Below are 57,356 nucleotides of genomic sequence, written 5' to 3'. Positions count from 1 at the left end.
GGACTTCCTTTCGTCGTCCGGGTAAAAGGAATTTCGGCGAGCCACTGGGGCAAGTGGACTTACCGTGTCAGGACATCGGGTCACAGGACGGTCACACGTTCCGCCGGGGCAGGGATAATCGGTCGGCACCCGGTTCCTTCTGTGTCCGCCGTGTTACCGCCGCCCGCGTATGACTTACGGCATGTCGAACACACGTAAGCGCCTCAAAGCGCACCTTCTTCTCGCCGCCTCCGCCGTTCTCGTGATGGGCGCCGCCGTGGGCTGTTCCGACTCCGACGCCGCGGAGACCGAGGCCGAGGGGTCGTCGTCGGCCGCCGCCGGATCGGGATATCAGCAGGCCCTGGACTACGCCCAGTGCATGCGGGAGAACGGGGTCGAGGATTACCAGGACCCCGAGCAGGGCGGTGACGGCCGGGTGCTCATCAACCCCGGCAACGCGGACGACCCCGACTCGCAGGCGGCCCAGGAGGCGTGCCGCGACAAGATGCCGCAGGGCGTCGGACAGGACGCCAGGGGCGGCGACGTCGACTCCGCGAAGGTGCAGGCCTGGGCGAAGTGCATGCGGGAGAACGGAGTGCCCAAGTTCCCCGACCCGGAGGTCGAGGGCGGCCAGATCAAGATCAACATCGATGCGCTCGGCATGGACCCCAGTGACGCGCGGATGCAGAAGGCGTCGGCCGCCTGCCAGGACAAGTCCCCGGGCGGCTCGCTCATCTTCGAGGTCGGCGAATGACCGCCCCTGACGAGACCCATGAGCGCGGGGCCGTCGGGCCCGGCGGCGAGTCGTCCGGCACCCTCGAAGTACGCGCGCCCGGCACCGTGGCCGCCGAACCGGAGCCGGACAGCGCCGTGCCGGCCGGGAGCGGTGACCACGGCGGCCCCGCCGTGCCGGCCGGGGAGCCCCCGGCGGACGGCCGCAAACGGCGACCGCTGCGGACTTCCCTGATCGTGCTCACCGCGATCGTGGTGGCCGCCGCCGCGGGACTCGCCGCCAGCGGCGTCCTCGGCGGCGGGGACGACGACACCTCCCGGGCGCCCACCGGCCCGTCGGCCACGGCCAAGGTGAAGCGGACCACGCTCACCGACTCCGAGACGGTGGCCGGCACCATCGGCTACGGCGAGGCCGCCACCGTGCAGGCCGTGGCCCCGGGCGGCTCCGCCCAGGGCGGGGCGGGCGGCAGCGGCGGCTCCGGCATCCTGACCTGGCTGCCCGAAGCGGGCGCCACCATCGAACGCGGCGAGAACGTCTACAGCGTCAACCAGCAGAAGACACCGCTGCTCTACGGCGACATCCCCTTCTACCGCACGATGCGCTCCGGGGACTCCGGCAGCGACGTCAAGATCCTCGAAGCCAACCTGAAGGCCCTCGGCTACGACGGCTTCACCGCCGACTCCACGTACAACGCGGCCACCGCCGCCGCCGTCGAGGAGTGGCAGGACGACCTGAACCGCGAGGAGACCGGCGAAGTCGACCCGGGCGACGCGGTGGTGGCCGACGGCGCCCGGAAGGTCTCGAAGGTGACCGGCTCGACCGGCACCTCGCCCAGCGGCCCGCTGCTGAGCTGGACCGCGACCGAGCGCGTGGTCACCGTGGACCTGGAGGCGCAGTACGAGGACCTCGTCGAGGTCGGCACCAAGGCCGAGGTTACGCTCCCCGACGGCAGCACCGTCCAGGGCACGGTCACCGACGTCGGCGCGCCCTCCAACGTCGCGGACGACCAGTCCGCCGACGCCGGCGCGGCGGGCGGGGAGGGCGACCAGGAAGCCACTCTCCCGGTGGAACTGAAGGTGAAGGACCAGAAGGGCCTCGGCGACTACCAGGCCGCATCCGTCGACGTCACCCTGCAGTCGGAGAGCCGCAAGAACGTGCTCGCCGTCCCCGTCAACGCCCTCGTGGCCCGCGACGGCGGCGGCTACGCACTGGAGGTGGTCAAGCCCTCGGCACCGCACGGCGTCGAGTACGTGCCGGTCGAACTGGGCATCTTCGCCGACAGCATGGTCGAGGTCTCCGGAGCCGGCATCACCGAGGGAACCGTCGTAGGAGTGGCGAAGTGACCGCTTCCTCCCATCCGGTCGTGGACCTGGCCGGGGTGTCCAAGTCCTACGGGGACCTGACCGCCCTCCGGTCCGCCGACCTGGTCGTCCACCGCGGCGAACTGCTCGCCGTCGTCGGACCCTCCGGTTCGGGCAAGTCCACGATGCTCAACATCATGGGCACCCTGGACCGGCCCACGGCCGGCAAGGTGCGGATCGCCGGCCACGACATCGACGAACTCCGCGACCGCGACCTGTCCGCGCTGCGGGCGGCCACGATCGGCTTCGTCTTCCAGCAGTTCCACCTGGCCCGGGGCGTCCCCGCGCTGGACAGCGTCGCCGACGGGCTCCTCTACAGCGGCCGAGGCCGCGCCGAACGGCGCGAACTGGCCGAACGGGCGCTGCGCAGGGTCGGCCTCGGCCGCCGCCTCTACCACGAACCGCACCAGCTCTCCGGCGGCGAGAAGCAGCGCGTGGCCATCGCGCGGGCCGTGCTCGGCGATCCGCCGCTGCTCCTGGCCGACGAACCCACCGGCGCGCTCGACTCCCGCTCCGGGGCCGTGGTGATGGAACTCCTGCACGAGCTGCACGAGGCCGGGACGACGGTCGTGGTCATCACCCATGACCGGGACATCGCCGCCTCGCTGCCCCGTGAGGTCCGGCTCAAGGACGGGCGGATCGAGTACGACTCGGCTCTCGGCGACGCGCCGGCCGGGGAACTCGTGGCCGCCGAAGGAGGGCTGCGATGAGCCTGACGACCACGGACCGGGACACCGGCCGGCCCCCGTGGCGGGACCTGCCCCCGCCACCGCGCCCCAAGGCGGCGCGGATGGGACCCGCCGACGTGGTTCGGGTCGGCGGCTCGGGACTGCGCGCACGGCCGATGCGGGTGTTCCTGTCCGCGTTGGGCATCGCCATCGGCATCGCCGCGATGATCGGCGTGGTCGGCATCTCCACGTCGTCCACCCATGACCTGAACCAGCGGCTCGCCGCGCTCGGCACGAACCTCCTGACCGTCTCGCCCGGCGAGTCCTTCGACGGCGGGCAGGCGCACCTGCCGACCACCTCGCTCGCGATGATCCGCGACATCCCCGAGGTCGAGACGGTGTCCGCGCTCGGCAAGACGTCCGCCAAGGTCTACCGCAACGACCACGTGCCGGTGGCGCAGTCCGGCGGCCTCAGGGTGACCGCGGCCCGCACCGACCTCCTGGCGGCGATCGGCGCCGAACTCACGGACGGCACCTGGCTGAACGCGGCCACCAGCCGGTACCCGGCCGTCGTCCTCGGCTCCCACGCCGCCGAGCAGCTCGGCATCCACTACGCGGGGCCCGAGGTGAAGGTGTGGCTGGGCGACCGCTGGTTCACGGTGGTGGGCCTGCTCGCCCCCAACGAGCTTCTGCCCGACCTCGACAGCAACGCGATGGTCGGCTGGGCCGTGGCCGAGGAGGAACTCGGCTTCGACGGCTACCCGACCTCCGTCTACACCCGCGTCGAGGAGTCCGCCGTCGGCGACGTGCAGGCGAAGCTCGGCGCCACCGCCAACCCGGAGTTCCCCAACGAGGTCGACGTCTCCCGCCCCTCCGACGTGCTGGCGGCCAAGGAGGCCACCGACGACACCCTCAGCGGACTGCTCCTCGGGCTCGGCGGCGTCTCCCTCCTCGTCGGCGGTGTCGGCGTGGCCAACACGATGGTGATCTCCGTCCTCGAACGCCGCTCCGAGATCGGCCTGCGCCGCTCCCTCGGCGCGACCCGCGGCCAGATCCGTACGCAGTTCCTCGCCGAGGCGCTGCTGCTCTCCGCCCTCGGCGGCATCGGCGGCGTGCTGCTCGGCATCGGCGTGACCATCGCCTACGCCAGCTACCAGGGCATGAGCACGGTCGTGCCGGTCTGGGCCATGGCGGGCGGCATCGGCGCCACCCTGGTCATCGGCGGCCTGGCCGGCTTCTACCCGGCCCTGCGCGCCGCCCGGCTCCCCCCGACCGAGGCGCTGGCCACGTCGTAGCCGCCGCCTCGCACCGCGGTGCCCCCGCTGCCCGCCCCCGTGCAGCGGGGGCACCGCCCCGCCCGGGGAACGGCCCGCACCAGGGGGCGAAAGTGCAAACCTTGTTGCGGACGGGCGCGCATGCTGGCGGCCGGAGGGGGAGAGGTGTTCGACTGACCCCTGACGGGGGCATGACGGCCAACTGGCCGTCCCGAACGGCTTCTTCCTGGAGGTGCAGGTGCGGATGCGTCATCCGGTCGCACGGAAACTGACGGTCCTGGCGGTGTCGGCCGCCGTCGTGTCGGTGGGGGCGGCGGCGCCGCCCGCCACGCAGAGCGCGCGGGGCACGGGGAGCGGTACACCGGTGAAGACACCGGTGGCCACCGGGTACGGCGGCGCCGTCGCGAGTGTCGACGCGGACGCCACCGCCGCCGGCGTCGAGGTGCTCAGGAAGGGCGGCAACGCGGTCGACGCCGCCGTCGCCACCGCCGCCGCGCTCGGCGTCACCGAGCCGTACTCGGCCGGCGTCGGCGGCGGCGGCTACTTCGTCTACTACGACGCCAAGTCCCGCACGGTGCGCACCATCGACGGCCGGGAGACCGCGCCGCTCACCGCGGACGCGTCGCTGTTCACGGAGAACGGCAAGCCCCTCGCCCTCGCCGACGCCGTCAGCAGCGGCCTGTCCGTCGGCACTCCGGGCACGCCCGCCACCTGGGCGAAGGCCCTGGACAAGTGGGGCAGCCGCAAGCTGGGCTCCCTGCTGGCGCCCGCCGAACGGCTGGCCCGCGACGGCTTCACCGTCGACGAGACCTTCCGCTCCCAGACCGCCGCCAACGAACAGCGGTTCCGCTACTTCCCCGACACCGCCGAACTGTTCCTGCCGGGCGGCGAACTCCCCGCCCTCGGCTCCACGTTCAAGAACCCCGACCTGGCCCGCACCTACCGCGAACTGGCCCGCGAGGGCGTCGACGCGCTCTACCGGGGCGACCTCGGCGAGGACATCGTCGAGACCGTGAACAAGCCGCCGGTGGACCCCGCGGCCGGCTGGAACGCCCGCCCCGGCGACCTCTCCGAGCAGGACCTCGCCGCCTACCGCGCCAAGCTCCAGCCGCCGACGAAGACCTCCTACCGGGGCCTGGACGTGTACTCCATCGCCCCGTCCTCCTCCGGCGGCACCACGGTCGGCGAGGCCCTCAACATCCTGGAGCGCACCGACCTGTCCAAGGCGAGCGAGGCCGCCTACCTGCACCGCTTCATCGAGGCCAGCCGGATCGCCTTCGCCGACCGGGGCCGCTGGGTCGGCGACCCCGCCTTCGAGGACGTACCGGCGAAGGAACTGCTGTCGCAGCGGTACGCCGACTCCCGGGCCTGCCTGATCCGCGACGACGCGGCGCTCACCAGCCCGCTCGCCCCCGGCGACCCGCGCCACCCGGCGTCCTGCGGGGCCGGCGGCACGGCGGCGCCGACGACGTACGAGGGCGAGAACACCACGCACCTGACGACCGCCGACAAATGGGGCAACGTCGTCGCCTACACGCTCACCATCGAGCAGACCGGCGGCAGCGGCATCACCGTGCCCGGCCGGGGCTTCCTGCTCAACAACGAGCTGACGGACTTCTCCTTCGCCCCGGCCAACCCGGCGGTCCACGACCCGAACCTGCCCGGCCCCGGCAAGCGGCCCCGCTCGTCCATCGCGCCCACCATCGTGCTGGACCGGCACGGCAAGCCGGTCGTCGCGGTCGGCTCGCCCGGCGGCGCGACCATCATCACCACCGTGCTCCAGACCCTGACCGGGTTCCTCGACCGGGGGCTGCCGCTGGTCGACGCGATCGCCGCGCCGCGCGCCAGCCAGCGCAACGCCGCGCAGACCGAGCTGGAGCCCGGCCTGTACGACAGCGCCCTCCGGCGGGAGCTGGAGGCGCTCGGGCACGCGTTCAAGGCCAATCCCGAGATCGGCGCGGCGACGGGGGTGCAGCGGCTGCCCGACGGGCGGTGGCTCGCCGCCGCCGAGAAGACGCGCCGGGGCGGGGGATCGGCGATGGTGGTGCGGTCCGCCGGGTGAGGTCCACCGTGCGGCCCCGTCGTGACCGGTCGCGCGGTTCCTCACGCCCCTAGGGCGTCGTCGCGCCCGGTTGTCCGGAAGACCAGGCGCCCGTCCGCCACGTCGACGGTCACGCCGCCGCCCTCCGCGACGCGGCCGTCCAGCAGCAGGCGGGACAGTTCGTTGTCGACCTCGCGCTGGATGGTGCGGCGCAGGGGGCGGGCGCCGTACTCGGGCTGGTAGCCGCGCTCGGCCAGCCACTCCACCGCCGCGGCGGTGAAGTCGACGGTGATGCCCTGGGCGCTGACCATCCGGCGGGTCTGGTCCAGCAGCAGGACGGTGATCTGCCGCAGCTGCTCACCGGTGAGCTGGCGGAAGACGACGATCTCGTCGATGCGGTTGAGGAACTCCGGCCGGAAGTGCTCGCGCAGCGGACGCAGCACCTGCTCCCGCCGGGCCTCCTCGTCGGCCTCCGAACCGCCCGCGCCGAAGCCCAGCGTGGCCCCGCGCCGGGTGATCACGTCGGAGCCCAGGTTGCTGGTCATCACCACGACCGTGTTGCTGAAGTCGACCGTGCGGCCCTGGGAGTCGGTGAGCCGCCCGTCGTCCAGGACCTGGAGGAGGACGTTGAAGACGTCCGGGTGCGCCTTCTCCACCTCGTCCAGGAGGAGCAGCGAGTACGGGTGACGGCGGACGACCTCGGTGAGCTGGCCGGCCTCCTCGTGACCGACATAGCCGGGCGGGGCGCCGACCAGGCGGGAGACGGTGTGCCGCTCCTGGTACTCGCTCATGTCGAGGCGGACCATCCGGTCCTCGCTGCCGAACAGCGCCTCCGCCAGCGCGCGGGCCAGCTCCGTCTTGCCGACACCGGTCGGGCCGAGGAACAGGAAGCTGCCGATCGGCCGGCCGGGGCCGGTGAGCCCCGCGCGGGAGCGCAGCACGGCGTCGGAGACGACCCGGACGGCCTCGTCCTGGCCGACGACCCGCTCGTGCAGGTGCTGCTCCAGACCGAGCAGGCGGTCCTTCTCCTCCTGGGTGAGGCTGCTCACCGGGATGCCGGTCTGCCGGGACACCACCTCGGCGATGGACTCGGTGCCGACGACCAGGTTCTGCCCCTCGTCGGCCTGGCCGTCGCCGGCCGCCTCGAAGATCCGCTGCTTCAGGTCCACGATCCGGTCGCGGAGCCGGGTGGCCTGCTCGTAACTCTCGTCCGCGACCGCCTGGTCCTTGTCCCGGATCAGCTGCTCGACCTCGCGCTCCATCGCCCGTACGTCCGTGCCCTTGGTGCGGGCCCGCAGCCGGACCCGGGCGCCGGCCTGGTCGATCAGGTCGATGGCCTTGTCCGGCAGCCGCCGGTCGGTGAGATAGCGGTCGGACAGCTCCACCGCCGCGACCAGCGCCTCGTCGGTGTAGCGGACCTGGTGGTGGGCCTCGTAGCGGTCGCGCAGACCGCGCAGGATCTCGATGGCGTCCGCGGGGGTCGGCTCCGGCACCAGGATGGGCTGGAAGCGGCGGGCCAGGGCCGCGTCCTTCTCGATCCGGCGGTACTCCTCCAGCGTCGTCGCGCCCACGATGTGCAGCTCGCCGCGGGCCAGGGCGGGCTTGAGGATGTTGCCCGCGTCCATCGAGCCGCCCTCGCCGCCGCCGCCCGCGCCGACCACCGTGTGCAGCTCGTCGATGAAGACGATCAGATGGTCGGAGTTGGCGCGGATCTCCCCGACGATGGTGTTCAGGCGTTCCTCGAAGTCACCCCGGTAGCGGGTGCCGGCCACCACACCGGTCAGGTCCAGCGCGACCACCCGGCGCCCGGACAGCACGTCCGGCACGTCCCCGTCGGCGATGCGCTGCGCCAGCCCCTCCACGACGGCGGTCTTGCCGACGCCCGCGTCACCGATCAGCACCGGGTTGTTCTTGCCCCGGCGGGAGAGCACCTCGACGGTCTGCTCGATCTCGTCGTCCCGGCCGATCACCGGGTCGATCCGGCCCTGCTGGGCCAGGTCGGTGAGGTCTCGGCCGTACTTGTCCAGGGTGGGGGTGCCGCCGGCCCGCTGCCCCTCGGGGGCGCGGGTCCGGTCGGTCTCCGGGGCCTCCGGCGGCAGACCGGACGGCGCGAAACGGGCGGCGTTCAGGATGTGCCCGGCCGCCGAGTCCGGATTGGCGGCGAGCGCGCTCAGCACGTGCTCGGGGCCGATGTACCCGGTTCCGGAGGCACGGGCCAGCTCGTGCGCGTCCAGCAGGGCCCGCTTCACCGCCGGGGTCAGTGAGAGCGAGGTGGGCGGCGGGGCCTCGCCGGGGTCGTGCTGCACCGGCCCGGACCGCTCGTCGATCTGCGACGCCAGCGAGTCGGGATCGGCGCCGGCCCGGCTGAGCAGGCTCCGGGTCGGCTCGGTGGTGAGCGCTGAGCGCAGCAGGTGCTCGGTGTCCAGGTCCCGGCTGCCGTGCTCGGCGGCGTACTGGGCGGCGCCCCGCACCAGCTCACGGGCGGGCTGGCTGAGCAGCCGCCCGATGTCGATCTGGCGGGGGCCGCCGCCCTGGCGCGGTCCGCCGAAGAAACGGGCGAAGAACTCCGCGAAGGGGTCGTATCCTTCCGGTCCGCTGAAGCCGCTGGTCATGGCCTTCCCATCCGGCGTCCCCGCGCCGGTCCGGGACGCCTTCGCTGGTCGACGTGCGGGGCTCGGGTAACCCGGGCGGGCGCCGGTCACACACGGGGGCACGCTCGCCGCCCAGCCTGGCACGGACACCCGGCGGCGGCATCCTCAGCCGTCGCCGGGGAGTACCGGCACGGGCCGGCCACGGCCGCGGGGACCGGTATTAGAATGACGGCATGGTGCGCACCCCCCTCACCCCCGAAGAGCGTGAACGCGGCGAGCGGCTGGGGCGGCTGCTGCGCGAGGCCCGCGGCGCTCGCAGCATGCCCGAGGTCGCGGCCGGCGCCGGTGTCTCCGCCGAGACCCTGCGCAAGATCGAGACCGGCCGGGCCCCGACCCCGGCCTTCTTCACGGTGGCCGCGCTCGCCCGCGAGCTGGGCCTCTCCCTGGACGACCTGCTCAGCTCCTGCCATGTCCCCGACACGGACACGGCCCCGGGAAAGCTCCCCGTGGCCGCGGCGTAACGCGGCCGGAGGCCCCGCCGGGCGGCGCACGCCCTCCCGGTGGCAGGCCGCGCAGGGCCCCGCCGAGCGGCTCCCGCGCCGGGGCGTCGTACGCCCCGCCGCCGTCTTCGACCGGGACGCGCCCGGCCCCGCTCCCGCCGAGGGCCGCGACCGCGAGCAGGCCGTCCCGCCCGGGGCCCGCGCTCGCGCCCCCGCCGAGGAGGCCGCGCGCGGCGCCGGCGGGAGCGGACCCGCCGCGCCGGGTGCCGCCGGGGTGTCTCCCTGACGTGCCACCGGCCCCCGCGCACCGGCTCGCCCGACGGAGTGCGAAACCCCGCCGACACCCCGCCGGACGGACGATGGTCTTGGCAAGTCCGCCCGGGAGGCTTACGTTCGTCCTTCCACGCCCTGTTCTACGGGCGTAGAGGCTCTGACGCCGCGTCGAAGGGGCAACTCATGGCCAACGTCGTACGTGCCGCTCTGGTCCAGGCCACCTGGACCGGGGACACCGAGTCCATGGTGGCGAAACACGAGGAGCACGCGCGCGAGGCCGCGCGGCGGGGCACGCGGATCATCGGCTTCCAGGAAGTCTTCAACAGCCCCTACTTCTGCCAGGTCCAGGACCCCGAGCACTACCGCTGGGCCGAACCCGTCCCCGACGGCCCCACCGTCCGCCGGATGCGGGCACTGGCCCGCGAGACCGGCATGGTGATCGTGGTCCCCGTCTTCGAGGTCGAACAGGCGGGCTTCTACTACAACACCGCCGCCGTGATCGACGCCGACGGCACCGTCCTCGGCACCTACCGCAAGCATCACATCCCGCAGGTGAAGGGCTTCTGGGAGAAGTTCTACTTCCGCCCCGGCAACGCCGGCTGGCCGGTCTTCGACACGGCCGTCGGCAAGGTCGGCGTCTACATCTGCTACGACCGGCACTTCCCCGAGGGCTGGCGACAACTCGGCCTCAACGGAGCCCAGTTGGTGTACAACCCGTCCGCCACCCACCGCGGCCTCTCCGCCCACCTGTGGAAGCTGGAACAGCCCGCGGCGGCCGTCGCCAACGCCTACTTCGTCGCCGCCATCAACCGCGTCGGCCAGGAGGAGTACGGCGACAACGACTTCTACGGCACCTCCTACTTCGTCGACCCCCGCGGCCAGTTCGTCGGCGACGTGGCCAGTGACAGCACGGAGGAACTCGTCGTCCGCGACCTCGACCTCGGCCTGGTCGACGAGGTCCGCCGGCAGTGGGCGTTCTACCGCGACCGCCGCCCCGACGCCTACGAGGGGCTGGTGCGGCCGTGACCCACGACCTGCTGGGCCGCCACCGCGCCGTGCTGCCCGACTGGCTCGCCCTCTACTACGAGGACCCGCTGGAACTCACCCACGGCGAGGGCCGGTACGTCTGGGACGCGGCCGGCCGCCGCTACCTGGACTTCTTCGGCGGCATCCTCACCACCATGACCGCCCACGCCCTGCCCGAGGTGGCCAAGGCGGTCGCCGGGCAGGCCGGCCGGCTGCTGCACTCCTCGACCCTCTACCTCAACCGGCCCATGGTCGACCTCGCCGAGCGGATCGCGCAGCTGAGCGGCATCCCCGACGCCCGGGTCTTCTTCACCACCTCCGGCACCGAGGCCAACGACACCGCGCTGCTGCTGGCCACGGCGTACCGGCGCAGCGACACGGTCCTGGCGATGCGCAACAGCTACCACGGCCGGTCCTTCGGTGCCATCGGCATCACCGGCAACCGGGGCTGGTCCCCGACCTCCCTCTCCCCGCTGCGGACCCTCTACGTGCACGGCGGCGTCCGCACCCGGGGGCCGTACGCACACCTGGACGACCGCGAGTTCACCGCCGCCTGCGTCGCCGACCTGAAGGACCTCCTCGGCCACACCCGGCCGCCCGCCGCGCTGATCGCCGAACCCGTGCAGGGCGTCGGCGGGTTCACCTCCCCGCCGGACGGGCTGTACGCCGCGTTCCGCGACGTCCTGCACGAGCGCGGCATCCTGTGGATCTCGGACGAGGTGCAGACCGGCTGGGGCCGCACCGGCGACCACTTCTGGGGCTGGCAGGCGCACGGCCGCTCCGGCCCGCCCGACATCGTCACCTTCGCCAAGGGCATCGGCAACGGCATGTCCATCGGCGGTGTCATCGCCCGCGCCGAGATCATGAACTGCCTGGACGCCAACAGCATCTCCACCTTCGGCGGCACCCAGGTCACCATGGCGGCCGGCCTCGCCAACCTGACCCACCTCCTCGAACACGACCTCCAGGGCAACGCCCGCCGGGTCGGCGGCCTGCTCATCGAACGGCTGCGGGCGGTCGCCGCCCGGTCCCCGCACGTACGCGAGGTACGCGGCCGGGGCCTGATGATCGGCATCGAGCTGACCCGGCCCGGCACCGACGAGGCCGACCCCCGCGCCGCCTCCGCCGCCCTGGAGGAGGCCCGTGCCGCCGGCCTGCTCATCGGCAAGGGCGGCGGCCACGACACCAGCGTCCTGCGCATCGCCCCGCCGCTCTCCCTGACCGTCGCGGAGGCCGAGGAGGGAGCCGCGATCCTGGACCGCGTCCTCAGCAGCCTGTGAGCGCCCTGCCCTGACCGAGGGGGAACCGCATGAGCAGCAGCAGCCGCCGTACCGTCGTCCGCGGCGGTCTCGTCGTCACCGCCTCCGACGAGACCTGCGCCGACGTCCTGATCGAGGACGGCCGGATCGCCGCCCTCGCCGCCTCCGGCACCCCGGCGGCCGAGTCCTTCACCGCCGACCAGGTCCTCGACGCCACCGGCAAGTACGTCGTTCCGGGCGGGGTCGACGCCCACACCCACATGGAGATGCCGTTCGGCGGCACCTACGCCTCGGACACCTTCGAGACCGGCACCCGGGCCGCCGCCTGGGGCGGCACCACCACCATCGTCGACTTCGCCGTCCAGACCCGGGGCGGCTCGCTGCGCGAGGGCCTCGACGCCTGGCACGCCAAGGCGGAAGGCGTCTGCGCCGTCGACTACGGCTTCCACATGATCGTCTCCGATGTGCACGAGGAGACGCTGAAGGAGATGGACCTGCTGGTGGCGGAGGGCGTCACCTCCTTCAAGCAGTTCATGGCCTACCCCGGCGTCTTCTACTCCGACGACGGGCAGATCCTGCGCGCCATGCAGCGCGCCGCCGGCAACGGCGGACTGATCATGATGCACGCCGAGAACGGCATCGCCATCGACGTCCTCGTCCAGCAGGCCCTGGCCCGCGGCGAGACCGCCCCCCGCTTCCACGGGGAGGTCCGCAAGGCCCTGCTGGAGGCCGAGGCCACGCACCGCGCGATCCGGCTCGCGCAGGTCGCCGGGGCACCCCTGTACGTCGTCCACGTCTCCGCGACGGAGGCGGTCGCCGAGCTGGCCCGGGCGCGGGACGAGGGCCTGCCGGTCTTCGGCGAGACCTGTCCGCAGTACCTCTTCCTCTCCACCGACCACCTGGCCGAGCCGGACTTCGAGGGCGCCAAGTACGTGTGCAGTACCCCGCTGCGACCACGCGAGCACCAGGCGGCGCTCTGGCGGGGCCTGCGCACGGACGACCTCCAGGTGGTCTCCACCGACCACTGCCCGTTCTGCTTCACCGGACAGAAGGAACTCGGCCGCGACGACTTCTCCAAGATCCCCAACGGGCTGCCGGGCGTGGAGCACCGCATGGACCTCCTCCACCAGGCCGTGGTCGACGGGCACATCGGCAGGCGCCGCTGGATCGAACTCGCCTGCGCCGCCCCGGCCCGGATGTTCGGCCTGTACGGCAGGAAGGGCACGATCGCGCCCGGCGCCGACGCCGACCTCGTGATCTACGACCCGCACGCCGAGCAGGTCCTCTCCGCCGCCACCCACCACATGAACGTCGACTACTCGGCGTACGAGGGCAAGCGGATCACCGGCCGGGTCGAGACGGTCCTCTCGCGCGGCGAACCGGTCATCACCGAACGGCGCTACACCGGCCGCCCCGGCCACGGCGTCTACCTCCCGCGCTCCACCTGCCACTACCTGAACTAGGAGCCGCGCCCATGGACTTCGGACTCGTCCTCCAGACCGATCCGCCGGCCGCCCGTGTCGTCAGCCTGATGAAACGGGCCGAGCGCAACGGTTTCCGCTACGGCTGGACCTTCGACTCGGCCGTCCTCTGGCAGGAACCCTTCGTCATCCACAGCCAGATCCTCGCCCACACCACGAAGCTGAAGGTCGGCCCCATGGTCACCAACCCGGGCACCCGCACCTGGGAGGTGACCGCCTCCACCTTCGCCACCCTCAACGACATGTACGGCAACCGCACCGTCTGCGGCATCGGCCGCGGCGACTCCGCCCTGCGCGTCGCCGGTCGCCCGCCCACCACCCTGGCCCGGCTCAGCGACGCCATGCGCGTCATCCGGGCCCTGGCCAGGGGGGAGGAGGCCGACCTCGGCGGCGGCACCACCGTCCGCTTCCCGTGGGTCGCGCCCGGCGCCGAACTCCCCGTCTGGATGGCCGCGTACGGGCCGAAGGCGCTGCGGATGGCCGGCGCGGAGGCCGACGGGTTCATCCTCCAGCTCGCCGACCTCCACCTGACCGAGTACATGGTCAAGACGGTGAAGGACGCGGCGGTGGCGGCCGGCCGCGACCCGGCCGAGGTGACCGTGTGCGTCGCCGCGCCCGCCTACCTCACCGCCGACGACTCGCCCGGGGCGCTCGCCCACGCCCGGGAGCAGTGCCGCTGGTTCGGCGGCATGGTCGGCAACCACGTCGCCGACCTGGTGGCCCGGTACGGCGAGCACTCCGCCGCCGTCCCCGGGGAACTCACCGCCTACGTCAAGGCGCGCCGGGGCTACGACTACGCCCACCACGGACGCAGCGGCAACCCGGACACCGCGTTCGTGCCGGACGAGATCGTGGACCGGTTCTGCCTGATCGGACCGCCCGCCGCCCACATCGGGAAACTGAACGCGCTGCGCGCCCTCGGTGTCGACCAGTTCGCCCTCTACGCCATGCACGACGCGACGGAATCCGTCATCGACGCCTACGGGGCACAGGTGATCCCGGCCGTCCGGCGGGCAGCTCAGCCCTGACCGTCCGCCAGGGCCGCCACCGCCTCCCTGGCGGCCTTGATGGCGCCCTTGTTGATCTCGTCGGTGCCGGGTGCCTTCTTCGACTCGAAGTCGCTGCCGTTGTAGGTGACGACCACCAGGGCGTTGGCGGCGCGGACCACCACGGTGCCCTCACGCGTCTCCTGCTTGTCCTCGGTGGTGAGGTCCACCACCGAGTAGGCCGCGTCACCGAGTCCCTCGACGGTGCCGCCGCCGCTCCGGTCGGCGAGCCGCTCCTGGTACGACGTCCCGGCCGCCTGGTCCGTCTCCATCACCTCGAAGGAGACGTCGAGCCACCGGTAGTCGTACCCCTTCAGCGCGTTCCAGGAGCAGGTGCGGCGCACCTCGGCGTCGGTCGAGGCGATCTCCTTGCCGGCCGTCTTCGCCCCCGGCACCAGCGAGGTGATCGTCCGGGCGGCGAGGCTCGCGCACGGATCGGGAGCGGCGGTGTACGTCCGGGCCGCCGCCTCGGTGGCGGGCGCGGAGGCGGACGGCGACGCGGTCGCGGACGCCGCCGGGCCGGGCTTCGAAGCGGCGGTGGTGTCCGGAGCGGACGACATCGCCCAGCCCGCCGTGGCGAGCACGGCGACCGGCGTCAGGCGCGCGGCGAGGGCGAGCGGCAGGGGCAGCGAAGGCACGGCGCACTTCTCGTGGGTCGGTGCGGAGGGTCCGCACAGCGGACGGGGACGCCAGTGTCACACGCTTCCCTGTGGGGCGGAAGGCCCGACTCGGTGCGTGGCCGCCCGGTGACACAGCGCCCGGAGACCCGCCTCGGGGTGTCCCGCCGAAAGGGGGCGGGGCGCCCCGAGGCGGTACGTCAGTACAGCTCGGGGTCGGCCACCACGTGCATGGCCGCCTCCTCCGCCGACGCCCCGGCGCCGTCCAGTCCCCGGTCGGACGCGAACAGGTCCGACTCGGTGTTGGTACGGCTGCCCTCGTCCGGTGCGACGAGCCGGCCCGCGCGCGCGTCACCGACCTCGTCGTCGAGCAACTCGCCGTCCGAGCCGAGGAGATCGCCGATCCCGTCGCCGTCCGGGACGCCGATGTCCGGCACCTCCTCCGCGAGGCGCTCGTCCAGGCTCTCCCCGCGCCACCGTTCGGCCGCCGTGACCCCGGTGTGCTCCACGCCCCAGGGCCGCTCCGGGGGCGAGTAACCCTCGTCCAGCGCCTCGGTGCCGCCCCGGTCGTCGAGGGTGTCCGACGCGTCCAGCAGCCCGGCGTCGTCCAGCACCTCGGACCCGTCCGGCTGGTAGACCTCGTCACCCGTCAGGTCGTCCCTCATGCCTGCTCCTCGGGCGCCAGCAGCACGGCCGCGCGGCTGTGGTGGGCGACGAGGTCGCTGACCCGGGGGTCGATGAGGGCCTTGAGCGCGCCGCGGTGGTGGGGGCTGAGCACCAGCAGGTCGGCGCCCCGTTCCTCGGCGACGGAGGAGATGGTGGTGGCTATCTGCGTCGACAGGGCGTGCACGACGGTGCCGTCGGCCTCGACACCCGCGTCCCGCAGCCGGGCGAGTGCCTCGTCGAGGACGGCCGCGGCCTCCGCGTCGTCCTCCAGGGGCACCACGGCCGCGAGCGTCGCCGTGGACGCGGCGACGTGCAGGACACTGACCTTGCCCCCGGTCAGCCGCGCCATGTCACCGGCCAGGCGTACGGCGGAACCACGGGCGGGTCCCGCGTCGACAGCGACGAGAATGCGCTGGAACATGTGCTTCGTCCTTCATGGGTGTGCGGCGAGGGTCGGGTGCCTCGAAGACGTGACCAAGCATCCTCCGGAGCGGCCCGGTGGCACCGCCGCCGGCCCGGCCCGTGCACCCCCGGGCAAGACCCCGTGCGCTCCCCGGCAAGCTTCGCCGGCAGACCGCCCCGGGGGCGTGGACGCCTGACGGTCCCCATCCTGCGGGGCGTACCGCGCCCGGCACCATGGGGCTGGCCCTACATCGCGCGTCCGCGGGGTCTCGGTCGTCGTACGCCTGGTCACCACCGGCGCCGCCCGGCGGCCGTTCGCGGACAGCCCTCCGCGGCACACCCGCGACCGCTCCCGGGGCCGACCGGCCCGCCCGCACGCCCGGGAGGCCGGCGCCGACGGGGCCCGGAACTGAACCCGGCCGCCCCCGGACCGACCTGACCAGCACCTTTCTCCCCGCCGACGGGGGAAACCCGCGGGCTAGGATGCCGACCATGAGCCAACCACTGCGGGCGGTCCTCGGGGAGGACCAGCCGATCGTGCGCGAAGGCATCGAGACCATACTCCGCAGGGCCGGCGTCGACGTCGTCGCGGCCGTCGGCAACGCCGTGGACCTCGTCCGCGCGGCCGGCACCCACCGGCCCGACGTGGTGATCACCGACATCCGGATGCCGCCCGGCCTGGAGGACGACGGGCTGCGCGCCGCCCAGGAGATCCGCACCGCGCGGCCGGAGACCGCCGTCATCGTCCTCTCCCAGTTCCTCGACGCCTCCTACGCGCTCGACCTGGTCGGGGACGACCCGAGCGGAGTGGGGTACCTCCTCAAGGAGAAGGTGGCGAGCCCGCAGACCCTCACCGACGCCGTCGAGCGGGTCGTGGCCCGTGGCTCGGCCCTCGACCCGGACGTCATCTCGGCGCTCCTCGGGCGCAAACGCCCCACCGACCCGCTGGCCGCGCTGACCCCCAAGGAACGGGCGGTCCTGGCGCTGATGGCCGAGGGCCACTCCAACACGGGGATCGCGGACCGGCTCTACGTGAGCGTCGCCGCCGTGGAACGGCATGTGACCGGCATCTTCATGAAGCTGGAGCTGAGCCAGGCGGCGTCCGACCGGCACCGGCGGGTGACGGCCGTCCTGCGCTACCTCGGGCAGTGACGGCGGCCGGGCGGCCGAGCGGTCAGGACCCGGCGAAGAGGGCGCGCAGATCGGCGTCGAAGAGCTGGTCCTTGGCGACGAAGGACTCGATCCCCGCCCGCGCCAGCTCCTCCTCCGACCAGACCGACTTGTCGGTGGAGGTCAGGACGATCCGCGGCGGACGCTCCCGCTCGCTGAGCAGCCGGGCCACCGCCAGCCCGTCGAGGTCGGGCAGGTGCAGGTCCAGCAGCATGCCGTCGGCGCGCTGCTCCCGTACCGCGGCCAGCGCCGACGTACCGTCCCCGCACTCCGCCACCACGCGCAGGCCCCGGGCCGTCAGCAGCGTCGCGGCGATGCGCCGGAAGCCGGGATCGTCGTCGACGACCACGATATTGATGCACATAATCCCCAGCATGCCCGCGGGTCGGGCCGACCGACCATAGGGGGAGCCCTACGGTTTGGCGTCGTCGCAGGCAGGCAGCCATGGGGCCGGCCCGCCCACGCGGCCGTGCGCCTACACTGCGGCGCGGGATGTCTCGATCCCGCACCTCTTCTTCACACGCTGGACGGGGCATGCGCGCACGACATGAGCACAAGGGCCGGCGGCTGGGGCTGACCAGCCTCACGATCGCGGCGAGCGGTCTGCTCGCCCTGCTGATAGGCGTCGCGTTCACCGTCCTGCTGTGGGCGATCGAGGACGCGAACAGCTCCACCTCGGCGCGTCGCGCCTCCCGGTCGGCGCTCGTCGAGGCCGGTGACATGGAGCAGCTCCTCGTCGACATGGAGACCGGACAGCGCGGCTACGTCATCACCGGCCAGGACGCGTTCCTCCAGCCCTGGGAGGACGCCCGCTGCCGGTTCCCGGCGGAAGCGCGGCGGTTCACCGGATCGGCCACCTCACCGGCCCACCGGCGGGCCGCCGAGGAGATCACCCGGGGCATCGAGTCCTTCATCGAGGACTACTCCGTCCCCCTGGTCGAAGCCGTCCGGCGCGAGGACCCGGCCGCGTCGAGCCTGTCGGTGTCGGTCCGCGGCAAGGAACGCGTCGACGCCCTGCGGGGCCGGATCGACCAGTACGTGAAGAACGAACGCGAACAGCTCGCGGCACGCGAGGACGCCGCGGAGGCCAACGGACGGCAGGCGGTGCTCGCCGCCGGCATCGGACTCACCGCGTCCATGGCGCTGGTGGCCGTGTTCACCGTGCTCCAGCACCGGGCGGTGGTCCGGCCGGTGCGCGGCGCGGCGGCCGCCGCGCAGCGGTTCGCGGCGGGGAACCTGGGGGTGCGGATCTCGCCCAGCAGGGTCGCGGAGATCGGCGCGCTCGGCACCTCCTTCAACACCATGGCGGCCTCGCTCCAGGACAGCCGCAGACGCACCATGGAGAGCGTGCGGGCGGTGCACCAGCGCACGGCCCGGGACCTGCACGACGGCGCGCAGCAGCGCCTGGTGAGCCTCATGATCGGACTCAGGCTCGCCCGGGAGATGCTCCCGGACACCGAGACCGCCACCGCCGACCTGCTGGACCAGTCGATCGGCAACGCGCAGACGGCCATCAACGAACTGCGGGAACTCGCCTCGGGCATCTACCCGTTGGTGCTTACCGTCAAGGGCCTGGTGGCGGCCGTCCGGGATCTCGCGTCCCGCTGCCCCGTACCCGCCGTCGTGGAGAGCGTGGGCGAGCGCCGGACCGACCCGGCCATCGAGGCCAACGCCTACTTCGTCGTGGCCGAGGCGGTCACGAACGTCGTCAAGCACGCCGGGGCCACCCGGATCGACATCCGCCTGGACTTCACGGACGACCTGCGGATCGAGGTCGCCGACGACGGTGCCGGCGGCGCCGGCACCGCCCCAGCCGGCAGCGGGATGACCGGGCTGGCCGACCGCGTGGCCGCCTTCGACGGCACCCTGACCCTCGACTCCCCGCCCGGTGGCGGCACCACCCTGCTCGTCCGCATCCCGCTGCCCGCCCCGGCGGACGGGCGCTGACCGGCGTTCCTCCAGGAGCAACGGCGCATGCGCGCAGCGACAACGGCCGCGCGCCCGGGTCCTTAGGGTCACCCCAGGCAGATCCAGTCCTGTTCCCACGTCCCGGGAGACCCCATGAGCCAGCACCTCGGTCCCGTCCTGCGCGCCCTCACGGTCGTCGTCAGCGTCCCCGACCAGCGCGGCGTGCCGCTGCCCGCCCGGCTCCGATACGACCGGGAGGACCCGTACGCCGTCCGTCTCTCCCTCGGGACGCACGAGAGCAGACCCGTCGACTGGGTCTTCGCCCGCGACCTGCTCGCCGAGGGCCTGCGCCGCCCGGCCGGCGTCGGGGACGTCCTGGTCTTCCCCCGGCACCGGTGCCTGCCCGACACCCTGCGCATCGTCCTGCGCCGCCCCGGCGCGGGGGCCGCGCTGGTCGAGCTGTCGGCCTCGGAGACCGGGCGGTTCCTGCGGGACACCTACGCGCTGGTGCCACCCGGGGCGGAAGGGACGTACGCCGACGTCGAGCAGGGGCTCGCCCAGCTCACCGCCCGGCGCGACTGAGCCGGTCCCCGGCCGAGGACCCACGCGGCGCTCACGGACGAGCGGCAGGGGCGAGTCAGGTGGATGCCGGGCCGGGCGGGGCGGGCCCAGGGGCGGGGCGGACCGTCCGAGGGGAGAGCCATGGAGCCGCCTCGCGTCCAGGAGACCGGTGCGGACACCGGCGCCGCCGCGCGGATCACCGGTACGACCCGGCTGTACGCGGTGCTGGGCGACCCGGTGGCCCAGATCCGCACGCCGGCTCCGCTCGATCCCGTGTTCGCCCGGCTCGGCGAGGACGCCGTGCTGGTGCCGGCGGACGGGCTGGCCGACGCCGTCCGGGGACCGACCGCCGTACGCGACCTGGACGGGCTGCTGGTCACCGTGCCGAGCCGAGGTCGTCGCGCGTGCCCTGCGCGAGCCGGGGGCGGAGGTCGTCCGCACCGGCCCGCACCGGACACCCCGCCAGATCGTCGCCACCGCGCTCCAGGAGGACGCCGACGGCATCGGCCTCCCGGTGCTATCCGGGGCCCGCATGACGCTCTTCGCCGAGGTGCTGCGGCTGCTCAGGGAGGAGGGCGCCGAGGACATCGTGGTGTTCGGCGGCGGGATCATCCCCGCGGACGGCATCCCCGAGCTGCTGGACCTCGGTGTGGCGGGCATCTTCACACCGGGCGCACCGGGCCGGGCGATCACCGGCTGGGTGCACGCCGGCATGGGCCGCCCGGTGGCGGCCCGACGGGTCACGGGCCGCCCCGCCCCGGGACCGCCGCACCGGCGGCGGCGCGGAAAGGAGGGGGGCCGGACGGCCCCTGGCGGGTGAGTGCCGCCGGCCGCGCGGATGCCAGTGCGTCGGCGGGCAACTCCCCGTGCGCTCAGCGGAAACCGGGCCGGAACGCCGGACATAGCCTCAGGGTGACACGACGAACACACAAGGTGACCGCTGGTGCCCAGGAGGTTGTCCACAGGTGTCCACCCTTCCGAACGGCGGGCTGACGCCCCGCGCCCCCGACGAGACCGCCGACCTCGTCGTCCGCAACGCCATGATCCACACGGGTGACCCGCGCCGCCCCCGGGCCGAGGCCGTCGCCGTGCGCGACGGCGTCATCACCGCCGTCGGCGACGACCGGGACATGGCCGGCCGGATCGGCCCCGCCACCCGGGTGATCGACGCGCTCGGCCGCCGGGCGGTCCCCGGCCTCAACGACGCCCACCTGCATGTCATCAGGGGCGGCCTCAACTACGTACTCGAACTGCGCTGGGACGGGGTACGCACGCTGCGCGAGGGCCTGGCCATGCTCGCCGAGCAGGCCGCCCGCACCCCCGAGGGGCAGTGGGTGCGGGTGGTCGGCGGCTGGTCGGCCGAGCAGTTCGCCGAACGGCGGCTGCCCACCGTCGCCGAACTCAACGCCGCCGCGCCCGGCACCCCCGTCTTCGTCCTGCACCTGTACCAGTCCGCGATCCTCAACGGGGCCGCCCTCAAGGCGGTGGGCTACGGCCGCGACACCCCCGACCCGGCCGGCGGTCAGATCGTGCGCGGCCGGGACGGCACCCCCACCGGCATGCTGCTCGCGGCCCCGAGCGCCGTCCTGCTCTACTCCACCCTCGCCAAGGCGCCCGTGCTGGACGCGGAGCACCGCGCGGTCTCCACCCGGCACTTCCTGCGGGAGCTGAACCGCTTCGGACTCACCTCGGCGATCGACGCGGCCGGAGGGTTCCAGAACTTCCCCGAGAACTACGAGACCGTCGTGGAACTGGCGCGGGCGGGCGAGCTGTCCCTGCGCATCGCCTACCACCTCTTCCCGCAGACCGCGGGGCAGGAGATCGACGACCTCACCCGCTGGACCTCCATGGTCCGGCCCGAGGACGGCGACGAGTGGCTGCGCCTCAACGGCGCCGGTGAGAACCTCACCTGGGCCGCGGCGGACTTCGAGAACTTCGCCCAGCCGCGTCCCGACCAGGCCCCCGGCTACGAGACCGAGTTCGAGAAGGCCGTACGCCTGCTCATGGAGCACGGCTGGGGCTTCCGGCTGCACGCCACCTACGACGAGTCCATCCGCCGCGACCTGGCCGTCTTCGAGAAACTGGCCGCCGAGGGGCTCTTCCCGGGCGGCAACCGGTGGCTGTTCGACCACGCCGAGACCGTCTCCGCCGACAGCCTCGACCGGATCGCGGCCCTCGGCGGCGCCGTGTCGGTGCAGAACCGGCTCTCCTTCCAGGGCGAGGCGTTCCTGCGCCGTTACGGCCCCGGTGCCGCCGCGGACGCCCCGCCGCTGCGTGCCATGCTGGAGCGGAACCTGACCGTCGCGGCCGGCACCGACGCCACCCGGGTCTCCTCGTACAACCCGTGGGTCGCCCTGCACTGGCTGGTCACCGGCCGGACGGTCGGCGACCTGGCCCTGCGCCCGCCGCACAACCGGGTCGACCGGGAGACCGCGCTGGCGATGTTCACCACCGCCGGCGCCGCGCTCACCGGCGAACAGGACCGCAAGGGCATACTGCGCCCCGGACACTTCGGCGACCTCACCGTCCTGACCGAGGACTACTTCACCGTCCCCGACGCCGGCATCCCGCACATCGAGGCCCTGGTCACCGTCGTCGGCGGCCGGGTCGTGTACGCCGCCGGCGAGTACGAGGGCGTCGACGAACCGCTGCCCCCGGTGACTCCCGAGTGGAGTCCGGTGCGGCACTTCGGCGGATACCGGGCCGCCCCCGCGGCCGCCCGGCGGGGCGTCCACCAGGCCGAACTCCTGGGCCAGGCGGCCGAGGAGGCCGGGGAGCACCACCAATGGCGGGTCCGCCGGGGGCTCGCCGGGGAGACGGGCACGGCCGGCCCCGTGGGCGACCCCTGCTTCTCCTGACGGACCCGACCCACCAGACCGGCACCGGGGCACGCGTGGGCCGGCCCGCCGCGGCGAGCACGACCGGCTCCGGCGGCGGACCGCCGGCCCGCGCGGTGCCCCGGCACCGGCACCGCACCGCACGCGGCACGACGCCGCACGGAAGGACCCCCCATGCGCAAGCTGCTCACCGACGCCGCCCACACCCTGGCACCGCCACGGGACGACCGGCACGGACCCCTGCCCCCGCTGATGCTGGCGCTGACGGTGGTGACCGGACTCGTCGACGCCGTCAGCTATCTGGCGCTGGGCCAGGTCTTCGTCGCCAACATGACCGGCAACGTCGTCTTCCTGGGCTTCGCGCTGGCCGGCGCCCCCGGACTGTCCGTGCCCGCCTCCCTCGTGGCGATAGCCGCCTTCCTCGGCGGGGCGCTCGGGGGCGGCCGGCTCGGCACCCGGTTCCCGGCCCACCGGGGCCGCCTGCTGAGCACCTGCACGGCGGTCCAGGCCGTCCTGATGGCGGTGGCGGTGATCGTGGCCGCGGTCGGCGGCGGTGAGGTGACCGGCCCCGTCCAGTACAGCCTGATCGTGCTGCTCGGCGTCGCGATGGGCATGCAGAACGCGGTCGCCCGCCGCCTCGGCGTTCCCGATATGACCACCACGGTACTGACCCTCACCCTGACCGGGCTGGCCGCCGACTCCGTACCGGCGGGCGGGGCGGCCCCCCGGCCCGGCCGGCGCGTCCTGTCCGTCCTGGCCATGTTCCTCGGCGCGTTCGCGGGCGGACTGCTCGTGCGCCACACCGCACTCGCCCTGGCCCCGGCCCTCGCCCTGGTCGTGCTCGTGGTGGTGTCGGCGCTCACCCGCCGGCTGTCCGCCGGTACGCCCGCCTGGACCGGAGCGCGGCCGTGACGGGCCGGGACGCCTCGGCCTGGGCGCCGCTCGCGGCCCGGGTCTTCCGCGCCCTCTGGATCGCCCAACTCGTGTCGAACACCGGTACGTGGATGCAGACGGTCGGCGCCCAGTGGCTGCTGGTCGGGCACAGTGCCTCGCTGGTGACGCTCGTGCAGACCGCCTCCAGCCTGCCGGTCGTGCTGCTGGCCCTGCCCTCCGGCGTGCTGGCCGACCGCTACGACCGCCGTACGGTGCTGGTGGCCGCCCAGTGCGCCATGCTCGCCGTGTCCGGCACCCTGGCGGTGCTCGCGTTCATGGACGCGCTCACGCCCGGCACGCTGCTCGTCCTGACCTTCCTGCTGGGCTGCGGGTCGGCGCTGATGGGCCCGGCCTGGCAGGCCGTCCAGCCCGAGCTGGTGCCCCGGACCCAACTGGCCCAGGCGGCGGCGCTGGGCGCGGTGAACGTGAACCTGGCGCGCGCGGTGGGCCCGGCCGTCGGCGGCGCCCTGGTCGCCGCGGCCGGCGCCGGCTGGGTCTTCGCCTTCAACGCCCTGTCCTTCCTCGGCATCGCCGCCGTCCTGCTGCTGTGGCACCGGCCCACGACCCCGCGGCCACCCGGCGGGGAGGGCCTCCTCGCCGCCGCGCAGGCGGCCCGCCGCTACGTCGCCCACGCCCCCGGCGTCCGCCGGGTCCTGCTCCGTACCGCCTTGTTCATCCCCGGCGGCGCCGCCCTGTGGTCGCTGCTGCCGCTGGTGGCCAGGGACTCCCTCCGCCTGGGCTCCGGCGGGTACGGACTCCTCCTCGGCGTGGTCGGCCTCGGCGCGGTGGCCGGGGCCTTCACCCTGCCCGTGCTCCGCCGCCGGCTCGGCGCCAACGGCACCCTGGCCGCGGGGTCCGTCGTCTTCGCCCTGGTCCTCGCCGTCCTGGCCACGACCCACGCGCCCTGGCTCGCGGCGCTCGCGCTGCTGCCCGCCGGTCTGGCCTGGATCGGAGTCCTGTCGACCCTCAACGCGGCCGTGCAGCAGCGGTTGCCGGGCTGGGTCAGGGCGCGCGGACTCGCCGTCTACCTGGTGGTGTTCCAGGGCGGACAGGCCCTCACCGCGCCCCTGTGGGGCGCGCTGGCCGACGCGCTCGGCCTGCCCGCGGCCCTCCTCATCGGCGCCGGGCTGCTGCTGGCCGGGGCGCTCAGCGTGCGCCGCTGGCCGCTGCGCGGCACGGACGGCATCGACCCCAGCCCGTCCGACCACTGGCCGGAGCCGCCCCTCGTCTTCGAGCCCGGCCCGGCCGACGGCCCCGTGCTCGTCTCCGTCACCTACCGGGTGGCTCCCGAACACTGGGGCGCCTTCACCCGCCGCATGCGGCGCGTCGCCCGTTCCCGGCACCGCACCGGCGCCCTGAGCTGGGGGCTCTACCAGGACGGGAATGATCTCGGCCGGTTCGTGGAGACCTACCTCGTCGCCTCCTGGGCCGAACACCTCGCCCAGCACCACACCCGGGTCACGGTCACCGACCGCCGCTCCGAGGAGGCCGCCCGCGCACTGCTCGTCGAGGGCACCGCCCCCGAGGTGACCCACGCCTTCGACGCGACCGCCGGCCCCGTGGCGGAAGTCCCCGGCCGGGCGGCGGGTACCCCCTGACGCCCCCGCCCCGCGGTCTTCTCGGGGGCGCGGTCCACCGGTCGGCGGCCGGCGGACCGCACCCCGGCCGACACCACCCACGCACACGGCAGGGCGGCCTCCCCTCGGGGAGGCCGCCCTGCTCACGTGTGTGCCGTACGGGCCTGAGGTCAGACGCGCACCAGCGGCGTGTCGACCAGGTGCTCGGCCACGAACCAGGCCTGCAGCTCGCCGGTCCTGATCACCTGGGAGACCAGCAGGTCGTTGGTGCCGTCGTCGCCCATCTCGACGGTCCGCGCGGCGGCGTCGTGCGCCTCGACGAGGATCGTCTCGTGCGCCTCCAGCAGGCGGGACAGCATGGCCGGAACCTCCTCGACCCCGTCCGGGGGACGCGGGATGGACGTGATCTCCGCGACGTGCCGGGGGTCACCCACGGCGACCCCGCCCAGGGACTGGACCCGTTCGGCGATGGTGTCGACGAGTTCGAGCTGCTCACCGGCGTGCTTGTCGAGCAGCAGGTGCAGCTGGTAGAAGGTGGCCCCGCGCATCAGCCAGTGCGACTTCTTGTAGAGGCCGTAGAGGATCTGGGTGTCCGCGAGCACCTTGTTCAGACGCTGGCAGGCGTACATCCGGGTCTCGTACGTCAAGCCGATCGGGAACTGCTTGACGGTACCGAACTCCTGGATCACCTGTCCCTTCTGGTGCAGCCAGGGCTGGCTGCCGTGCGTCGTGTTCGGCTCATCGGCCATGAGGTACCTCCTGTGAAGTGTCGGGTGGGAAGTGGAGACGAGCGGGCTCAGTGACCGGAGCGCACGGACCGGACGGCGTGGCGGATCACGTCGGTCACCGCGCGGGGGTCGCTGACGGAGACGGCGTGCGGGGCGTCGACGGCGTGCACGTGGGCCTTGGCACGGGCGGCCATCCAGCGCTGCGCCTTCGGCGGGATGTTGCGGTCCTCGGTGGCGATGAGGTACCAGGTGGGCAGCTTCTTCCAGGCGGCCGCGGTGGCCGGCTCCTGGAGGGCGGCCACGGTGATGGGACGCTGTCCCACGGCCATGGTGTCCGCGGTGGTGCGGGGCACCCCGGCGGCGAACTGCCGGTGGAAGGCGTCCTGCCGGATGAGGAGTTCGTCGCCCTGCCCGCCGCCCGCCAGCGGGTACTTCTGGGTGACGGTGGTGCTCGCCAGGGAGCTGCCCGGGAACTTGTCGGACAGCTCGGCGGCGCTCTCACCGACGTCGGGCACGAAGGCGGCGATGTAGACGAGAGCCTTGACCTGGGCGGAACCGACGGCGGCACGGCTGATCACCGAACCGCCGTAGGAGTGACCCACCAGGACGACGGGGCCCTCGACGCTGTCCATGACGCTGCGGAGGTAGGCGGCGTCGCTCGCCACGCCGCGCAACGGGATCGGCGGGGCGATGACGCGGTGGCCCTTCTTGAGCAGCCGCTCGATGACGGCGGACCAGCTCGAGGCGTCGGTGAAGGCGCCGTGGGCGAGGACGATGGTGGGCTCGACCGCACCGGAGGCGGCGCTCGCGGTACCGGCGGTGGTGTGCGCCGGGGTGCCGTGGGCGAGGCCCGTGGCTCCCAGCGCGGCCGCTCCGGCCAGCATGGACGTGGTCACGGTGCGACGGGTCAGGGGTCTGTTCATCGGTGGCTTCCCGGGGTGAGGTGCGGTGTTACTTGCTGGTGGCGTCGATGGCTTCTTCGATGAGGGCGATGACGCGTGCGGGGTGGGCGAGCATGACGAGGTGGGAGGAGTCGACCTCGGTGACGGTCATGCCGGCGCGCTGGTAGCCGAAGCGTTCGACGTCGGGGTTGATGGTGTGGTCGGAGGAGGAGACCAGGCCCCAGGAGGGCTTGGTCTTCCAGGCGGCGGCGGGGGCGGCGTCGGCGAAGGCCTGGGCGGCGAGGGGGCGCTGGGAGACGGCGAGGACCTTGGCGGTGTCGGGGTCGACGTCGGCGGCGAAGATGGCGGGGAACTTGTCGGGTTCGACGGAGACGTCGGTGCCGGGGGTGTCGGAGCCTTCGATGGGGAAAGGGGTGTAGACGAGGGCGGCGGCGAGGTCGGAGTCGGGGAAGCGGCCCTGGAGTTCGCCGAGGCTTTCGCCGACTTCGAGGGCGTAGCCGGAGAGGTAGACGAGGGCCTGGACGTTGTCCTCGACGCCGGCGACGGTGATGACGGCGCCGCCGTAGGAGTGGCCGACGAGGATGACGGGGCCGTCGATCTGGCGGATGACGGAGGCGATGTAGGCGGCGTCGCCGATGAGGCTGCGGTTGGGGACGGCGGGGGCGACGACCTTGAGGCCGCGCTTGAGCAGGCCGGGGATGACACTGGCGTAGCTGGAGGCGTCGGCGAACGCGCCGTGGACCAGGACGACGGTGGGCTGCTGCGAACGGGACATGAACGAACTCGCTTCTCTTGCTCGGTACGGAGTGACAAGAGCCCCTGCCGAGGGGCGGTGGCCGTGGGCCTGGGGACAAACTAGGACCGTGCGGAAGCCGCGACTTTGCTCTGCGCGTCCTCTGGGTGGTCTCTGAGCGCCGGGACACGGCCAGGTGCCACGGCCGGGACCGCCCGTGCGCGCGAAGTGCCCCGGCGGTGCACGGACGGGCAAGAAAACCCGTGCGGTCTTCCTAGCGTGAGCCTCCTCAGGCCAACCGACCCCGAGGAGTGCCGTGGCCAAGCAGAGCATTGCCGAGCAGTACGTCGACCTACTGGCCCGCGCGGGCGTGGAACGCGTGTACGGAGTGGTGGGGGACAGCCTCAACCCCGTCGTCGACGCCGTGCGGCGGCACACCGCCCTCGACTGGGTCCAGGTCCGGCACGAGGAGGTCGCCGCCTTCGCCGCCGGTGCGGAGGCCCAGCTCACCGGCAAGCTCGCCGCCTGCGCGGGCTCCTGCGGACCGGGCAACCTGCACCTGATCAACGGCTTGTACGACGCCCACCGGTCGATGGCCCCGGTGATCGCGCTGGCGGCACAGATACCCAGCGGCGAGATCGGCACCGGGTACTTCCAGGAGACCCACCCGGACCGGCTGTTCGCGGAGTGCAGTCACTACTCCGAGCTGATCTCCTCGCCCCGGCAGATGCCCCGGGTGGCGCAGACGGCCATCCAGCACGCGGTGGGCCGGCGCGGGGTGTCGGTGGTGGCGCTCTCCGGTGACGTGGCCGACCAGGACGCCCCGAGCGCCGGCGCCGAACTGGCCATGCCGCTCGACCTGCCCGCCATCCGCCCCGCCGACCAGGAACTGGCGAGGCTCCGCGACCTCGTGGACGCCGCCGACAAGGTCACCCTGTTCTGCGGACGGGGCGTCGCCGGGGCGCACGCGGAGGTGATGGCGTTCGCGGAGAAGGTCAAGTCCCCCGTGGGCCACGCCCTGCGCGGCAAGGAACACATCCAGTACGACAACCCGTACGACGTCGGCATGTCGGGACTCCTCGGGTACGGCGCCGCCTACGAGGCGATGCACGAGACCGATCTGCTCATCCTGCTCGGCACCGACTTCCCGTACGAGAACTTCCTGCCCCGGAACGTGAAGACCGTGCAGGTCGACACCCAGCCCGAACGGCTGGGCCGGCGGACGCCGCTGGAGCTGGCGGTCTGGGGCGACGTACGCGAGACGCTGAGGTGCCTGACGCCGATGGTCCGGGAGAAGCGCTCCCGCCAGTTCCTGGACCGGATGCTCGACCGGCACGTCCACGCGCTGGAGAAGGCCGTCCACGCCTACACCCACGACGTCGAGACCATGACCCCCATCCACCCCGAGTACGTGGCGTCGGTGCTGGACGAGGAGGCCGCAGACGACGCCGTGTTCACCGTGGACACGGGCATGTGCTGTGTGTGGGCGGCCCGTTACCTCACTCCCAACGGCCGGCGCCGCATCCTCGGCTCGTTCGTGCACGGCTCGATGGCCAACGCCCTGCCGCAGGCCATCGGCGCCCAGTTCCTGGACCGCGGCCGGCAGGTGGTGTCCCTCTCCGGCGACGGCGGCTTCTCCATGCTGATGGGCGACTTCCTCACCGCCGTCCAGTACGGCCTGCCCGTCAAGGTCGTCGTCTTCAACAACTCCTCGCTCGGCATGGTCGACCTGGAGATGCTGGTCGACGGTCTGCCCCCGCACGGCACCTCCTACCCGCACACCGACTACGCGGCCATCGCCACCGCCGCCGGCGCGCGCGGCATCCGCGTCGACACCCCGACCGCCCTGCGCGGCGCGCTGCGCGAGGCGTTCGCCCACGACGGGCCGGTCCTGGTCGACGTGGTCACCGACCCCGACGCGCTCGCCGTCCCGCCGAAGACCACCGCCGAGCAGGTCAGCGGCTTCGCGCTGGCCGCCGGCCGCAGCGTCCTCACCGGCGGGGTCGGCCGCATGATCCACCTGGCCCGTACCAACCTGCGCAACATCCCCCGACCCTGACCATCCGAGGAGAACAGCACGACATGCGCGTCACCCGAGCGGGAATCCGCACCGGCCTCATCGCCTCGGCCCTCACGGCCGCCCTCGCCCTCGCGGCGGCCGGCCCCGCGCCCCTGGCGTCCGCCGCCCCGCGCGGCACCGCCCGCGTCCTCGCCCACCTGGACATCACCCAGGGACAGCGCCCGGAGAACATCGCCCTCGAACCCGGCGGCGGCGCCGTGGTCACCTTCGCCTACAGCCGCCAGGTCGCCCGGATCGACCACCGGGGCACGGTGCACGTCCTCGCCACCCTGCCCCAGCCGCCGGCCGGCTCCGTCACCCCCGCCCTCTCCTCGCCCTTCCTCGGCGGTATCGTCCGCGCCCAGGACGGCACGCTGTACTTCCTCTACGCCACCGGAAGCGCCGATCTCACCGGCCTGTGGCGCCTGCGCCCCGGCGGTACCCCGCAGCGCGTCGCCGCCCTCCCGGCGGACGGACTGCCCAACGGCCTCGCCCTGGACGAGCGGACGGGCCGGCTGTACGCGGCCGACTCCGTACTCGGCGCGGTCTGGCGCATCCCCGTCACCGGCGGCAAGGCCACCCGCTGGGCCGACGCACCCGCTCTGGACTCCCAGGGCTTCCTCGGCGCCAACGGTCTCAAGCTGCACGACGGCGCGGTCTGGGTGAGCAACCTCGACCAGGGCACCATCGTGCGCATCCCGGTCACCGGACGGGGCACCGCGGGTCCGGTGCAGACCCGGGCGACCGGTCTGACCGAGATCGACGACTTCGCGTTCACCGGACACGGCGACACCCTCCTGGCCGCCCTCAACGCCGAGAACGAGATCGCCCGGGTCCGGTCCGACGGCAGCCACCGCACCGTACTGACCGGTGCCGACGGACTGCAGAACCCCACCTCGCTCGCCGTGCGCGGCGACACCGCCTACATCGCCAGCGGGGCCTATTTCACCGACGAGGACCCCAACATCCTCGCCGCCCGCACCGGAAGGACACCCCGATGACCCAGCTCCGGCCCGATGCCACGCCCGCCGCGTTCGACCCCGCGGCCTTCTCCGTCGTCCCGCCGCGCACCTTCGAGGACCTCCGTGTCGGCGAGGTCTTCCGCGCCCCCAGCCGTACCCTGACGGACGCGCACGCCGCCGCCTTCCAGACGGTGTCCGCGGACAACCACCCCATCCACTACGACGCCGAGTTCGCCCGCCGGCACGGCCACTCCGCGCCCGTCGTGCACGGCCTTCAGGTGCTCGCCTTCACCGCGCCGGGCGCCACGCTGTTCCCGCACCACATCGGCGAGGTGTTCGTCAGCTTCCTGGAGCTGTCCTGCGAGTTCCTGGCCGAGGTGCACGCCGGGGACACCCTCTACCCCGCCCTCACCGTCACCGCCCTGGAACCCCGGGGCGACAACGGGGTCGTCACCACGGCCGCCACCGTGCACAACCAGCACGGCGAACTCGTGCTCTCCGGCCAGCACAAGTACCTGCTGCGACGCTCCTGAGCGATCCGCGGACGGACGGGGAAGGGGCACGCCTCGACGGTGAGGCGTGCCCCTTTCGGCTGAGCGGTGGCACGGGAGACCCGCCCCCGCGCGGGGGCGGGTGTCTGTGGGGTGGACCCTACAGCGGCCTGGGGGAGCCCCGAGGCGGCCGGAGGGGACACACGACAGACCGCGACGCGGCCCTCTCCGAGACTGAGAGCCGTGACCGGGGGGCTGGACATGGTGCGGACACGCGCGACGAACAGAGCCCGTCGCCCGGCCTACCACATCCCGCTCTCCGCTCTCCGAGGAGCCGACCGTGCGACAGTCCACCCTTGCGCTGAGGATCACCTACCGGGTGTCCTTCTCCTTCTCCCTGCGCCTGAACTGCGAGCTGTCCTACCGGACGGACGACCCGCTCGCCGTCACGCTGCTCATCGGCAGAACGGGCCTGCGCCCGGTGCGCTGGGTCTTCGGCCGTGACCTGCTGGCCGAGGGCATGGCCGCCCGCTGTGGTGACGGTGAGGTGGTGATCTGGCCGTCCCGCGCCGACGGTGACGGACCGGCCCACTTCTGCCTGCGGATCGGCGACGCGCGTACCGCGCTGTTCGAGATACCGGCCGCACCGGTCGCCGCATGGCTCGACGGCACCTACGCCATGGTGCCCCGCGGCACGGAGCTGGAAGGAGCCGACTGGAACCGGCTGCTCCAGCTCGCGGAGTGAGCGCCCGGCAGGGCCGTCACTTCACCGACCCGGCCATCACCCCCTGCACGAAGTGCCGCTGGAAGGCGAAGAAGACCACCAGGGGCACCACCAGGGACAGGAACGCGCCCGGCGCGAGGACGTCGATGTTGCTGCCGAACTGCCGGATCTGGGACTGGAGCGCCACCGTCAGCGGCTGCGCGGAACTGTTCGCGAACAGCAGCGCCACCAGCATGTCGTTCCACACCCACAGGAACTGGAAGATGGCCAGCGACGCGATGGCCGGCTTGCCCACCGGCAGGATCAGCTGCGCGAAGATCCGCCACTCGCCGCCGCCGTCCATCCGGGCCGCCTCCAGCATCTCCTTGGGCAGCTCGGCGAAGTAGTTGCGCAGCAGGAACACCGCGAACGGCAGCCCGTAGGCGACGTGGAAGAGGATGACACCGGGAATGGTGCCGAACAGGCCCAGCTGCCCGAAGAGCTTGGCGACCGGCAGCAGACCGATCTGCACCGGCACCACCAGCAGCGCCACCACGACGAGGAACACCGCGTCGCGGCCCGGGAACTCCAGCCATGCGAAGGCGTACCCGGCGAGTGACGCGACGACCACGACCAGCACGGTCGTCGGCACCGAGATCAGCACCGTGTTCCACAGCGCCCGCGTCATGCCGGTGTTCTCCAGCAGCGCCGTGTAGTTGTCGAAGGAGAGCTGCCCGGGGCTGCTCAGCGCCGTCCACCAGCCGCCCTTCGCGGTGTCCTCGGACGACCGCAGCGACGACAGGAACAGGCCGGCCAGCGGGGTGAGCCAGACGAGGGCGACGAGGACGAGGAAGGCCTGGACGAGCCCCTTGCCCAGCAGGCGTCGTACGGCGGTCATCGCTGACTCCTTCGGAAACGGCGGACGTTGAACACCATGGCGGGGACCACGAGCAGCAGCAGCAGGACACCCAGCGCGCTGCCCATGCCCTGGTCGTTGCCGCCGCCGAAGGACACCAGCCACATCTGCGTCGCGAGCACGGTGGCGTCCTCCTGCACCGGGCCGGGCGCGATGATGTAGACGAGGTCGAAGACCTTCAGCACATTGATGACCAGGGTCACGAACACCACGGTGAGCACCGGCGCGAGCAGCGGGACGGTGATCCGGCGGAAGATCTGCCACTCGTTGGCGCCGTCCATCCGCGCCGCCTCCAGCGCGTCGCGCGGCAGGGTGGCGAGGCCCGCGCCGATCAGGACCATCGCGAACCCGGTCCAGATCCACAGGTACGCGCCGATGATGGCGGGGGTGACGAGGGCCGGCCCGAGCCAGGAGATCCCGTCGTAGGGCGGGGCGAAGTTCGCCGCGGGCAGGGTCAGCGTGTACCGGCCGGGGTCGAGGCCGGTGAAGGCGAAGGAGCCGTCCGGCGCGGTGGTCGCGGTGGCCGCGGTCCGCCCGTCCTGGACCGCCCGTACGGTCATGCCGGGCAGGCCGCGCTCCTCGGCGTCGACCTGGCCGGGGGCGCCCTTGCCGCCGGGCGCGAAGTCGAGGTAGGCGACGCCGCGCAGCTCACCGGGGGCGGCGCCGCGGGCGGCGGCCGCACCGGCCCGCTTCGTGCCGGCGGGGAGGTCCTTGGGCAGGACACCGACGAAGGGCAGGGTCACCGTGTCGCCGGGGGAGACGGTCCGCGCCGTACGGTACGAGCCGTCACCGGCGTGGGTGAGGCCCTGGCCGTCGCGGGCGCGGGCGGTCGGGTAGGGCGAGGTGCCCGCGAAGGCGTCGTGCACGGCGACGGCCGCCGCGTTGAGCACGCCCTTGTCGGGGTCCTCGTCGTAGGCGAGCCGGAAGATGATGCCGGCGGCGAGGAAGGAGACCGCCATGGGCAGGAACAGCAGCGTCTTGAACGCGGTGGCCCAGCGGACCTTCTCCACCAGCACGGCCAGGATCAGTCCGAGGCCGGTGAGCAGGACCGGGGCGACCACGACCCAGACCACCGTGTTGCGGATGGCCTTCAGGGTCGCGGGGTCCCGGACCATCTCGGTGTAGTTGTCCACGCCGATGAAGCGCGTGCCGGAGGCGTCGAAGAAGCTGCGGCCGACGGAGAACAGGACCGGGTACACGACCAGCGCGCCCAGCAGGAGCAGCGCGGGCAGCACGAAGAGCAGGGCGACGGCCCGGCCGCGCCGCCGGGACCGGCCGCCGGGGGCGGTGCCGGGCCGCGGCGGGGCGGGGGGCCGGGCGTCCTTGACGAGGGTGTCGGTCATCGCCGGTCAGCCCTTGTACGCCTTGGCCGCGGCCTGCTCCAGTGCGGCGGCCGTGGCCTTCGGGTCGGACGGGTCGCGCAGGAAGTCCTGGAGGATCTTCCACTCGCCGGTGCCCTTGGTGCCGCCGAAGGCCGCCGGTGCCTGGTCGGACATGTCGAAGCGGACGGTGTCGCCCGCGGCGACCAGGGACTTCGCGGTGGCCCGGGTGACGTCGTCGGCGTAGGCGCCCGGGTCGACCTGCTTGTTGGGGGAGAGGAAGCCGCCCGCGCCGGCCCACACCTCGGCGGCCTCCGGGGTGGCCAGGTACTCCACCAGCGCCAGCCCGGCCTCGCGCTGCTTGCCGTCCTTGAGGACGACCGCGGCGTCACCGCCGCTGACCACCGGCGCCGGGCCGCCGTCGACGGCGGGGAAGGGGAAGAAGTCGGCGTCCTCGCCGATGGTCCGCTGGTACTGGTCCTTGGCCACCCCGGCGACGAAGTCACCCTCGTAGACCATGCCCGCCTCGGGCTCCGGGCCGAACACCTTCTCCACCGAGCCGGGGAAGTCGGTGTTCAGCGCGCCCTTCTGCCCGCCGGCGATGAGCTGCTTGTCCTTGAACAGGGTGCCGAGGGTGGTGAGGGCCTTCACCACGCTCGGGTCGGTCCACTTCAGCTCGTGCGCGGCGAGCGCGTCGTACTTCTCGGGCCCGGCCTGTGAGAGGTAGACGTTCTCGAACCAGTCGGTGAGGGTCCAGCCGTCCTGCCCGGCCACGGCGAAAGCGGTGAGTCCGGAGTCGGAGACGGTGTGCCCGGCCGTCAGCATCTCCTCCCAGGTGGCGGGCGCCTCGACACCGGCCTGGGCCAGGGACTCGGGGTCGTACCAGACCGTCGACTTGTGGGCGGCCTTGAAATACAGGCCGTACAGCGTGCCGTCGACGCTGCCGTACTCCTTCCACACCTTCGCGAACCCGGCGTCGACGTTCTTCTCCACGTCCGCGCCGAGCGGCTGCAGCCAGCCGGCCTCCGCGAACTGCCGCAACACCCCGACCTGCGGGACCATCACCACGTCGGGCGCGTCCCCGCCCTCGATCTTGCTGCCGACCACCGTGGAGACGTTGTCACCGGTGGAGACGAACTCGGTCTTCGCGCCGGTCTTCGCGGTGAAGGCGTCCAGCACCTTCTGGAAGTTCTCCTGCTCGCTGCCGGACCAGACACCGGCGACGGTGACCGTCCGGCCGTCCAGGCTCTTGTCACCACCGCCGGCGGCGACCGGCTCGCCGCCGCCGCAGGCGGTCGCGCCGAGCGCGAGGACGAGGGCGGTGCAGCCGGTGAGCAGGGTGGAGCGTCGCATCATCATCGATGGCCTTTCCATGGGGTGTGCGGGGACGTACGTCAGTCGTGGGTGCCGTCGGTGATCCACCAGGCGGCGGTCGAACCGGCGAGGACACCGGGCGGGCAGGGGCCGCTGGTGAGCAGCGGCTCCCCGGCGACCGGGGCGGGTGTGGGCGCGGTGCCGAAGTTGACCGCGCAGACCAGGCCGTCGCCGCGGGAGAAGGCGAGGATGCCGGGCGGGGTGTCCAGCCAGCGCAGCGTGCCGTCGCCCAACTGGGGCAGACTCGACCGCAGTTGGAGACCGTCACGGTAGAGGTGCCAGAACGAGCGGGTGTCCGCGAGGGCCCGGTCGGTGGCGTGCTCGGCGAACCACTCCGGCTGCGGCAGCCACGGCTTGACGTCCGCCGCCTCCTGGGTGAAGCCGAACGGCGAGGCCTGCCCCGACCAGGGCAGCGGTACCCGGCAGCCGTCCCGGATGCGGGCCCGGCTGCCGGTGCGGCGGAAGATCGGGTCGGTGAGGACGTCGTCGGGCAGGTCGACGACCTCCGGCAGCCCCAGCTCCTCGCCCTGGTAGATGTACGCGGCCCCGGGCAGCGCCAGCATCAGCAGCGCCGCGGCGCGGGCCCGGGCGGCGCCCAGTCCGCTGCCCTCGGGGGCGGGTTCGCCGTAGCGGGTGACGGTGCGGACCTGGTCGTGGTTGTTGAGGACCCAGGTGACGGTGGAGCCGGTGCCGGCGATGTCCTGGATCGCCTCGGAGATCACCTTGCGGAAGGCGTCCACGTCCCAGGGCGCGCTGAGCAGGTCGAAGAAGAACGCCTGGTGGAGTTCGTCGGGGCGGACGTACCGGGCGTGCTCGCGGGCGGTGGGCACGGAGACCTCGCCGACCAGGAGGCGCTCGCGGCCGTCGCGGGCGGTGTACTCCTCGCAGACGGCCCGCCAGTGCCGCCACACGTCGTGCACCTCGGGCTGGTTCCAGGCGAGCGGGTTGACCGAGTCGCGGGTGCGGGCGTCGGCCTCCGGGTCGGGGGAGTCCGGCAGTCCGGGGTGCTTGAACAGGCCGGCGGCCACGTCGATGCGGAAGCCGTCGACGCCCCGGTCCAGCCAGAACCGCAGCACCTGGTCGAAGTAGGCCGGGACCTCGGGGTTGCGCCAGTTCCAGTCGGGCTGCTCCGGCGTGAACATGTGCAGGTACCACTGGCCGGGGCTGCCGTCGGCCTCGGTGACCCGGCTCCAGGCGGGCCCGCCGAACATGGCGTGCCAGTTGTTGGGCGGCTCGGACCCGTCCGGCCCCCGTCCGTCGGCGAAGTGGAAGCGGGCGCGGGCGGCACTGCCGGGCGGCGCTGCCAGCGCCTCGCGGAAGGACGGGTGCTCGCTGGAGCAGTGGTTGGGCACGATGTCGAGCAGGACACGGATACCCAGCCGGCGGGCCGCCGCCACCAGCAGGTCGAACTCGCCGAGGTCGCCGAAGACCGGGTCCACGTCGCGGTAGTCGGCGACGTCGTAGCCGTGGTCGTGCTGCGGCGAGGGGTAGAACGGGCTCAGCCAGATGCCGTCGACCCCCAGTTTCTTGAGGTACGGAAGGCCGGCCCGGACGCCGGCCAGGTCGCCGATGCCGTCGCCCGTGCTGTCGAGGAAGCTGCGGACGTAGACCTGGTAGATCACCGCGTCGCGCCACCAGTGGCGCGCGTCGTTGCGCTGGGAAATCACCCCATGTGCCTGTCTGTGAGGCGTGGTTGTTATGCATGCATGTTAGGTAGCGATGACGCGCGCGTGTCAATGGCTTGAACAGGGAAATGCCCCGACGTGCATACCTAACGCGTAAGTAGGGAGATCAGCGCTCGGCGACCGCGGCCAGCTCCGCGGCCAGCCGCCGTACCGCCGCGTCCGGGGACAGCCGGCCGGTCAGGGCGTCCTGCGCGACCGCCTGCACCACCAGGCTCACCTGGTCGTAGCGCGGGCTCTTGGGCCGCGGCGCGGCCGACAGGACCGCGTCGCGCAGCACCGGCAGGTACGGGAACCGCCGCACCAGGCCGGGGTCCTCGTACAGCGCGGCCCGCACCGGCGGCAGGGCGCCTTGGGTGAGGACCCGGCGCTGCACCGGCGTGCTCGTCAGGTACGCGATCAGCCGCTGCGCCGAGTCGGGATGCCGGGCGTGCGCGGCCACGGCCAGGTTGGACCCGCCGAGCACACTGGTGCCCGGCCCGTCCGGCCCCGGCAGCCGGACGACGCCCACGTCCCCCGCGACCGCCGAACCGGGGGAGTCCGCGGCGACGTACGCGTAGGGCCAGTTGCGCAGGAAGAGCAGGTGCCCGTCCTCGAAGGCCCGCTTGGACTCCTCCTCCGTGTACGACAGCGCCGCGCGCGGTATCCAGCCCTCGCGCACGCCCCGGGCGAGGAAGGCGATGCCCTCGCGGGCGGCCGGGGAGTCCGCGGTGACCCGCCCGCCGTCGTCGTCCAGGAGGGTGCCGCCCGCCGAGTACACCGCCTCCGCGGTGTTCACCGTCAGCCCCTCGTACGGCAGCAACTGCCCCGCGTAACCGTCGAGTCCGTACTCCGGCGCCACCGTCGCCGCGGCCCGCTCCAGCTCGGCCCAGGTGCGCGGCGCGGACAGTCCCGCGCGCGCGAGGACGTCCTTGCGGTACAGCAGCAGCCCCGCGTTGGTGACGTACGGCACGGCGTACAGCCGGCCCTCGTATGTGGCCGTGTCGACGACCGGCGGAAGGAACCCGTCCAGCGGGAAACGCTCCCGGGACAGCGGCCGGACCCACCCCGCGGCGGCGAACCGCGAGGTCCAGCCGACATCGATGTTGAGCACGTCGAACCGGCCGCCGCCGGCGCCGCGCAGATCCGTCTCCATCTGCTCACGGGTCTCGTCGGCGGAGTCCGGCAGTTCGACCAGGGTCACCTTCTCCGCCGGGTGGGCGCGGTTCCACCGCGCCAGCAACGGACCCAGGTACCCGGTCAGGTCACCGGCGGTCGCCAGGGTCAGCGGACCCCGGCCGGCCCCGGCCCCCTCGGCCCGCGTACCGGCGGAGACATAACCGGACAGGAGCACCAGCAGGACCAGCAGAACCCGGCCGGAGGCGCGCGTCCTTCCCATGCGCCCCTCCCGTTCCACAGCACCGGGCCCCTTCGCCACGACGCCACCAGCATGTATACCTGTTAGGCATGCGCGATACTAGGGGCTACGGCCCGGCGGACATCCGGCGCACCCGCCCGTGGTCGCCCGGCCCGCCGGACCGACACGGAGACGAGGTGGAGAGCGCAAGTGCGGCTGCCTCTCCTGGCCCTGCTGGCCCAAGGCCCCGCCCACGGCTACGAGCTGAAGCAGGATCTTGAACAACTGCTGGGCGCGGCATACCCTCAGCCGAACATCGGCCAGATCTACGTCACCCTCGGTCGCCTGGAGAAGTCGGGGCTCATCGACGGCGAGGAAGTGGAGCAGTCCGGCCGGCCCAACAAGAAGACCTACCACCTGACCGACGCCGGCCGCGAGGCGGTGCAGGCCTGGTTCGAGGAGACCTCGGAGGAGCCGCGGGTCAGGGACGAGTTCTTCATGAAGCTCGCCCTCGCCCCGCGCACCGGGCTCGCCGACCGGATCGCCCTCATCAACAAGCAGCGGCGCCAGTACCTGAACACCATGCGCTCCCTGTCGAAGCTCGCCGCCGCGGAAGACCGCGACAACCGCGTCTCCCAGCTGCTGATCGAGGGCGCCATGCTGCACCTCCAGGCCGACCTGGACTGGCTGGAGCGGTGCCAGGAGGAATGGGAGAGACCGCAGTGAGCGAGGACGCCGTCCCCCTTCTGCACGCCGAGGGGCTCGTCAAGACCCACCACGGCCAGGGCGCGCCCGCGCACGCCGTGCGCGGGGTCGACCTCACCGTGCGGCGCGGCGAGTTCGTCGCCGTCACCGGCCCCTCCGGCGCCGGCAAGTCGACCCTGCTCCACCTGCTCGCCGGCCTCCAGCGGCCCGACGCCGGGCACATACGCCTGGACGGCGCCCGCACGGAGGAGTACGACGAGGCCCGCTGGGCGGTGGAACGCCGCACCCGCATCGGCCTCGTCTTCCAGTTCTTCAACCTCGTCTCCGACCTCAGCGTCGCGGACAACGTCGAACTGCCCGCCCTGCTCGCCGGCACCCCGGCCCGCCGGGCCCGCGCCCGCCGCGCCGAACTCCTCGCCGAACTCGGCCTGGACGGCAAGGAACGCAACATGCCGGGCGAGCTGTCCGGCGGCGAACAGCAGCGCGTCGCCCTCGCCCGCGCCCTGGTCAACCAGCCCGACCTGCTGCTCGCCGACGAGCCCGCCGGCAGCCTCGACAGCCGCGGCACCCGCGAGGTCACCCGGCTCCTGACCCGCTTCCACGCCCGCGGCCAGACCATCGTCCTCGTCACCCACGACGCCCGCCTGGCCAGCGCCGCGGACCGGGTCATCAGCTTCTTCGACGGCCGGATCGTGGACGACGCCGTCCTGAGCGCCGGCCCGCTGCGCGCCCCCGGCGCCTCGGGCGTGCTCCGGCTGAGGGACTGACGGGTGGACCACCGGGGTACGGCCGGCCCGCGGACCGGCGGGCACGAGAGAGGACGGTGACGGGGTGCGGGCCATCCTGCGCTGGGCACGGGCCGACTTCCACCGGCACCGCGGACAGGCGCTCTTCCACGTCCTCGCCACCGGGGGCATCGTCGCCTCCCTGCTGCTGGCGACGGCCCTGTTCGCCTACGCCACCAACCCGTGGCAGCGGATCTTCACCCGCTCGAACGGCGCCCACGTCACCCTCCACACCGACACCTCCGCCGACCCCCGCCGGCTCGCCGGCCTGGACGGCGTCGACACCGTCTCCGGCCCCTACCCCACGGAGTCGGTGACCCTCGCCACCCACGGCGTCCGCGCCTCCGCCGAACTGCGCGGCACGCCCGCACCGCCGGCGGTGGGCCGCCCCCTGCTCACCGCCGGCCGCTGGCCGCGCCCCGCCCAGCCCGACGGCGTGGTCCTGGAGAGCGGCCTCGCCCGCGCCCTGCTGGCCGGACCCGGCGACACCCTCACCCTGCCCGGCACCGCCCGGACCCTCACCGTCACCGGAGTCGCCGACAGCGCCGGACCCGGCTACGCGCCCGGGGAGCGGCCCGGCACGGTCTGGGCGCTCCCGGACGCCCTGCGCGCCCCCGACGGCCAGGTCACCGACCTGCGGCTGACCGACCCGGACGGCACCGACTACGCCGTCCAGCGGGCGGTCACCGTCCTCGGCGCCGGCACCGTCGGCGAGGTGACGACGTGGCAGCAGGCCCGCTCCCGGGCCCAGGGCGACGACCGGCTGCTCGGCCAGGTGCTCGGCCTGTTCGGCCTGGCCGCGCTCGCCGCCGCCTGTCTCGCCGTGCACGGCGCGATCGGCACCCGCGTCCGGGGCCACCTGCGTGACATCGCGGTCCTCAAGGCGATCGGCTTCACCCCCGGCCAGGTCGTCGGCGTCTTCGTGCTCCAGCACCTCGTCCAGGCGGTGCTGGGCGCCGTCGGCGCGGCCCTGCTCGTCACCGGCACCGGCAGCCGCCTGCCCGGCCGCCTCGGGGAGGCGCTCACCGTCTGGCAGGGCCTGCCGTCGCACACGGCCGGCCTGCTCGCCGTGGTGGCGGGCACCGTGCTGTTCATCGGTGTCGCCACGGCGCGGGCCGCGCTGCGCGCCGGCCGCGTGCCGGCCGTGCCCTCCTCCCCGCAGGTCACGCACCCGGGCGCCGCGCTGTCCCCCCTCGTCCGCTCGGCACTCGGCCGGGGACTGCCGCCCGCCCTGCTCCTCGGGGCGCACCGCGTCGCGGCCCGCCGGGGCCGCTCCCTGGCCACCCTGGGCCGGCTGGCCCTGCCCCTGCTGCTGATCGTCGTGGCCATGAGCGCCTGGACCACCATCGACCGCCTCCACGACCACCCCGAACAGGCGGGCCGCGCCGCCGCGCTGCGCGCGCAGGGCGACGGCCTGGGCCCCGCCGAGGTCCGCGCACTCCTCGGTCGCGACCCGCGCGTCATCGCCGTCTACCCGGGCGTCGAGCTGAGCGCCCTGGTACCGGGCCAGACCGCCACCATCGCCCTGCGCGGCGTCGGCACCCGCCAGGAGCCCTACCCGTACGCGCTCGCCGAGGGACGCCCGCCGCGCGGACCCCGCGAGGCGGTGGCCGGCCAAGGTCTCCTCGACCTCCTCCAGATACGCGTCGGCGACTGGGTGCGGATGACGGTCGGTGCCCGCCCGCAGATCCTGCACATCGTGGGCCGCGCCATCGAACCGGAGAACTCGGGCCGGGTCGTCTCCACCGCCCTGGACAGCCTGCGCGTCGACGCCACCGCGACCCGCCCCACCCGTTACGACGTACGGCTCGTCCCGGGCGCCGACGCCGACGCGGTCGCCGCCCGCCTCACCGCCCTGGCGGACGGCCGCCTCGACGTGCACACCGTGGCCAACCCCGTCGACGGGCTCGCCCCGCTGCGCCAGGTCGTCGCCGGGCTGATCGCGGTCCTCGCCTTCATCGGGCTGGTCGAACTGCTCACCGCGATCGGCGCCGCCGTCCGCGAGGGACGCCAGGACGTACTCGCCCTCCAGGCCCTCGGACTGTCGCCCCGTCAGGTCATCGCGTCGTTCACCGTGGCCGTGCTGTGCACCTGTCTGGCCGCCGTCGGCATCGCCCTCGCGGCGGGGCTGCCGGCCGCCCGGTGGCTGATCGACGCGCAGGCCCGCGCGACCGGCGTCGGCGGCGGGCTCGCCCACGTGCCGCCGGCCGGCCCGCTGGCGGTGTTCGCGCTGACCGCGGTGGCCGGCGCCGCCGTCCTCGCCACGCTCTCCGCCGCCCGCACGGTGCGCCGCCACCGCCCCGACCCGGTGCGCTGACCTTCCCTCAGACGGGCAACACCCCCGGCCGGGAGAGAAGTTGTTCGACAGTGCACTGCTTCTGCTTGATAGTGCATGGTCAGGCGCTTGAACACGGGTGCGCGCTCCGGAAGCTGTGATGATCGGAGCCGAGTGAAGAGCGCGCCGTCCGACCCGAACGGCACGGCCCGGGACGCGGGCCTCGTGGGTCGCGCGCTCGTTCCGCGCAGTCGCGCCCTCGACAAGGAGTTCCATGCCTGCTGACAATGACGAAGTGCGCCCTGTCCCGGGAGTCGTCGTACAGGCCGACGACCTTCTCACCCGGGACGGGACGGCCGCCTTCCTGGAGGCGGACGACCGGGTCAAGCTGCTGCCGGCCGAGGATCTCGCCGACGCCGACATCCTGATCGTCCTGACGGCCGCGGTGACCGGCAAGACGCTCTCCGCGATGAGCCGGGCCGGCCAGATCTCCGGCGGCCGGCTCCGGATCGTCCTCGTCGCGGACAACATCAACGAACAGCAGCTCGCCCTCGCGGTCAATCACGGCCTGGTCAGCTTCCTGGTACGCCCCTACACCAGTTTCAGCCAGATCGCGGCGGCGGCCGTCGAAGCCCACCACGGACGCGCGGTGCTCCCTCCACTGCTGACGAACATGCTGCTCGACCGGATGCGCACCATGCAGCGGACCGACAGCCACTCCGGCCTGCTCCCCGTGGAGTTGTCCCAGCGCGAGGTCGACGTGCTCCAGCTGCTCGCCGAGGGCATGGACACCGTCGAGATCGCCAACAAGCTCAGCTACTCGGAGCGCCTGATCAAAAGCGTCATCCAGTCGGTGACCAAGCGACTGGAACTGCGCAACCGCACCCACGCCGTCGCCTACGCCATCCGCATGGGCATCCTCTGACCTCCTGCGCCGTGTCGAGAAGGGTACGAGTGATGTGCGTCCGTGCAGGCCCGTCCGGGCCGGTCCGCGCCACTGCCGGGCGCTCCCTAGGATCTCCGCGTAGGCGTCGGCCGATGAGCGGTCACCTATCCGTTCCACCGGGGAAGGCACCGGGAAAGGCACCGGGAAAGACATGGGGATGAACCACCGCGAGCCGGGGGCCGGCCACTCCGACGCGCACGCCGGGGCACCGGGCGGAGAGGCGGTGTGGGAGAGCGAACTTCCCTGGGAGTTCCCGGCGCCCGACGACACCGCGGCCACCACGGTCATGCCTCCCGTCCCCGCTCCGGCTCCCGTCGCCGCGGACACCGCCCCCGCACCGGCGGCCCCCGTCGAGCCGGCCGTCGAGGAGGCGCCGCTCGTCGCCCGGCCACCGGCCCGGCGGCCCGGCGGGCGGCGGTCCCGGAACGCCACCGGTGAGCGCCCCGTTTCCCGCGGCCATCTCGCCAAGCCGATCCTGGCGGGCGCGGGCGTCCTCAGCGCCCTGTTCCTGCTGGGCCCCCACCTCCTGAACGACGACGCGCCGTCCAGGGCCGTGCAGGCCGGCGCGGAGGACATCGACCCGGAGATCGCGCCCGCCACCGGCACCCCCGAGGACCCCGCCGCGACACCCGCCCCGACGGCCGCCGGCGCCCCGCGCGGCACCGTCGGCAGCGGCGCCGGACACGACCGCATCGCCGAAGTGGCGGCGGCCGTGCCCACCGGGTCGGGGAGCCCCGTCGCCGCCACCGGCAGGGCCCACGCCCCGGCCGGCGCCACCACCACCAGGAGCGCGACCCCCCGCGCCACCACCGGCTCCAGCGCGCCCCCGCGACAGCAGCAGCAGTGGACGAGCACCGCCATCGACGGCACCAGCGTGCTGGAGCCCGGACAGAGCTGGTCCACCAACCGGATCGTCCTCGCCTTCCAGGGCGACGGCAACCTGGTCCTCTACGACCGCCAGGGCACCCCGCTGTGGTGGTCGGGCACCGCCGGACAGGGCGGCGTCAAGGCCGTCTTCCAGGCGGACGGCAACCTCGCCGTGTACGCCGGGGACGCGCGGACCGTGTGGTCCTCGCGCACCGACGGCCACGACGGCTCCCGGCTGGTGCTGCGCGCCGACGGGAACATGGTGATCGAGTACGGCGGCACGGTGCTGTGGTCCACCGGTACCGCCATGTGACGCCCCCTCAGGACGCCGGCCCGTCAGCTGCCCTGAGGACGGGCCGGACCGCCGTGCCGCCCCGCCCCCCGTCGGGGCGGCACGGCACCCCCGGCCGGACCCGGTGGTAGGACGCGACCGCACGGAGAGGCAAGGCATGAGCGGCAACCCCACAGCAGCGCCCGCCCACCCCGGCGGACCGGCCGCGCCGCCCGCGCCCGGCCCCCGCTTCACCGCCCACCACGCCGGCCGCGCCTGGCTGCTGGCCCCGGCCGGCCCCGTCGACCCGCGCGCCCGCGCCTTCACCGCCGGACTCGCTCCCGACCCCGAGGCCACCGTCGTCGTCGCCGATCTGCCCGACGGCGCCGACGACGCCACCTTGGACCGGCTCGCCCGGGCCGTTCCCGCCGGGACCGGTGACCTGCGGCTGGTCTTCGGCCGCCCGCCGCTGCGGGACCCCGTCGCCGTCGCCCGGTGGCTCGCCGCCCGGCTGGGCCGTGCCGTCGTCGTCGCCCGGGGACCGCTGCTGTCCGTCCCCGGTGGCGGCCTCTACGCGGGTCCCGCGCACGGACCGGGCTGGCTGCGCTGCCCGCCAGGCGGGCCCGCCGTGCCCCACTCCCGGACCTTCCCCCGGCCCACCTGGGAGGCCGCGCTCCCCGACCACCCCTGGCGGCTCGGCCGCAGCGTCGCCGAACCCCTCCCCGCCGGCGTGTGGCTGCGCCCCGCCGACGGCGTCGCCGACCCGGGCGGCCACCGCGGGCGGCTCCTGCGCGGCGCCGGCGTCCACGCCGACCTGCTCACCGTGGCGGTCGGCGCCCCCGGTGCCCCGGCCGTGCCCGTCGCGGACGTCGCCCGGTTCTGGCAGGACCTGCCGCCGTCGCTGCGGCCCGCCGTGCGGTTCCTCTGCTACGGACCCGCCCGCCTGAGCGGCGGACGGCACTTCGGTGACGTCCTCGCCCAGGTCGTCGGCGAACCCGTCCGCCTCCTCGGCGGTCTGCCCCGTCCGGGCCGTGACGGGGCCGACGCCGCCCTGCTCACCGGCCCGGACGGCACGCCGGGCAGGCCGCTGCGGGCCCGGGAGTTCGTCCATCTGCCGCCGGCCGCCACGGAGCCGCCCGCCTCCCCGTACGCGGTGGCCCACGGATGGCCCCTCGGTGATCTCCCCGAGGCCGGCCCGGGCGCCCACCGGCTCGCCGAGGACGTGGTCGTCGAGGTCGTCCGCGGCGGACTGTGGGTCCGGCCGGAACCGGCCCCCGCGCACGCCGCGCAGGTACGCGGCGCCGACCCCGACCCCGAGCACGAACGCGTCCTGTGCGACGCCGGGTCGGAGGACCTGCTCCCCCGGCTGCGGAGACTCGCCCAGGAGCTGACGCGTTCCTTCCCCGCCGACCTGCGCCGCGCGGTCCGCCTCGGCGTCTGCCGGCCCACCGGACCGGACGGCGGCGCGGTGCCCCACGCCGCACCCGCGCCGGGAGGCGGCACCGCACCCCACCGTGCCGCCCCGCCTCCGCTCACCTCCGGGGCCGGTGACGCGGCCCGCACCGGTCTCACCGCCCTCGCGGCCGAGGTGCTGCGCCGGCACCCCGAACTCACCGGCCGGGAAACGGACGCCGACGCCGTCACCGCCCTCGCCGCCGTCCTCGGCCGGCTGGCGGGCGCCGCCTGCGAGAGCCCCGGCGACCTCGCCCTGCTCCGCCGCGGCCTGGACATGCTCCCCGTCCACCACGGCCCCACCGGGCTGCGCGCCCCCCTCGACGAGCCGATGCGCCAGTGGTACGCCACCCCCCGCGAGATCACCGACCCGCAACCCTGCGAGGCGTCGGCGCGGGGGCCGGCCGACGCTCCGGGCGGCACCGACTTCCTCATCTGGTCCACGAACGGCCGCCGCACCGATCTGCTCGACCCGCTCGTCCCCGGCCGGGTGCTGTTCGCCCCCGGTACCCGGTTCCGGGTCCTGGAAGCGGACCCCGGCGCCCCGGGCGTCGTCCTGATGCGCGAACTGGCCCCCGGCGAACCGGCCGGCGACACCGCCGCCGACCGCGCGGCGGCCCGGGACCTGGTCCGCGCGCTGCGGACCTGGAACACCGGCCACGACACCCCCTGAGGCAGGAACGCGCCCCACCCCGCGCGGTCCGCCGCGAGGACGTGTGCGCGGGGTGGGGCGCGTCCCACACCCGGGGACGGGTGCCTCGGTCTCAGTCGTCGTAGATCTCGGTGCACCGGTTGTTCGAGAACAGCGGGCCCTCGACCACGGGGAGGTCGTCGGCCGGGTCCTGGATGACGGTGGTCAGGCCCGTCACCTTGCCCAGACACTCGTCCGCGGCGCTCTCACTGTCCCCGCTGCCGCCACCGACGTACATGTCGAGCCAGGTGGTGGCACCCTCGGGCGCGGAGTCCAGGTTGTGGCAGGGCCCGTCCTGGGGACTGCCCCCGTCACCACAGGCGTCCTCGACGATGAAGTACCGGCGGACCTTGGGGAAGTAGAAGCGGGTGCCGGCCGGATAGTCGAGGGTGTCCTTGCCTCCCTCGTTGACATGCCCGACCGCCAGGGTGATGGGGTCCTCCCAGGTACCGGTACCGCCGGCCTCGTCGTGAACGACGGGATGGGAGATCTGCGCGCTGCCCCGGGGCGTGTTGTCGAACCAGGTGTAGCCCGTGGTGAACGCGTTGGAGATCGTCTTGCCCGAACCCGAACCCGAACCCGAGGCATCCACCGCGCCTTCCCGCATCCCAGCCACCGGCGAGGGGTCGACCGCGCCGCCGCGGAGCGTTCCCTCTTCCGTGGCGGACGGGGACGCCGGCGGTGACACCGGTACCGGATCGACCGCTCCGCCGGGAAGAGTGGCCTTACCCGTCCCGGGGGCTGTCGTGTTCACCTTGTTGAAGATCTTCAGGAACTCGTGGGCCTGCTGCTCCGTGCCGCTGCAGTCCTCGGAGAGCCCGCCCGCCTCCGGGCAGGCCTTGTCCCGGCCGACCGCCCAGAACGAGAGCTGCTGGATCCCCTTCTCCACCGCGAAGTCCGCCAGACGCGACGCGTCCTCCACCGTGAACGTCTCACCCGGGGTGTCGTTCACACCGATCATCGGCGTGTTCCCCTGCATCGCCCACAGCTCCTGCTCGGACTTCCCCGGCCAGATCTGCCCCAACTGCCCGTGCAACGCGGTCGCCGCGTCGATCGCGGCCTGGCCCATGTCCGCCACCGCCGAGCCGTAGTCCATCGTCATGATGTTCACCAACGACACCCGCAGCCCGGACTCCGCCGCGTCCTGGAGCATGGCCACCCCGTCCGCCTGCAACCCGTCCACCCCCGACGGCAGCGTGAACTGCACGTCCAGATGCCCCCCGGCACCCTCCACATCCTTCTGCAACGCCGCGAGCGCCTCATTGCGACGCCGGTTGGCGTCCATGTCGGCCAGCGTCGCACCCTCGATGTCGAAATCGATCCGGGACAACCCGTACGCGTCCACCACCGACCGGTACTGCGCCTCCAGCGCCTCCACCGAGTCACACCCCGACGCCAGCTCGGTGCCCGACGCCCCACCGAACGACGCGATCACCTCACCGCCCGAACCGCGCAAGCCCGTCACCGCCGCCAGCCAGCCCTCGTCCGACACCGGCGTCGTCCCGTTCAGCGCGGCCTTGCACCCGCCACCGTCCAGCACGAACGCCAGCGACGCGTACCGCAGTCCCGCCGCCCGCGCCTCCTCCAGCACCGACGGCGACTTCCACGTCTCCACGTACGGAGCCGCGTACCGCGACGGGAAGGCCGAGTCGGTCGCCAGCGGTGCCTCGCCCCCCGTCGGCGGGGCGATGTCCTTGCCGTCCTCGGTGACGAACTTCCAGGTGATGCCCTCCACCAGGCCCTTCTCCAGCGGCGCGAGCTGCTCGAAGGCGGACTGGGAGAGGTCGAGGTGGCCGGAGTCGCAGGAGGGGCACATGTCCTTGACGGGCACGGTGATGGTCTTGCCCCCGTACGACACCTGCACCGAGACACCGTCGCAGAGCGGGTCCTGGTTGGGGTCGGCGGAGGTCCACCACTCGTGGGACACCGCGACGAGGTCCTCGGTCGCCGCGTCCACCTGGGTGCCGCAGGCGCCGTACCCCTTGTCGTTGTAGTACGTCATCTGGCCGGCGATCTCCTCGGCACTGACCGGGGTGTCGGCCAGCGCCAGGGACACGCCGCCCAGGGCGACGGCCACCACGGCGACTGCGCCGCCCGCGATGACCCGGTTCCGGATGGGCACGCTTTCTCCTGATCGGTCGGACGGTGGTGTTCGGCCCCCGGCCCGGCTGATCCAGACCAGGGCGACGGCGCCGAACGGGGCCCGTAGCGCGGGCCCGCGCGGTCCGTGGCGGACGCGGCACCGGGCTGATCATGGGAGAAGGGGGCGGGTCCGGGCGGAGAACCGGCGGGCGTGTGCCCGGTGGGCCACTCACTCCGCCTCTTCGGCCACCGCGCCGCGCGGGTCGTTCACGAGCGGGCGATGGCCACTCGTGCAGGGCTGTCCGCAAACGGGCAGTCCTTCGCCGCCCGCCTGGAGGAGCCCCCGCCGCCTCTGGTCCGATGGTCCGGTCGGATGCCACCCCTGCCAGGGGAAGCGCGTACAGCACGGCCAGGACAGCGGGTGAGAAAGGCTTGGGCGAGACGCCTCAGCGCCGCCCCGGCGGCGCGCCGGCCCACCGCCCCGGCGTGCCGCCCGCCGGGGACGGCACCCCGTGAGCAGGCGCACCTCCGGCGGACGCGGCCCCCTGCGGAGCCTCGCGTCCCGGCTCGGCGGCTCCGGACCGGTCGCCGGTGCCGGCCCCGTGGTGCTGCTCCGGCCGGACGCCGCGCGGTCCGCGGACCTCTCGGCGACCGTCGACGCCCTGCGCCACGAGGACCGGGACCACGCGACCGTGGTGGTCGAGCCCGGCGACGACGCCACCCGGGGCGCGTGGCGGCACCTCGGCTCGGTACTGGACAAGTTCGTGAAGTCCGGTGTCACCACGGTGCGGTTGGTGTGGGCGGGCGCCGCGGCCGAGCGGCCGGGCCGGACCGCCCCCGCGCGGCGGATCAGCGACGACTGGGGGCTGGCGGTCGTCGCCCCGGCAGGACCGGTGGTGGTCGTCCCCGGAGGCTCGCTGTTCGCCCCCACCGGGCCCGGGGGCCTCGGCGGCTGGTGGCGGCTGGAGCCCGGCTCGGACCCCCGGCCGCTGGGCCTGCGGCATCCCCTGCCGGTCTGGGAGGACGCGGCGGCGCTCCTCGCCTCCGACGCCGTCGAGCGCCATGTCGTGGTCTCCGTGCCCGCCGGGGTGCAGATCCGCCGGGCGGAACCACTGCCCGGCGGCGCGGCGGACATCGGCGCCTTCATCCCCGTGGACCGGGACCGGCTCACCGTCGTCGTCGGTGCCCCGGGCACGTCCGAGGTGACCGCGCGGGCGCTGGCCGCACTGCTGACCCGGCTGCCGCCCCGCGCCCGGTCCGCCGTGCGGCTCGTCCCCGGTGACGGACGCGACCTCCTGGACGTGGGCCGGCGGACCGCGAACCTCCTCGGCACCGAGGTGGAGGTCGTCAACGGTGTTCCCGCGCTGCTGGAACCGGCGGACGGCACGGCGGGCGAGGCGGCGGTGGTCCTGGTCGGAGCGGACGGCGAACCGGCCTGGCGGCCCTTCGCCGAAGCGGTCGCCTGCCTGCCCGCCGGGGGCGGAGGCACCCCCGTGCCGCGCGTCCTGCGCCCCCGGTCGCCGGTGGCGGGGGAGACGGTCGGCGACGACGGGACCCTGCAACTGGACGACGACTGGCAGGTCACCGTCACCCGCGCGGGGCTGTGGGTCGGACCGCGCGGCACGGAACGGCCCGCCCACCTGGGGTGGACGCTGGACCCCGAGACCGTGGTCGTGGACGTCGGCGTGCCCGGACGGCGGCTGGACGACGGGGTGTGGCCGGTGCTCGACGGCTTCCTGGAGCGGCTGGAACCCGGCGTGAGCGAGCGCACCACCCTCCACGTCAGGGGGGTGAGCGGCACCCGGGGCGGACGTCAGGCGCGCCGCGTCGCCGAACGCCTCGGGCTCGGCCTGGAGTACGACGTCGAGCCGTCCGCGGACCACGACGAGCCGGAGGCCCGCCCCGCGCCCCAGCGGGACGGCGCACCGGACGCCCCCTGGCACGCGTCACCGATGAGCGTCCGCATCCGCCATGTGGCGGCACCGCCCGCTCCCACGGCGACCGCCGCGGCCGGTCCGACGACGGGTACGGCCGCCGAGGGCGGCGGTGCCGGCGTCCGCCCGGAGGGCGGGGGGCGGACTCCCGGGACGCCGGCCGGGCGGCCGGTGCCGGCGCCGGACGGCGTGCTTCCCTCGTGGCTCCCGGCGACGGGCACCGCGACGGCTGCGGCGACGGGCGGCACCGCCGGGGTGCCGGGCGGCGCTGCCGGAGTGCCGGGCGGCGCTGCCGGAATGCCCGGAGTGCCCGGAGTCACTGGGGTTCCCGGAGCGTCCGGGTCCTCCGGGGTGTCCGGGTCCTCCGGGGTGTCCCGGACATCTGGGGTGTCCGGGGCGGCCGGTGACGGAGTCGCGGGCGCCGGCGCGGCGGTTGCGCGGCCGCCGGTGGTGCCGGTCGTCGCCTCCTCGCGGATAGCCGACGGTCCGGTCACGGGAACACCCGCCGGGTCGGCCCTACCGCCGGGATACGCCGAGGCGTACGCGGCCAGCCGCTCCCTCGGGGCGCCGGGGCGCCGCCCGGTGCCGGTGGCCTGGAACACACCGGGTGCGAAGGAGACCACGGCGGCCGTGGCCCGGCCTGTCCCGGGGCCGCCCTTCCCGGCCCCGCCCGTCGTGGCTCCGCCCCTGCCGACCCCGCCCGCCCCGAACCCGCCCGCCCCGGCTCCGCCTGTCCCGGCTCCGCCCGCCCCGAATCCGCCCGCCCCGAACCCGCCCGTCCCGGCTCCGCCCGCGCCGACCCCGGCCACCGGGGCCGGGCCCGGCGCCTCCCGGCCGGCGGCCGTACCGCCTGCCGCGCGCCCGCTCGCCGGGAGCCCCGCCGGTACGGCCCTGCCGTCTCCCGCGTCCGGTCACCCTGGTCCTCCCGCCGGCTTCCGGCCGGGTGGTACCCCGACGCCCCCCGCCCCGTATCCGGTCACCGGGAACCGGCCCGGTGCGCCACAGCCGCCGGCACCTTCGGGGCCGGGCGTCCCCCCGCCGGCACCGGCTCCCGCCCCGCGTCCCCGGCGGGCCGCGCCGGGGCCGGCCGGCCCCCTTCGGGACCGCGGCACACCCGGCCCGGCCCCGCCGGGGACGTCCGGGGCGGGAGCCGCCGGTGCCGGCGGGGGGACGCCCGGCCCCGAAGGTGCCGGCGGCTGTGGCGCACCGGGCCGGTTCCCGGTGACCGGATACGGGGGCGGGGGGCGTCGGGGTACCACCCGGCCGGAAGCCGGCGTGAGGACCAGGGGTGACCGGACGCGGGAGACGGCAGGGCCGTACCGGCGGGGCTCCCGGCGAGCGGGCGCGCGCGGGCGGTACGGCCGCCGGCCGGGGAGGCGCCGGGCCCGGCCCCGGTGGCCGGGTCGGCGCGGGCGGAGCCGGGACGGGCGGGTTCGGGGCGGCGGATTCGGGGCGGGCGGAGCCGGGACAGGCGGAGCCGGGGGCGGGCGGGTTCGGGGCGGGCGGGGTCGGCAGGGGCGGAGCCAGACGGGCGGGGCCGGGAAGGGCGGCCCCGGGACAGGCCGGGCCACGGCCGCCGTGGTACTCCTTCGCACCCGGTGGTGTTCCAGGCCCACCGGCACCGGGCGGCGCCCGGCGCCCCGAGGGAGCGGCTGGCCGCGTACGCCTCGGCGTATCCCGGCGGTAGGGCCGACCCGGCGGGGTGTTCCCGTGACCGGACCGTCGGCTATCCGCGAGGAGGCGACGACCGGCACCACCGGCGGCCGCGCAACCGCCGCGCCGGCGCCCGCGGACTCCGTCACCGGCCCGCCCCGGACACCCCAGATGTCCGGGACACCCCGGAGGACCCGGACACCCCGGAGGACCCGGACGCTCCGGGAACCCCCAGTTGACTCCGGGCACTCCGGGCATTCCGGCAGCGCCGCCCGGCACTCCGGCAGCGCCGCCCGGCACCCCGGCGGTGCCGCCCGTCGCCGCAGCCGTCGCGGTGCCCGTCGCCGGGAGCCACGAGGGAAGCACGCCGTCCGGCGCCGGCACCGGCCGCCCGGCCGGCGTCCCGGGAGTCCGCCCCCCGCCCTCCGGGCGGACGCCGGCACCGCCGCCCTCGGCGCGCCGTACCCGTCGTCGGACCGGCCGGCGGCGGTCGCCGTGGGAGCGGGCGGTGCCGCCACATGGCGGATGCGGACGCTCATCGGTGACGCGTGCCAGGGGGCGTCCGGTGCGCCGGTCCCGCTGGGGCGCGGGGCGGGCCTCCGGCTCGTCGTGGTCCGCGGACGGCTCGACGTCGTACTCCAGGCCGAGCCCGAGGCGTTCGGCGACGCGGCGCGCCTGACGTCCGCCCCGGGTGCCGCTCACCCCCCTGACGTGGAGGGTGGTGCGCTCGCTCACGCCGGGTTCCAGCCGCTCCAGGAAGCCGTCGAGCACCGGCCACACCCCGTCGTCCAGCCGCCGTCCGGGCACGCCGACGTCCACGACCACGGTCTCGGGGTCCAGCGTCCACCCCAGGTGGGCGGGCCGTTCCGTGCCGCGCGGTCCGACCCACAGCCCCGCGCGGGTGACGGTGACCTGCCAGTCGTCGTCCAGTTGCAGGGTCCCGTCGTCGCCGACCGTCTCCCCCGCCACCGGCGACCGGGGCGCAGGACGCGCGGCACGGGGGTGCCTCCGCCCCCGGCGGGCAGGCAGGCGACCGCTTCGGCGAAGGGCCGCCAGGCCGGTTCGCCGTCCGCTCCGACCAGGACCACCGCCGCCTCGCCCGCCGTGCCGTCCGCCGGTTCCAGCAGCGCGGGAACACCGTTGACGACCTCCACCTCGGTGCCGAGGAGGTTCGCGGTCCGCCGGCCCACGTCCAGGAGGTCGCGTCCGTCACCGGGGACGAGCCGCACGGCGGACCGGGCGCGGGGCGGCAGCCGGGTCAGCAGTGCGGCCAGCGCCCCGCGCGGTCACTCGGACGTGGCCCGGGGCACCGACGACGACGGTGAGCCGGTCCCGGTCCACGGGGATGAAGGCGCCGATGTCCGCCGCGCCGCCGGGCAGTGGTTCCGCCCGGCGGATCTGCACCCCGGCGGGCACGGAGACCACGACATGGCGCTCGACGGCGTCGGAGGCGAGGAGCGCCGCCGCGTCCTCCCAGACCGGCAGGGGATGCCGCAGGCCCAGCGGCCGGGGGTCCGAGCCGGGCTCCAGCCGCCACCAGCCGCCGAGGCCCCCGGGCCCGGTGGGGGCGAACAGCGAGCCTCCGGGGACGACCACCACCGGTCCTGCCGGGGCGACGACCGCCAGCCCCCAGTCGTCGCTGATCCGCCGCGCGGGGGCGGTCCGGCCCGGCCGCTCGGCCGCGGCGCCCGCCCACACCAACCGCACCGTGGTGACACCGGACTTCACGAACTTGTCCAGTACCGAGCCGAGGTGCCGCCACGCGCCCCGGGTGGCGTCGTCGCCGGGCTCGACCACCACGGTCGCGTGGTCCCGGTCCTCGTGGCGCAGGGCGTCGACGGTCGCCGAGAGGTCCGCGGACCGCGCGGCGTCCGGCCGGAGCAGCACCACGGGGCCGGCACCGGCGACCGGTCCGGAGCCGCCGAGCCGGGACGCGAGGCTCCGCAGGGGGCCGCGTCCGCCGGAGGTGCGCCCTGCTCACGGGGTGCCGTCCCCGGCGGGCGGCACGCCGGGGCGGTGGGCCGGCGCGCCGCCGGGGCGGCGCTGAGGCGTCTCGCCCAAGCCTTTCTCACCCGCTGTCCTGGCCGTGCTGTACGCGCTTCCCCTGGCAGGGGTGGCCATCCGACCGGACCATCGGACCAGAGGCGGCGGGGGCTCCTCCAGGCGGGCGGCGAAGGACTGCCCGTTTGCGGACAGCCCTGCACGAGTGGCCATCGCCCGCTCGTGAACGACCCGCGCGGCGCGGTGGCCGAAGAGGCGGAGTGAGTGGCCCACCGGGCACACGCCCGCCGGTTCTCCGCCCGGACCCGCCCCCTTCTCCATGATCAGCCCGGTGCCGCGTCCGCCACGGACCGCGCGGGCCCGCGCTACGGGCCCCGTTCGGCGCCGTCGCCCTGGTCTGGATCAGCCGGGCCGGGGGCCGAACACCACCGTCCGACCGATCAGGAGAAAGCGTGCCCATCCGGAACCGGGTCATCGCGGGCGGCGCAGTCGCCGTGGTGGCCGTCGCCCTGGGCGGCGTGTCCCTGGCGCTGGCCGACACCCCGGTCAGTGCCGAGGAGATCGCCGGCCAGATGACGTACTACAACGACAAGGGGTTACGGCGCCTGCGGCACCCAGGTGGACGCGGCGACCGAGGACCTCGTCGCGGTGTCCCACGAGTGGTGGACCTCCGCCGACCCCAACCAGGACCCGCTCTGCGACGGTGTCTCGGTGCAGGTGTCGTACGGGGGCAAGACCATCACCGTGCCCGTCAAGGACATGTGCCCCTCCTGCGACTCCGGCCACCTCGACCTCTCCCAGTCCGCCTTCGAGCAGCTCGCGCCGCTGGAGAAGGGCCTGGTGGAGGGCATCACCTGGAAGTTCGTCACCGAGGACGGCAAGGACATCGCCCCGCCGACGGGGGGCGAGGCACCGCTGCGACCGACTCGGCCTTCCCGTCGCGGTACGCGGCTCCGTACGTGGAGACGTGGAAGTCGCCGTCGGTGCTGGAGGAGGCGCGGGCGGCGGGACTGCGGTACGCGTCGCTGGCGTTCGTGCTGGACGGTGGCGGGTGCAAGGCCGCGCTGAACGGGACGACGCCGGTGTCGGACGAGGGCTGGCTGGCGGCGGTGACGGGCTTGCGCGGTTCGGGCGGTGAGGTGATCGCGTCGTTCGGTGGGGCGTCGGGCACCGAGCTGGCGTCGGGGTGTGACTCGGTGGAGGCGCTGGAGGCGCAGTACCGGTCGGTGGTGGACGCGTACGGGTTGTCCCGGATCGATTTCGACATCGAGGTGCGACGCGGCCGACATGGACGCCAACCGGCGTCGCAATGAGGCGCTCGCGGCGTTGCAGAAGGATGTGGAGGGTGCCGGGGGCATCTGGACGTGCAGTTCACGCTGCCGTCGGGGGTGGACGGGTTGCAGGCGGACGGGGTGGCCATGCTCCAGGACGCGGCGGAGTCCGGGCTGCGGGTGTCGTTGGTGAACATCATGACGATGGACTACGGCTCGGCGGTGGCGGACATGGGCCAGCCGCGATCGACGCGGGCGACCGCGTTGCACGGGCAGTTGGGGCAGATCTGGCCGGGGAAGTCCGAGCAGGAGCTGTGGGCGATGCAGGGGAACACGCCGATGATCGGTCGTGAACGACACCCCGGGTGAGACGTTCACGGTGGAGGACGCGTCGCGTCTGGCGGACTTCGCGGTGGAGAAGGGGATCCAGCAGCTCTCGTTCTGGGCGGTCGGCCGGGACAAGGCCTGCCCGGAGGCGGGCGGGCTCTCCGAGGACTGCAGCGGCACGGAGCAGCAGGCCCACGAGTTCCTGAAGATCTTCAACAAGGTGAACACGACAGCCCCGGGACGGGTAAGGCCACTCTTCCCGGCGGAGCGGTCGATCCGGTACCGGTGTCACCGCCGGCGTCCCCGTCCGCCACGGAAGAGGGAACGCTCCGCGGCGGCGCGGTCGACCCCTCGCCGGTGGCTGGGATGCGGGAAGGCGCGGTGGATGCCTCGGGTTCGGGTTCGGGTTCGGGCAAGACGATCTCCAACGCGTTCACCACGGGCTACACCTGGTTCGACAACACGCCCGGGGCAGCGCGCAGATCTCCCATCCCGTCGTTCACGACGAGGCCGGCGGTACCGGTACCTGGGAGGACCCCATCACCCTGGCGGTCGGGCATGTCAACGAGGGAGGCAAGGACACCCTCGACTATCCGGCCGGCACCCGCTTCTACTTCCCCAAGGTCCGCCGGTACTTCATCGTCGAGGACGCCTGTGGTGACGGGGGCAGTCCCCAGGACGGGCCCTGCCACAACCCTGGACTCCGCGCCCGAGGGTGCCACCACCTGGCTCGACATGTACGTCGGTGGCGGCAGCGGGGACAGTGAGAGCGCCGCGGACGAGTGTCTGGGCAAGGTGACGGGCCTGACCACCGTCATCCAGGACCCGGCCGACGACCTCCCGTGGTCGAGGGCCCGCTGTTCTCGAACAACCGGTTGCCACCGAGATCTACGACGACTGAGACCGAGGCACCCGTCCCCGGGTGTGGGACGCGCCCCACCCCGCGCACACGTCCTCGCGGCGGACCGCGCGGGGTGGGGCGCGTTCCTGCCTCAGGGGGGTGTCGTATGCCGGTGTTCCAGGTCCGCAGCGCGCGGACCAGGTCCCGGGCCGCCGCGCGGTCGGCGGCGGTGTCGCCGGCCGGTTCGCCGGGGGCCAGTTCGCGCATCAGGACGACGCCGGGGCGCCGGGGTCCGCTTCCAGGACCCGGAACCGGGTACCGGGGGCGAACATCACCCGGCCGGGGACGAGCGGGTCGAGCAGATCGGTGCGGCGGCCGTTCGTGGACCAGATGAGGAAGTCGGTGCCGCCCGGAGCGTCGGCCGGCCCCCGCGCCGACGCCTCGCAGGGTTGCGGGTCGGTGATCTCGCGGGGGGTGGCGTACCACTGGCGCATCGGCTCGTCGAGGGGGGCGCGCAGCCCGGTGGGGCCGTGGTGGACGGGGAGCATGTCCAGGCCGCGGCGGAGCAGGGCGAGGTCGCCGGGGCTCTCGCAGGCGGCGCCCGCCAGCCGGCCGAGGACGGCGGCGAGGGCGGTGACGGCGTCGGCGTCCGTTTCCCGGCCGGTGAGTTCGGGGTGCCGGCGCAGCACCTCGGCCGCGAGGGCGGTGAGACCGGTGCGGGCCGCGTCACCGGCCCCGGAGGTGAGCGGAGGCGGGGCGGCACGGTGGGGTGCGGTGCCGCCTCCCGGCGCGGGTGCGGCGTGGGGCACCGCGCCGCCGTCCGGTCCGGTGGGCCGGCAGACGCCGAGGCGGACCGCGCGGCGCAGGTCGGCGGGGAAGGAACGCGTCAGCTCCTGGGCGAGTCTCCGCAGCCGGGGGAGCAGGTCCTCCGACCCGGCGTCGCACAGGACGCGTTCGTGCTCGGGGTCGGGGTCGGCGCCGCGTACCTGCGCGGCGTGCGCGGGGCCGGTTCCGGCCGGACCCACAGTCCGCCGCGGACGACCTCGACGACCACGTCCTCGGCGAGCCGGTGGGCGCCCGGGCCGGCCTCGGGGAGATCACCGAGGGGCCATCCGTGGGCCACCGCGTACGGGGAGGCGGGCGGCTC

46 protein-coding genes and 1 pseudogene are annotated in these 57,356 nt (G+C 74.3%); 31 read left to right on the top strand and 16 right to left on the bottom strand.

The window, feature by feature from the left end:
- Positions 1-181 precede the first annotated feature (181 nt).
- The 5 genes from Sdagh_RS25740 to ggt all read left to right on the top strand — a co-directional run bounded on the left by Sdagh_RS25740 (position 182) and on the right by ggt (position 6,077).
- On the top strand, positions 182-733 hold the full coding sequence (locus Sdagh_RS25740) for a hypothetical protein (RefSeq protein ID WP_189424922.1): 552 nt from the start codon (positions 182-184) through the stop codon (positions 731-733).
- On the top strand, positions 730-2,055 hold the full coding sequence (locus Sdagh_RS25735) for a peptidoglycan-binding domain-containing protein (RefSeq protein WP_189424920.1): 1,326 nt from the start codon (positions 730-732) through the stop codon (positions 2,053-2,055). Before Sdagh_RS25740 ends, Sdagh_RS25735 begins: the two co-directional genes overlap by 4 nt.
- Positions 2,052-2,783: an ABC transporter ATP-binding protein gene (locus tag Sdagh_RS25730; protein WP_189424911.1), complete on the top strand. Its 732-nt coding sequence runs from the start codon at positions 2,052-2,054 to the stop codon at positions 2,781-2,783. The genes Sdagh_RS25735 and Sdagh_RS25730 overlap by 4 nt, the downstream gene beginning before the upstream one ends.
- Positions 2,780-4,036 carry an ABC transporter permease gene (locus Sdagh_RS25725; protein ID WP_370594934.1) on the top strand — a complete coding sequence of 419 codons (1,257 nt, stop codon included), beginning with the start codon at positions 2,780-2,782 and terminating at the stop codon, positions 4,034-4,036. Before Sdagh_RS25730 ends, Sdagh_RS25725 begins: the two co-directional genes overlap by 4 nt.
- A gap of 223 nt (positions 4,037-4,259) precedes the next feature.
- The gene (ggt, locus tag Sdagh_RS25720) at positions 4,260-6,077 is read left to right on the top strand and encodes a gamma-glutamyltransferase (RefSeq protein WP_189424909.1); all 1,818 of its coding nucleotides are present in this window, start codon (positions 4,260-4,262) and stop codon (positions 6,075-6,077) included.
- Between the two features lie 41 nt (positions 6,078-6,118).
- Here ggt and Sdagh_RS25715 read toward each other — a convergent pair whose 3' ends face one another.
- On the bottom strand, positions 6,119-8,668 hold the full coding sequence (locus Sdagh_RS25715) for an ATP-dependent Clp protease ATP-binding subunit (RefSeq protein ID WP_189424907.1): 2,550 nt from the start codon (positions 8,666-8,668) through the stop codon (positions 6,119-6,121).
- A 212-nt stretch (positions 8,669-8,880) separates the two neighbouring features.
- On the opposite strand from Sdagh_RS25715, the gene Sdagh_RS25710 reads away from it, so the two are divergent.
- The 5 genes from Sdagh_RS25710 to Sdagh_RS25690 all read left to right on the top strand — a co-directional run bounded on the left by Sdagh_RS25710 (position 8,881) and on the right by Sdagh_RS25690 (position 14,214).
- Positions 8,881-9,168 carry a helix-turn-helix domain-containing protein gene (locus tag Sdagh_RS25710; RefSeq protein ID WP_189424905.1) on the top strand — a complete coding sequence of 96 codons (288 nt, stop codon included), beginning with the start codon at positions 8,881-8,883 and terminating at the stop codon, positions 9,166-9,168.
- A gap of 435 nt (positions 9,169-9,603) precedes the next feature.
- The gene (locus tag Sdagh_RS25705; protein WP_189424903.1) at positions 9,604-10,446 is read left to right on the top strand and encodes a nitrilase-related carbon-nitrogen hydrolase; all 843 of its coding nucleotides are present in this window, start codon (positions 9,604-9,606) and stop codon (positions 10,444-10,446) included.
- A complete protein-coding gene (locus tag Sdagh_RS25700; protein ID WP_189424900.1) occupies positions 10,443-11,726 on the top strand; it encodes an aspartate aminotransferase family protein in 1,284 nt (427 codons plus the stop codon). The genes Sdagh_RS25705 and Sdagh_RS25700 overlap by 4 nt, the downstream gene beginning before the upstream one ends.
- 29 nt (positions 11,727-11,755) lie before the next feature.
- Positions 11,756-13,168, top strand: a complete 1,413-nt coding sequence (hydA, locus tag Sdagh_RS25695) for a dihydropyrimidinase (protein ID WP_190078550.1) — start codon at positions 11,756-11,758, stop codon at positions 13,166-13,168.
- An 11-nt stretch (positions 13,169-13,179) separates the two neighbouring features.
- Positions 13,180-14,214, top strand: a complete 1,035-nt coding sequence (locus Sdagh_RS25690; RefSeq protein WP_189424896.1) for a TIGR03842 family LLM class F420-dependent oxidoreductase — start codon at positions 13,180-13,182, stop codon at positions 14,212-14,214.
- On the opposite strand, the gene Sdagh_RS25685 is transcribed toward Sdagh_RS25690, so the two are convergent.
- The 3 genes from Sdagh_RS25685 to Sdagh_RS25675 all read right to left on the bottom strand — a co-directional run bounded on the left by Sdagh_RS25685 (position 14,205) and on the right by Sdagh_RS25675 (position 15,936).
- The gene (locus Sdagh_RS25685) at positions 14,205-14,870 is read right to left on the bottom strand and encodes a hypothetical protein (RefSeq protein ID WP_190012239.1); all 666 of its coding nucleotides are present in this window, start codon (positions 14,868-14,870) and stop codon (positions 14,205-14,207) included. The two genes, Sdagh_RS25690 and Sdagh_RS25685, sit on opposite strands and share 10 nt — an antisense overlap.
- 179 nt (positions 14,871-15,049) lie before the next feature.
- A complete protein-coding gene (locus Sdagh_RS25680; protein ID WP_189424891.1) occupies positions 15,050-15,514 on the bottom strand; it encodes a DUF5709 domain-containing protein in 465 nt (154 codons plus the stop codon).
- Positions 15,511-15,936, bottom strand: a complete 426-nt coding sequence (locus Sdagh_RS25675; protein WP_189424889.1) for a universal stress protein — start codon at positions 15,934-15,936, stop codon at positions 15,511-15,513. Before Sdagh_RS25675 ends, Sdagh_RS25680 begins: the two co-directional genes overlap by 4 nt.
- A 473-nt stretch (positions 15,937-16,409) precedes the next feature.
- Here Sdagh_RS25675 and Sdagh_RS25670 point away from each other — a divergent pair, with 473 nt between their 5' ends.
- Positions 16,410-17,069, top strand: a complete 660-nt coding sequence (locus tag Sdagh_RS25670; protein WP_189424887.1) for a response regulator transcription factor — start codon at positions 16,410-16,412, stop codon at positions 17,067-17,069.
- Between the two features lie 22 nt (positions 17,070-17,091).
- On the opposite strand, the gene Sdagh_RS25665 is transcribed toward Sdagh_RS25670, so the two are convergent.
- Positions 17,092-17,451: a response regulator gene (locus tag Sdagh_RS25665; RefSeq protein ID WP_189424885.1), complete on the bottom strand. Its 360-nt coding sequence runs from the start codon at positions 17,449-17,451 to the stop codon at positions 17,092-17,094.
- A 170-nt stretch (positions 17,452-17,621) separates the two neighbouring features.
- Here Sdagh_RS25665 and Sdagh_RS25660 point away from each other — a divergent pair, with 170 nt between their 5' ends.
- The 6 genes and pseudogenes from Sdagh_RS25660 (at position 17,622) to Sdagh_RS25635 (ending at position 24,924) form a co-directional block, all read left to right on the top strand.
- Positions 17,622-19,034 (top strand): sensor histidine kinase, encoded by a 1,413-nt coding sequence (locus Sdagh_RS25660; RefSeq protein ID WP_190078549.1) that lies wholly within the window; start codon positions 17,622-17,624, stop codon positions 19,032-19,034.
- Positions 19,035-19,148: 114 nt separating this feature from the next.
- Positions 19,149-19,577, top strand: a complete 429-nt coding sequence (locus tag Sdagh_RS25655; RefSeq protein WP_189424880.1) for an SsgA family sporulation/cell division regulator — start codon at positions 19,149-19,151, stop codon at positions 19,575-19,577.
- 367 nt (positions 19,578-19,944) lie between these two features.
- Positions 19,945-20,289: pseudogene (locus tag Sdagh_RS25650) on the top strand (cobalamin-dependent protein); the annotation flags it as partial.
- 232 nt (positions 20,290-20,521) lie between these two features.
- Positions 20,522-22,414, top strand: a complete 1,893-nt coding sequence (locus Sdagh_RS25645) for an amidohydrolase (RefSeq protein ID WP_190078548.1) — start codon at positions 20,522-20,524, stop codon at positions 22,412-22,414.
- A 153-nt stretch (positions 22,415-22,567) separates the two neighbouring features.
- Positions 22,568-23,305, top strand: coding sequence for a YoaK family protein (locus tag Sdagh_RS25640; RefSeq protein WP_190078547.1), 738 nt, complete (start codon positions 22,568-22,570; stop codon positions 23,303-23,305).
- Positions 23,302-24,924, top strand: a complete 1,623-nt coding sequence (locus tag Sdagh_RS25635) for an MFS transporter (RefSeq protein ID WP_226535788.1) — start codon at positions 23,302-23,304, stop codon at positions 24,922-24,924. The genes Sdagh_RS25640 and Sdagh_RS25635 overlap by 4 nt, the downstream gene beginning before the upstream one ends.
- Before the next feature lie 149 nt (positions 24,925-25,073).
- On the opposite strand, the gene Sdagh_RS25630 is transcribed toward Sdagh_RS25635, so the two are convergent.
- Genes Sdagh_RS25630 through Sdagh_RS25620 form a run of 3 tightly spaced genes read right to left on the bottom strand, consistent with a single transcriptional unit; the run spans position 25,074 to position 27,308 of the window.
- Entirely contained in the window at positions 25,074-25,652 is a 579-nt protein-coding gene (locus Sdagh_RS25630) for a Dps family protein (RefSeq protein WP_189424873.1), read from the bottom strand.
- Between the two features lie 47 nt (positions 25,653-25,699).
- A complete protein-coding gene (locus Sdagh_RS25625; RefSeq protein ID WP_190078546.1) occupies positions 25,700-26,554 on the bottom strand; it encodes an alpha/beta fold hydrolase in 855 nt (284 codons plus the stop codon).
- 28 nt (positions 26,555-26,582) lie between these two features.
- Entirely contained in the window at positions 26,583-27,308 is a 726-nt protein-coding gene (locus Sdagh_RS25620; RefSeq protein ID WP_190078800.1) for an alpha/beta fold hydrolase, read from the bottom strand.
- A gap of 274 nt (positions 27,309-27,582) precedes the next feature.
- Between Sdagh_RS25620 and Sdagh_RS25615 the strand changes: the two genes are divergently transcribed.
- The 4 genes from Sdagh_RS25615 to Sdagh_RS25600 all read left to right on the top strand — a co-directional run bounded on the left by Sdagh_RS25615 (position 27,583) and on the right by Sdagh_RS25600 (position 31,523).
- Positions 27,583-29,325, top strand: a complete 1,743-nt coding sequence (locus Sdagh_RS25615; protein ID WP_190078764.1) for a pyruvate dehydrogenase — start codon at positions 27,583-27,585, stop codon at positions 29,323-29,325.
- A 23-nt stretch (positions 29,326-29,348) separates the two neighbouring features.
- On the top strand, positions 29,349-30,326 hold the full coding sequence (locus tag Sdagh_RS25610) for an SMP-30/gluconolactonase/LRE family protein (RefSeq protein ID WP_189422263.1): 978 nt from the start codon (positions 29,349-29,351) through the stop codon (positions 30,324-30,326).
- Entirely contained in the window at positions 30,323-30,820 is a 498-nt protein-coding gene (locus Sdagh_RS25605) for a MaoC family dehydratase (RefSeq protein WP_189422261.1), read from the top strand. Before Sdagh_RS25610 ends, Sdagh_RS25605 begins: the two co-directional genes overlap by 4 nt.
- Positions 30,821-31,118: 298 nt before the next feature.
- Positions 31,119-31,523 (top strand): SsgA family sporulation/cell division regulator, encoded by a 405-nt coding sequence (locus Sdagh_RS25600; protein ID WP_190011833.1) that lies wholly within the window; start codon positions 31,119-31,121, stop codon positions 31,521-31,523.
- 16 nt (positions 31,524-31,539) lie between these two features.
- Here Sdagh_RS25600 and Sdagh_RS25595 read toward each other — a convergent pair whose 3' ends face one another.
- The 5 genes from Sdagh_RS25595 to Sdagh_RS25575 form a co-directional block, all read right to left on the bottom strand.
- The gene (locus tag Sdagh_RS25595) at positions 31,540-32,379 is read right to left on the bottom strand and encodes a carbohydrate ABC transporter permease (RefSeq protein ID WP_190078765.1); all 840 of its coding nucleotides are present in this window, start codon (positions 32,377-32,379) and stop codon (positions 31,540-31,542) included.
- The gene (locus Sdagh_RS25590; protein WP_190011835.1) at positions 32,376-33,740 is read right to left on the bottom strand and encodes a carbohydrate ABC transporter permease; all 1,365 of its coding nucleotides are present in this window, start codon (positions 33,738-33,740) and stop codon (positions 32,376-32,378) included. The genes Sdagh_RS25595 and Sdagh_RS25590 overlap by 4 nt, the downstream gene beginning before the upstream one ends.
- Before the next feature lie 6 nt (positions 33,741-33,746).
- Positions 33,747-35,075: an ABC transporter substrate-binding protein gene (locus tag Sdagh_RS25585; protein ID WP_189422253.1), complete on the bottom strand. Its 1,329-nt coding sequence runs from the start codon at positions 35,073-35,075 to the stop codon at positions 33,747-33,749.
- A gap of 35 nt (positions 35,076-35,110) precedes the next feature.
- Positions 35,111-36,757, bottom strand: coding sequence for a glycoside hydrolase family 13 protein (locus Sdagh_RS25580; RefSeq protein WP_226535786.1), 1,647 nt, complete (start codon positions 36,755-36,757; stop codon positions 35,111-35,113).
- Positions 36,758-36,881: 124 nt separating this feature from the next.
- Complete coding sequence (locus tag Sdagh_RS25575; protein ID WP_190011836.1) at positions 36,882-38,150, bottom strand: ABC transporter substrate-binding protein; 1,269 nt, start codon at positions 38,148-38,150, stop codon at positions 36,882-36,884.
- A 168-nt stretch (positions 38,151-38,318) separates the two neighbouring features.
- On the opposite strand from Sdagh_RS25575, the gene Sdagh_RS25570 reads away from it, so the two are divergent.
- From Sdagh_RS25570 to Sdagh_RS25545, 6 genes are all read left to right on the top strand, one after another.
- Positions 38,319-38,834: a PadR family transcriptional regulator gene (locus tag Sdagh_RS25570; protein WP_189422250.1), complete on the top strand. Its 516-nt coding sequence runs from the start codon at positions 38,319-38,321 to the stop codon at positions 38,832-38,834.
- Positions 38,816-39,580: an ABC transporter ATP-binding protein gene (locus Sdagh_RS25565; protein WP_370594935.1), complete on the top strand. Its 765-nt coding sequence runs from the start codon at positions 38,816-38,818 to the stop codon at positions 39,578-39,580. The genes Sdagh_RS25570 and Sdagh_RS25565 overlap by 19 nt, the downstream gene beginning before the upstream one ends.
- A 64-nt stretch (positions 39,581-39,644) precedes the next feature.
- Positions 39,645-41,915: an ABC transporter permease gene (locus Sdagh_RS25560; protein ID WP_190078242.1), complete on the top strand. Its 2,271-nt coding sequence runs from the start codon at positions 39,645-39,647 to the stop codon at positions 41,913-41,915.
- 232 nt (positions 41,916-42,147) lie between these two features.
- Positions 42,148-42,798, top strand: a complete 651-nt coding sequence (locus tag Sdagh_RS25555; protein WP_189422248.1) for a helix-turn-helix transcriptional regulator — start codon at positions 42,148-42,150, stop codon at positions 42,796-42,798.
- 178 nt (positions 42,799-42,976) lie between these two features.
- A complete protein-coding gene (locus tag Sdagh_RS25550; RefSeq protein WP_190078241.1) occupies positions 42,977-43,999 on the top strand; it encodes a hypothetical protein in 1,023 nt (340 codons plus the stop codon).
- Between the two features lie 136 nt (positions 44,000-44,135).
- Positions 44,136-46,082 carry a hypothetical protein gene (locus Sdagh_RS25545; RefSeq protein ID WP_189422246.1) on the top strand — a complete coding sequence of 649 codons (1,947 nt, stop codon included), beginning with the start codon at positions 44,136-44,138 and terminating at the stop codon, positions 46,080-46,082.
- 91 nt (positions 46,083-46,173) lie between these two features.
- Here the strand turns inward: Sdagh_RS25545 and Sdagh_RS25540 are convergent, their stop codons facing one another.
- Positions 46,174-48,222, bottom strand: coding sequence for a cysteine/serine endopeptidase inhibitor (locus Sdagh_RS25540; RefSeq protein ID WP_189422245.1), 2,049 nt, complete (start codon positions 48,220-48,222; stop codon positions 46,174-46,176).
- A 4,756-nt stretch (positions 48,223-52,978) separates the two neighbouring features.
- Entirely contained in the window at positions 52,979-53,659 is a 681-nt protein-coding gene (locus Sdagh_RS25535; RefSeq protein ID WP_226535785.1) for a hypothetical protein, read from the bottom strand.
- Between the two features lie 729 nt (positions 53,660-54,388).
- Here Sdagh_RS25535 and Sdagh_RS25530 point away from each other — a divergent pair.
- The 4 genes from Sdagh_RS25530 to Sdagh_RS37235 all read left to right on the top strand — a co-directional run bounded on the left by Sdagh_RS25530 (position 54,389) and on the right by Sdagh_RS37235 (position 56,135).
- Positions 54,389-54,838, top strand: coding sequence for an RlpA-like double-psi beta-barrel domain-containing protein (locus Sdagh_RS25530; protein WP_226535783.1), 450 nt, complete (start codon positions 54,389-54,391; stop codon positions 54,836-54,838).
- A complete protein-coding gene (locus Sdagh_RS25525) occupies positions 54,805-55,083 on the top strand; it encodes a glycoside hydrolase family 18 protein (protein WP_226535781.1) in 279 nt (92 codons plus the stop codon). Before Sdagh_RS25530 ends, Sdagh_RS25525 begins: the two co-directional genes overlap by 34 nt.
- 51 nt (positions 55,084-55,134) lie before the next feature.
- Positions 55,135-55,410, top strand: a complete 276-nt coding sequence (locus Sdagh_RS25520; RefSeq protein WP_226535779.1) for a glycoside hydrolase family 18 protein — start codon at positions 55,135-55,137, stop codon at positions 55,408-55,410.
- Positions 55,411-55,817: 407 nt separating this feature from the next.
- A complete protein-coding gene (locus Sdagh_RS37235; RefSeq protein ID WP_504967639.1) occupies positions 55,818-56,135 on the top strand; it encodes a hypothetical protein in 318 nt (105 codons plus the stop codon).
- A gap of 340 nt (positions 56,136-56,475) precedes the next feature.
- Here Sdagh_RS37235 and Sdagh_RS25515 read toward each other — a convergent pair whose 3' ends face one another.
- Positions 56,476-57,234 carry a hypothetical protein gene (locus Sdagh_RS25515; protein ID WP_226535777.1) on the bottom strand — a complete coding sequence of 253 codons (759 nt, stop codon included), beginning with the start codon at positions 57,232-57,234 and terminating at the stop codon, positions 56,476-56,478.
- Positions 57,235-57,356: the final 122 nt, after the last annotated feature.

The organism is Streptomyces daghestanicus (assembly GCF_020521275.1).
In the GTDB taxonomy this organism is placed as follows: domain Bacteria; phylum Actinomycetota; class Actinomycetes; order Streptomycetales; family Streptomycetaceae; genus Streptomyces; species Streptomyces griseoviridis.
The sequence above is the reverse complement of the archived record's forward strand: the minus strand, read 5'-3'. Positions and strand labels throughout refer to the sequence as shown.

What these genes read in the sequence shown, in the direction of transcription:
- Sdagh_RS25740 (WP_189424922.1), top strand. Translation starts at nt 182, where the DNA reads ATGTCGAACACACGTAAGCGCCTCAAAGCGCACCTTCTTCTCGCCGCC.
- Sdagh_RS25735 (WP_189424920.1), top strand. Translation starts at nt 730, where the DNA reads ATGACCGCCCCTGACGAGACCCATGAGCGCGGGGCCGTCGGGCCCGGC.
- Sdagh_RS25725 (WP_370594934.1), top strand. Translation starts at nt 2,780, where the DNA reads ATGAGCCTGACGACCACGGACCGGGACACCGGCCGGCCCCCGTGGCGG.
- ggt (WP_189424909.1), top strand. Translation starts at nt 4,260, where the DNA reads ATGCGTCATCCGGTCGCACGGAAACTGACGGTCCTGGCGGTGTCGGCC.
- Sdagh_RS25715 (WP_189424907.1), bottom strand. Translation starts at nt 8,668, where the DNA reads ATGACCAGCGGCTTCAGCGGACCGGAAGGATACGACCCCTTCGCGGAG.
- Sdagh_RS25710 (WP_189424905.1), top strand. Translation starts at nt 8,881, where the DNA reads ATGGTGCGCACCCCCCTCACCCCCGAAGAGCGTGAACGCGGCGAGCGG.
- Sdagh_RS25705 (WP_189424903.1), top strand. Translation starts at nt 9,604, where the DNA reads ATGGCCAACGTCGTACGTGCCGCTCTGGTCCAGGCCACCTGGACCGGG.
- hydA (WP_190078550.1), top strand. Translation starts at nt 11,756, where the DNA reads ATGAGCAGCAGCAGCCGCCGTACCGTCGTCCGCGGCGGTCTCGTCGTC.
- Sdagh_RS25690 (WP_189424896.1), top strand. Translation starts at nt 13,180, where the DNA reads ATGGACTTCGGACTCGTCCTCCAGACCGATCCGCCGGCCGCCCGTGTC.
- Sdagh_RS25680 (WP_189424891.1), bottom strand. Translation starts at nt 15,514, where the DNA reads ATGAGGGACGACCTGACGGGTGACGAGGTCTACCAGCCGGACGGGTCC.
- Sdagh_RS25675 (WP_189424889.1), bottom strand. Translation starts at nt 15,936, where the DNA reads ATGTTCCAGCGCATTCTCGTCGCTGTCGACGCGGGACCCGCCCGTGGT.
- Sdagh_RS25670 (WP_189424887.1), top strand. Translation starts at nt 16,410, where the DNA reads ATGAGCCAACCACTGCGGGCGGTCCTCGGGGAGGACCAGCCGATCGTG.
- Sdagh_RS25665 (WP_189424885.1), bottom strand. Translation starts at nt 17,451, where the DNA reads ATGTGCATCAATATCGTGGTCGTCGACGACGATCCCGGCTTCCGGCGC.
- Sdagh_RS25660 (WP_190078549.1), top strand. Translation starts at nt 17,622, where the DNA reads ATGCGCGCACGACATGAGCACAAGGGCCGGCGGCTGGGGCTGACCAGC.
- Sdagh_RS25655 (WP_189424880.1), top strand. Translation starts at nt 19,149, where the DNA reads ATGAGCCAGCACCTCGGTCCCGTCCTGCGCGCCCTCACGGTCGTCGTC.
- Sdagh_RS25640 (WP_190078547.1), top strand. Translation starts at nt 22,568, where the DNA reads ATGCGCAAGCTGCTCACCGACGCCGCCCACACCCTGGCACCGCCACGG.
- Sdagh_RS25630 (WP_189424873.1), bottom strand. Translation starts at nt 25,652, where the DNA reads ATGGCCGATGAGCCGAACACGACGCACGGCAGCCAGCCCTGGCTGCAC.
- Sdagh_RS25625 (WP_190078546.1), bottom strand. Translation starts at nt 26,554, where the DNA reads ATGAACAGACCCCTGACCCGTCGCACCGTGACCACGTCCATGCTGGCC.
- Sdagh_RS25620 (WP_190078800.1), bottom strand. Translation starts at nt 27,308, where the DNA reads ATGTCCCGTTCGCAGCAGCCCACCGTCGTCCTGGTCCACGGCGCGTTC.
- Sdagh_RS25610 (WP_189422263.1), top strand. Translation starts at nt 29,349, where the DNA reads ATGCGCGTCACCCGAGCGGGAATCCGCACCGGCCTCATCGCCTCGGCC.
- Sdagh_RS25605 (WP_189422261.1), top strand. Translation starts at nt 30,323, where the DNA reads ATGACCCAGCTCCGGCCCGATGCCACGCCCGCCGCGTTCGACCCCGCG.
- Sdagh_RS25595 (WP_190078765.1), bottom strand. Translation starts at nt 32,379, where the DNA reads ATGACCGCCGTACGACGCCTGCTGGGCAAGGGGCTCGTCCAGGCCTTC.
- Sdagh_RS25590 (WP_190011835.1), bottom strand. Translation starts at nt 33,740, where the DNA reads ATGACCGACACCCTCGTCAAGGACGCCCGGCCCCCCGCCCCGCCGCGG.
- Sdagh_RS25585 (WP_189422253.1), bottom strand. Translation starts at nt 35,075, where the DNA reads ATGATGATGCGACGCTCCACCCTGCTCACCGGCTGCACCGCCCTCGTC.
- Sdagh_RS25575 (WP_190011836.1), bottom strand. Translation starts at nt 38,150, where the DNA reads ATGGGAAGGACGCGCGCCTCCGGCCGGGTTCTGCTGGTCCTGCTGGTG.
- Sdagh_RS25565 (WP_370594935.1), top strand. Translation starts at nt 38,816, where the DNA reads ATGGGAGAGACCGCAGTGAGCGAGGACGCCGTCCCCCTTCTGCACGCC.
- Sdagh_RS25555 (WP_189422248.1), top strand. Translation starts at nt 42,148, where the DNA reads ATGCCTGCTGACAATGACGAAGTGCGCCCTGTCCCGGGAGTCGTCGTA.
- Sdagh_RS25550 (WP_190078241.1), top strand. Translation starts at nt 42,977, where the DNA reads ATGAACCACCGCGAGCCGGGGGCCGGCCACTCCGACGCGCACGCCGGG.
- Sdagh_RS25545 (WP_189422246.1), top strand. Translation starts at nt 44,136, where the DNA reads ATGAGCGGCAACCCCACAGCAGCGCCCGCCCACCCCGGCGGACCGGCC.